Annotated in this window: 59 protein-coding genes and 1 riboswitch (1 of these 60 only partly in view); of the genes, 42 read left to right on the top strand and 17 right to left on the bottom strand. The window is 50.4% G+C overall.

The genetic code is table 11. From position 1 onward, the window contains the following. From BLU57_RS11060 to BLU57_RS11035, 6 genes are all read left to right on the top strand, one after another. A protein-coding gene (locus BLU57_RS11060; protein WP_090320673.1) for a hypothetical protein crosses the window boundary here: on the top strand, positions 1–361 show its 3' portion. 239 nt of this gene lie to the left of the window's left edge; 361 of the gene's 600 nt are visible here — the last part of the coding sequence; the start codon falls outside the window, past its left edge; it ends in the stop codon at positions 359–361. Positions 362–438: 77 nt separating this feature from the next. Next, complete coding sequence (locus BLU57_RS11055) at positions 439–645, top strand: YjfB family protein (RefSeq protein ID WP_256206250.1); 207 nt, start codon at positions 439–441, stop codon at positions 643–645. A gap of 200 nt (positions 646–845) precedes the next feature. Next, positions 846–2363 carry a sensor histidine kinase gene (locus BLU57_RS11050; protein ID WP_090320667.1) on the top strand — a complete coding sequence of 506 codons (1518 nt, stop codon included), beginning with the start codon at positions 846–848 and terminating at the stop codon, positions 2361–2363. Further along, positions 2311–3045, top strand: coding sequence for a response regulator transcription factor (locus tag BLU57_RS11045; RefSeq protein WP_256206249.1), 735 nt, complete (start codon positions 2311–2313; stop codon positions 3043–3045). Before BLU57_RS11050 ends, BLU57_RS11045 begins: the two co-directional genes overlap by 53 nt. A gap of 257 nt (positions 3046–3302) precedes the next feature. Then, on the top strand, positions 3303–4112 hold the full coding sequence (locus tag BLU57_RS11040; RefSeq protein ID WP_090316992.1) for a methane monooxygenase/ammonia monooxygenase subunit C: 810 nt from the start codon (positions 3303–3305) through the stop codon (positions 4110–4112). 120 nt (positions 4113–4232) lie between these two features. Then, a complete protein-coding gene (locus BLU57_RS11035) occupies positions 4233–4787 on the top strand; it encodes a hypothetical protein (RefSeq protein WP_090320659.1) in 555 nt (184 codons plus the stop codon). 172 nt (positions 4788–4959) lie between these two features. Here BLU57_RS11035 and BLU57_RS11030 read toward each other — a convergent pair whose 3' ends face one another. Next, positions 4960–5505: a YMGG-like glycine zipper-containing protein gene (locus BLU57_RS11030; RefSeq protein WP_090320656.1), complete on the bottom strand. Its 546-nt coding sequence runs from the start codon at positions 5503–5505 to the stop codon at positions 4960–4962. Between the two features lie 16 nt (positions 5506–5521). Then, the gene (locus tag BLU57_RS11025) at positions 5522–5977 is read right to left on the bottom strand and encodes a hypothetical protein (RefSeq protein ID WP_256206248.1); all 456 of its coding nucleotides are present in this window, start codon (positions 5975–5977) and stop codon (positions 5522–5524) included. Between the two features lie 189 nt (positions 5978–6166). On the opposite strand from BLU57_RS11025, the gene BLU57_RS11020 reads away from it, so the two are divergent. The 10 genes from BLU57_RS11020 to BLU57_RS10975 all read left to right on the top strand — a co-directional run bounded on the left by BLU57_RS11020 (position 6167) and on the right by BLU57_RS10975 (position 18495). Then, positions 6167–7207, top strand: a complete 1041-nt coding sequence (locus BLU57_RS11020) for a retropepsin-like aspartic protease family protein (RefSeq protein WP_090320653.1) — start codon at positions 6167–6169, stop codon at positions 7205–7207. Positions 7208–7456: 249 nt separating this feature from the next. Next, a complete protein-coding gene (locus BLU57_RS11015; protein ID WP_090320650.1) occupies positions 7457–9475 on the top strand; it encodes a CopD family protein in 2019 nt (672 codons plus the stop codon). 103 nt (positions 9476–9578) lie between these two features. Then, entirely contained in the window at positions 9579–10094 is a 516-nt protein-coding gene (locus BLU57_RS11010) for a hypothetical protein (RefSeq protein ID WP_090320647.1), read from the top strand. Between the two features lie 107 nt (positions 10095–10201). After that, positions 10202–12166, top strand: coding sequence for a tetratricopeptide repeat protein (locus BLU57_RS11005; protein WP_090320644.1), 1965 nt, complete (start codon positions 10202–10204; stop codon positions 12164–12166). 257 nt (positions 12167–12423) lie between these two features. Beyond that, a riboswitch (glycine riboswitch) is annotated at positions 12424–12526 on the top strand. 43 nt (positions 12527–12569) lie between these two features. Beyond that, on the top strand, positions 12570–13661 hold the full coding sequence (gene gcvT / locus BLU57_RS11000) for a glycine cleavage system aminomethyltransferase GcvT (RefSeq protein WP_090320641.1): 1092 nt from the start codon (positions 12570–12572) through the stop codon (positions 13659–13661). Positions 13662–13705: 44 nt separating this feature from the next. Then, positions 13706–14095 carry a glycine cleavage system protein GcvH gene (gene gcvH / locus BLU57_RS10995; RefSeq protein ID WP_090320638.1) on the top strand — a complete coding sequence of 130 codons (390 nt, stop codon included), beginning with the start codon at positions 13706–13708 and terminating at the stop codon, positions 14093–14095. A 58-nt stretch (positions 14096–14153) separates the two neighbouring features. Then, the gene (gcvPA, locus tag BLU57_RS10990; RefSeq protein WP_090320634.1) at positions 14154–15506 is read left to right on the top strand and encodes an aminomethyl-transferring glycine dehydrogenase subunit GcvPA; all 1353 of its coding nucleotides are present in this window, start codon (positions 14154–14156) and stop codon (positions 15504–15506) included. 34 nt (positions 15507–15540) lie between these two features. Then, a complete protein-coding gene (gene tpx, locus BLU57_RS10985; RefSeq protein WP_090320631.1) occupies positions 15541–16038 on the top strand; it encodes a thiol peroxidase in 498 nt (165 codons plus the stop codon). Between the two features lie 20 nt (positions 16039–16058). Then, positions 16059–17510 carry an aminomethyl-transferring glycine dehydrogenase subunit GcvPB gene (gene gcvPB, locus BLU57_RS10980; RefSeq protein ID WP_090320628.1) on the top strand — a complete coding sequence of 484 codons (1452 nt, stop codon included), beginning with the start codon at positions 16059–16061 and terminating at the stop codon, positions 17508–17510. Positions 17511–17559: 49 nt separating this feature from the next. Then, positions 17560–18495 (top strand): carbohydrate kinase family protein, encoded by a 936-nt coding sequence (locus BLU57_RS10975; RefSeq protein ID WP_090320625.1) that lies wholly within the window; start codon positions 17560–17562, stop codon positions 18493–18495. An 18-nt stretch (positions 18496–18513) separates the two neighbouring features. Here the strand turns inward: BLU57_RS10975 and BLU57_RS16615 are convergent, their stop codons facing one another. Together BLU57_RS16615 and BLU57_RS16610 are read right to left on the bottom strand one after the other, a co-directional pair. Then, positions 18514–18993 (bottom strand): exonuclease/endonuclease/phosphatase family protein, encoded by a 480-nt coding sequence (locus BLU57_RS16615; protein WP_256334401.1) that lies wholly within the window; start codon positions 18991–18993, stop codon positions 18514–18516. Between the two features lie 38 nt (positions 18994–19031). Next, a complete protein-coding gene (locus BLU57_RS16610) occupies positions 19032–19367 on the bottom strand; it encodes a hypothetical protein (protein WP_256206246.1) in 336 nt (111 codons plus the stop codon). Positions 19368–20021: 654 nt separating this feature from the next. On the opposite strand from BLU57_RS16610, the gene BLU57_RS10965 reads away from it, so the two are divergent. Continuing rightward, a complete protein-coding gene (locus BLU57_RS10965; RefSeq protein ID WP_090320622.1) occupies positions 20022–21188 on the top strand; it encodes a response regulator transcription factor in 1167 nt (388 codons plus the stop codon). A 247-nt stretch (positions 21189–21435) separates the two neighbouring features. Here BLU57_RS10965 and BLU57_RS10960 read toward each other — a convergent pair whose 3' ends face one another. Further along, positions 21436–23019 carry a MutS-related protein gene (locus BLU57_RS10960; protein WP_256206245.1) on the bottom strand — a complete coding sequence of 528 codons (1584 nt, stop codon included), beginning with the start codon at positions 23017–23019 and terminating at the stop codon, positions 21436–21438. Between the two features lie 195 nt (positions 23020–23214). On the opposite strand from BLU57_RS10960, the gene BLU57_RS10955 reads away from it, so the two are divergent. From BLU57_RS10955 to BLU57_RS10920, 8 genes are all read left to right on the top strand, one after another. Then, entirely contained in the window at positions 23215–24363 is a 1149-nt protein-coding gene (locus BLU57_RS10955; protein WP_090320616.1) for an efflux RND transporter periplasmic adaptor subunit, read from the top strand. Then, complete coding sequence (locus BLU57_RS10950; RefSeq protein ID WP_090320613.1) at positions 24360–25043, top strand: ABC transporter ATP-binding protein; 684 nt, start codon at positions 24360–24362, stop codon at positions 25041–25043. Before BLU57_RS10955 ends, BLU57_RS10950 begins: the two co-directional genes overlap by 4 nt. Further along, complete coding sequence (locus tag BLU57_RS10945) at positions 25030–26232, top strand: ABC transporter permease (protein ID WP_090320610.1); 1203 nt, start codon at positions 25030–25032, stop codon at positions 26230–26232. The genes BLU57_RS10950 and BLU57_RS10945 overlap by 14 nt, the downstream gene beginning before the upstream one ends. Before the next feature lie 29 nt (positions 26233–26261). Continuing rightward, entirely contained in the window at positions 26262–27461 is a 1200-nt protein-coding gene (locus BLU57_RS10940) for an ABC transporter permease (protein WP_090320607.1), read from the top strand. Between the two features lie 114 nt (positions 27462–27575). Beyond that, positions 27576–28889 (top strand): OprO/OprP family phosphate-selective porin, encoded by a 1314-nt coding sequence (locus tag BLU57_RS10935; protein WP_256206243.1) that lies wholly within the window; start codon positions 27576–27578, stop codon positions 28887–28889. 70 nt (positions 28890–28959) lie between these two features. Beyond that, positions 28960–29502 carry a glutathione peroxidase gene (locus tag BLU57_RS10930; RefSeq protein ID WP_090320604.1) on the top strand — a complete coding sequence of 181 codons (543 nt, stop codon included), beginning with the start codon at positions 28960–28962 and terminating at the stop codon, positions 29500–29502. 4 nt (positions 29503–29506) lie between these two features. Beyond that, positions 29507–30121: a hypothetical protein gene (locus BLU57_RS10925; protein ID WP_090320601.1), complete on the top strand. Its 615-nt coding sequence runs from the start codon at positions 29507–29509 to the stop codon at positions 30119–30121. 92 nt (positions 30122–30213) lie between these two features. Then, on the top strand, positions 30214–30600 hold the full coding sequence (locus BLU57_RS10920) for a VOC family protein (RefSeq protein WP_090320598.1): 387 nt from the start codon (positions 30214–30216) through the stop codon (positions 30598–30600). Positions 30601–30761: 161 nt separating this feature from the next. On the opposite strand, the gene BLU57_RS10915 is transcribed toward BLU57_RS10920, so the two are convergent. Further along, the gene (locus BLU57_RS10915; RefSeq protein ID WP_090320595.1) at positions 30762–31853 is read right to left on the bottom strand and encodes a zinc metalloprotease; all 1092 of its coding nucleotides are present in this window, start codon (positions 31851–31853) and stop codon (positions 30762–30764) included. 66 nt (positions 31854–31919) lie between these two features. Next, the gene (locus BLU57_RS10910) at positions 31920–32747 is read right to left on the bottom strand and encodes a hypothetical protein (protein ID WP_143026969.1); all 828 of its coding nucleotides are present in this window, start codon (positions 32745–32747) and stop codon (positions 31920–31922) included. A gap of 510 nt (positions 32748–33257) precedes the next feature. Between BLU57_RS10910 and BLU57_RS10905 the strand changes: the two genes are divergently transcribed. The 8 genes from BLU57_RS10905 to BLU57_RS10870 all read left to right on the top strand — a co-directional run bounded on the left by BLU57_RS10905 (position 33258) and on the right by BLU57_RS10870 (position 39588). Then, positions 33258–33842 (top strand): hypothetical protein, encoded by a 585-nt coding sequence (locus BLU57_RS10905; protein WP_090320590.1) that lies wholly within the window; start codon positions 33258–33260, stop codon positions 33840–33842. A gap of 304 nt (positions 33843–34146) precedes the next feature. After that, positions 34147–34440 (top strand): nucleotidyltransferase domain-containing protein, encoded by a 294-nt coding sequence (locus tag BLU57_RS10900; RefSeq protein ID WP_090320587.1) that lies wholly within the window; start codon positions 34147–34149, stop codon positions 34438–34440. Then, the gene (locus tag BLU57_RS10895; protein ID WP_090320584.1) at positions 34437–34946 is read left to right on the top strand and encodes a hypothetical protein; all 510 of its coding nucleotides are present in this window, start codon (positions 34437–34439) and stop codon (positions 34944–34946) included. Before BLU57_RS10900 ends, BLU57_RS10895 begins: the two co-directional genes overlap by 4 nt. Positions 34947–34961: 15 nt before the next feature. Continuing rightward, positions 34962–36152 (top strand): ADP-forming succinate--CoA ligase subunit beta, encoded by a 1191-nt coding sequence (gene sucC / locus BLU57_RS10890; RefSeq protein WP_090320581.1) that lies wholly within the window; start codon positions 34962–34964, stop codon positions 36150–36152. Positions 36153–36170: 18 nt separating this feature from the next. Continuing rightward, on the top strand, positions 36171–37046 hold the full coding sequence (gene sucD / locus BLU57_RS10885) for a succinate--CoA ligase subunit alpha (RefSeq protein ID WP_090320578.1): 876 nt from the start codon (positions 36171–36173) through the stop codon (positions 37044–37046). A gap of 29 nt (positions 37047–37075) precedes the next feature. Beyond that, positions 37076–37408, top strand: coding sequence for a hypothetical protein (locus BLU57_RS10880; protein ID WP_090320681.1), 333 nt, complete (start codon positions 37076–37078; stop codon positions 37406–37408). Continuing rightward, positions 37341–38873 carry a D-alanyl-D-alanine carboxypeptidase/D-alanyl-D-alanine endopeptidase gene (dacB, locus tag BLU57_RS10875; protein WP_256206242.1) on the top strand — a complete coding sequence of 511 codons (1533 nt, stop codon included), beginning with the start codon at positions 37341–37343 and terminating at the stop codon, positions 38871–38873. The genes BLU57_RS10880 and dacB overlap by 68 nt, the downstream gene beginning before the upstream one ends. 124 nt (positions 38874–38997) lie before the next feature. Next, on the top strand, positions 38998–39588 hold the full coding sequence (locus BLU57_RS10870; protein WP_090320572.1) for a CBS domain-containing protein: 591 nt from the start codon (positions 38998–39000) through the stop codon (positions 39586–39588). A gap of 94 nt (positions 39589–39682) precedes the next feature. On the opposite strand, the gene trpE is transcribed toward BLU57_RS10870, so the two are convergent. Genes trpE through rpe form a run of 3 tightly spaced genes read right to left on the bottom strand, consistent with a single transcriptional unit; the run spans position 39683 to position 42602 of the window. Beyond that, complete coding sequence (gene trpE, locus BLU57_RS10865; RefSeq protein ID WP_090320569.1) at positions 39683–41155, bottom strand: anthranilate synthase component I; 1473 nt, start codon at positions 41153–41155, stop codon at positions 39683–39685. Between the two features lie 10 nt (positions 41156–41165). Continuing rightward, positions 41166–41894 (bottom strand): phosphoglycolate phosphatase, encoded by a 729-nt coding sequence (locus BLU57_RS10860; RefSeq protein WP_090320566.1) that lies wholly within the window; start codon positions 41892–41894, stop codon positions 41166–41168. 30 nt (positions 41895–41924) lie between these two features. Continuing rightward, positions 41925–42602 carry a ribulose-phosphate 3-epimerase gene (rpe, locus tag BLU57_RS10855; protein WP_090320563.1) on the bottom strand — a complete coding sequence of 226 codons (678 nt, stop codon included), beginning with the start codon at positions 42600–42602 and terminating at the stop codon, positions 41925–41927. Positions 42603–42760: 158 nt separating this feature from the next. Here rpe and apaG point away from each other — a divergent pair, with 158 nt between their 5' ends. After that, positions 42761–43144: a Co2+/Mg2+ efflux protein ApaG gene (apaG, locus tag BLU57_RS10850; protein ID WP_090320560.1), complete on the top strand. Its 384-nt coding sequence runs from the start codon at positions 42761–42763 to the stop codon at positions 43142–43144. 58 nt (positions 43145–43202) lie between these two features. Further along, positions 43203–43907 (top strand): SAM-dependent methyltransferase, encoded by a 705-nt coding sequence (locus tag BLU57_RS10845; protein ID WP_090320557.1) that lies wholly within the window; start codon positions 43203–43205, stop codon positions 43905–43907. A gap of 41 nt (positions 43908–43948) precedes the next feature. On the opposite strand, the gene gloA is transcribed toward BLU57_RS10845, so the two are convergent. Both gloA and BLU57_RS10835 read right to left on the bottom strand, forming a co-directional pair. Then, positions 43949–44344, bottom strand: a complete 396-nt coding sequence (gene gloA / locus BLU57_RS10840; RefSeq protein ID WP_090320554.1) for a lactoylglutathione lyase — start codon at positions 44342–44344, stop codon at positions 43949–43951. Beyond that, positions 44345–44533: a rubredoxin gene (locus BLU57_RS10835; RefSeq protein ID WP_090320551.1), complete on the bottom strand. Its 189-nt coding sequence runs from the start codon at positions 44531–44533 to the stop codon at positions 44345–44347. It lies immediately after the preceding gene. Positions 44534–44585: 52 nt separating this feature from the next. Between BLU57_RS10835 and thiD the strand changes: the two genes are divergently transcribed. Genes thiD through hemL form a run of 3 tightly spaced genes read left to right on the top strand, consistent with a single transcriptional unit; the run spans position 44586 to position 47403 of the window. Continuing rightward, entirely contained in the window at positions 44586–45434 is an 849-nt protein-coding gene (gene thiD, locus BLU57_RS10830; protein ID WP_090320548.1) for a bifunctional hydroxymethylpyrimidine kinase/phosphomethylpyrimidine kinase, read from the top strand. Between the two features lie 3 nt (positions 45435–45437). After that, positions 45438–46067 (top strand): thiamine phosphate synthase, encoded by a 630-nt coding sequence (thiE, locus tag BLU57_RS10825; protein WP_090320545.1) that lies wholly within the window; start codon positions 45438–45440, stop codon positions 46065–46067. 55 nt (positions 46068–46122) lie between these two features. Beyond that, positions 46123–47403 carry a glutamate-1-semialdehyde 2,1-aminomutase gene (gene hemL, locus BLU57_RS10820; RefSeq protein ID WP_090320543.1) on the top strand — a complete coding sequence of 427 codons (1281 nt, stop codon included), beginning with the start codon at positions 46123–46125 and terminating at the stop codon, positions 47401–47403. An 87-nt stretch (positions 47404–47490) separates the two neighbouring features. Here the strand turns inward: hemL and BLU57_RS10815 are convergent, their stop codons facing one another. Continuing rightward, entirely contained in the window at positions 47491–48144 is a 654-nt protein-coding gene (locus BLU57_RS10815; RefSeq protein ID WP_090320540.1) for a c-type cytochrome, read from the bottom strand. 131 nt (positions 48145–48275) lie between these two features. On the opposite strand from BLU57_RS10815, the gene BLU57_RS10810 reads away from it, so the two are divergent. The 4 genes from BLU57_RS10810 to rdgB all read left to right on the top strand — a co-directional run bounded on the left by BLU57_RS10810 (position 48276) and on the right by rdgB (position 51101). Further along, entirely contained in the window at positions 48276–48869 is a 594-nt protein-coding gene (locus BLU57_RS10810) for an SPOR domain-containing protein (RefSeq protein ID WP_090320537.1), read from the top strand. Positions 48870–48937: 68 nt separating this feature from the next. Further along, positions 48938–49744 carry a type I methionyl aminopeptidase gene (map, locus tag BLU57_RS10805; protein WP_090320534.1) on the top strand — a complete coding sequence of 269 codons (807 nt, stop codon included), beginning with the start codon at positions 48938–48940 and terminating at the stop codon, positions 49742–49744. 35 nt (positions 49745–49779) lie between these two features. Next, entirely contained in the window at positions 49780–50502 is a 723-nt protein-coding gene (rph, locus tag BLU57_RS10800; RefSeq protein ID WP_090320531.1) for a ribonuclease PH, read from the top strand. Then, a complete protein-coding gene (gene rdgB / locus BLU57_RS10795) occupies positions 50499–51101 on the top strand; it encodes an RdgB/HAM1 family non-canonical purine NTP pyrophosphatase (protein ID WP_090320528.1) in 603 nt (200 codons plus the stop codon). Before rph ends, rdgB begins: the two co-directional genes overlap by 4 nt. Before the next feature lie 68 nt (positions 51102–51169). Here rdgB and BLU57_RS10790 read toward each other — a convergent pair whose 3' ends face one another. The 4 genes from BLU57_RS10790 to BLU57_RS10775 form a co-directional block, all read right to left on the bottom strand. Next, complete coding sequence (locus BLU57_RS10790) at positions 51170–52795, bottom strand: formate--tetrahydrofolate ligase (protein WP_090320525.1); 1626 nt, start codon at positions 52793–52795, stop codon at positions 51170–51172. Between the two features lie 99 nt (positions 52796–52894). Then, the gene (locus BLU57_RS10785; protein WP_090320523.1) at positions 52895–53128 is read right to left on the bottom strand and encodes an antitoxin; all 234 of its coding nucleotides are present in this window, start codon (positions 53126–53128) and stop codon (positions 52895–52897) included. 186 nt (positions 53129–53314) lie between these two features. Next, positions 53315–54769 carry a glycosyltransferase family 4 protein gene (locus tag BLU57_RS10780; RefSeq protein WP_143026968.1) on the bottom strand — a complete coding sequence of 485 codons (1455 nt, stop codon included), beginning with the start codon at positions 54767–54769 and terminating at the stop codon, positions 53315–53317. Next, positions 54733–56949, bottom strand: a complete 2217-nt coding sequence (locus tag BLU57_RS10775) for a leucine-rich repeat domain-containing protein (RefSeq protein ID WP_090320517.1) — start codon at positions 56947–56949, stop codon at positions 54733–54735. The genes BLU57_RS10780 and BLU57_RS10775 overlap by 37 nt, the downstream gene beginning before the upstream one ends. Between the last annotated feature and the right edge of the window lie 138 nt (positions 56950–57087).

Below are 57087 nucleotides of genomic sequence, written 5' to 3'. Positions count from 1 at the left end.
GCCACATGTGCCTGTGCAGTGCGGGAAAATACCGGAACCGGCATCGCTCAATATTTCGATTGATCTGCTGTATCCCGAATCGGCGCGCGATTTTTCCTTGGCGCTGCGCCTGGTAAAACTTGAAATCGATGAAAAAGAACATCAGCAAGAGCATGAAGTGATGACGACACCCGCGCAGCAGCATCCATCGGGAGTGATTACGACTGCATTTAAATTGGACGAGCTCGGGCAATATATTTTGTATTTGGAAGGGAAGAATACCGAGAATGCTGATCTGCAAGTGAAAATTCCACTGCAAGTCGGTTTGGATTGGAAAAACCATCTTAAGAACGCTTTATCACCCTTGCTGAAAAAAGACTGATCGCCGGCAATATGCTGCGTACTCCTAAAATATCTGATGGGTGTGCCGCTAATGGTACTAAACAGGAAGAGGAGAATATGATGGATGTTAACGGTATTGCAGGCTTGGCAACATCAATGGCTGAATTCAGCGCAAACCAGGCGGTCGGAATAGCGGTACTAAAGAAAGCGATAGATTCAAATGCTGCGGGTGCGCTTGCTTTGATTGAAGCGATTCCCGACGCAAATCAAACCTCGGCGAGTCTGCCGCAGCATCTGGGACAGAATGTCAATACTACAGCCTGAATTGATAGGTTTATTGGCTTTCGCAGCGCTACTTTGTTAGCGCTGTTTTATTATGGGCAGCTGTTTTTTCAGACGGACGACATGCTCATTACTATTCCCAAAATGCTTCCAAAGTGATATTTTTATTTCGCTACAATACGTTCGGTAGCGTTTTTCTTTTTTCTTAATGTTAATTAACTGGCTTATCAGCGTGGTTTCGCATGAACTATAGACCCAATTTCAATCTGGCAACTTTTGATTCGCTCGAGTCGCAGCAAAAGCGGTTATCTCTTCTGTGCAAAACCGCAGAGATCGGTGAATGGTCTTATGTCTTCTCCACGGATTTTACCGTCTGGTCGGATTATCTCTATGATTTTTACGAATTAGATAAGGATTTTGAATGCGCTGAGCTATTGCAAAGCACACAGCTCTACCAAGGTTCTGAAAAAGAAAAAATGCAAGCCCTGATTGCGCATGTTACAGCCACGAAAAAAGAGCGTAGCGATGATTTTATGATTGTTATGCAGGATGGCCGGGTCAAATGGCATACCACCACGATTCACCCGATACTGGATGCGTATGGCGAAATCACCGGTTTGTACGGTATTGTGCAAAATATTACCGCGCGGAAAAATAGTGAGCTGGATTTGCAGCGGATGGCCTATGTAGCCGAGAAAACCAACGGTATCGTGATGATTACCGATCCCGAAAAGAAGATTATCTGGATCAATAACAGTTTTGAGGAAATCCTGGGATACCGGTCGGAAGAAGTCATAGGACTTGATCCGGCTGCTTTTCTACAAGGTGAGGAAACGTCTGCTGAGACTATTCGCGAGATTACCCGTTCACTCCGCAGCAGCGGAACTTTTTCCGGTGAAATTCTGAATTACACTAAAAGCGGTGAGAAAATATGGCTTTATCTCAATATTGCCGCGGTGTACGACGACGCGGGAAAACTGATCAATTACGTTGCGGTAGAAAATGACATCACGGTGATCAAGACGGCTGAGCACCGGCTGCAAAAAGCTATGGAAAAAGAGCGTGAGCTCAACCGGTTTAAAACCCAGTTTGTCAGTTTAGCGTCACACCAATTCCGCACGCCGCTCGCGACCATCCGTTCCAGCATCGATCTGCTGGATTTGAGAATGGAATCGGCCGGACTGAGTGCTTCCTTTATCGAGTTTTTTCAGAAGCACAAAGCCATTATGGCGGAAGAAACAACCCGTATGACCGAGCTGATGGAAAACATTCTGGATATTGGGCGGATCGACGAGGGCAAGATTGAACTGACCAAGAAGCATCTTCCCTTCCGGCAGTTCATGGATGCGTTTGTGCAATCGAATGTTGAACCCAACGAGCAGCAAAGGAAACTGGATTACCATTTTGACGCACCCGACTGTATCGTCAATATAGATGAAATTGTGCTGCGAAATGTTTTACGCAACATCGTGTCGAATGCATTCAAGTATTCCGAAGGGAAACAAGCCCCGGAAATGACCGTAAAACTGCAAGATGGTGTCTATTTAATTACTGTGAAAGATTATGGCATCGGTATTCCAGAAAAGGATCAAGCGTTTCTGTTTCAGTCGTTTTTCCGCGCGTCCAACGCCAAGGTATATCCAGGAAGCGGGCTCGGTTTGATGATTGCGAAGAAACTGATCACATTGCACGGTGGAGATATCAGTCTTGAAAGCAGGGTTGGTAGCGGTTGCACCATCACCATTCAATTACCGGTATAAACATACGATGGATAATCCGCTGATTCTCGTGGTCGAAGATGAAAATGCATTGCGCGAAAACATTACCGCCATTATCGCGCATTACGGATTCCAGGTAATCAGCGCGCCATCGGGTGAAGCCGGTGTAAAAATGGCAGTGGAATCGAATCCGGACATTATTATCTGCGACATCATGCTGCCGGGAATCGACGGTTTTGAAGTGCTGGCACAGATCAAGCAGGCCCAACAATCAGCAACTCACGCCTTTATTTTTCTTACCGCAAAGTCAACGCGTTCGGATACCCGTGCGGGTATGAATATGGGGGCGGATGATTACCTCACCAAACCGTTCACGAAGGAAGAATTGTTAAACAGTATCAAAGCCCGGATGGAAAAGTTAGAGCAAATACGGCAGACTCAGCCGGAAAAGGACGCGCTGATCGAAGCGTCGCTGGAAAAAATAACGAGTCTTACCAAAGCGGAACGTAAGGTACTCAATAAGATAGCCGAGGGCTTCACGACACCGCAGATTGCCGAAAAACTGTTTGTGAGCAAAAAAACGATTGAAAATCATCGCGTCAACATTTCCCGCAAACTCGATTTAAGCGGCCCGAATAGCCTGATCAATTTTGCGTTGCGATTAAGAGCGCAAAAATCAAATATTCATTTCCCCGATAATCTGCCTGCTGCACCCTCCCATTGAGCTTCTAAACACAGCAATTTTTGTTCTATCACGGCGTGATAAGTTTCGCTGTCTTGTTTTAAAAAATCCCTTTTTCGTGTTGAAGAAACCACACAGCGATCATTGAAAATGAGTGGATCCACTCATTGTAAAAGCCTGATGATCAGTTATTCTTAATTGCGTAAAAAAGGCCACGAAAGCAATGACAAGCAGTTCGTGATTGCTACTTCGATAGCCGTGTTACGCAGTGTAAATTAACTTAATCAATGGAGGATATGATGGCAACAACTTATGGCACGAGTAGCAGTGCATCAAGTGCTGACTATGATATGTCGCTGTGGTATGACTCAAAATACTACAAACTGGGCATGTTAACCATGCTGCTGGTTGCGATATTCTGGATCTGGTACCAAAGAACGTTTGCATACTCACACGGTATGGACTCGATGGAACCGGAATTTGACAAAGTATGGATGGGCCTGTGGCGCGTACACATGACTCTGATGCCTTTGTTTGCGTTAGTCACCTGGGGTTGGATACTGAAAACCCGTGACACCAAAGAACAGCTGGACAACCTGGATCCGAAACTGGAAGTGAAACGCTACTTCTACTGGATGATGTGGCTGGGTGTATACCTGTTTGGTGTTTACTGGGGTGGCAGCTTCTTCACCGAACAAGACGCATCATGGCACCAAGTGATCATTCGTGACACCAGCTTTACACCAAGTCACGTAGTGGTGTTCTACGGTTCATTCCCAATGTACATCGTATGTGGCGTAGCATCATACCTGTACGCGATGACCCGTCTGCCACTGTACAGCCGCGGCACATCGTTCCCGCTGGTTATGGCAATTGCTGGCCCATTGATGATTCTGCCAAACGTAGGTTTGAACGAATGGGGTCATGCATTCTGGTTCATGGAAGAACTGTTCAGCGCACCGCTGCACTGGGGCTTTGTGATTCTGGGTTGGGCAGGTTTATTCTCGGGTGGTATTGCAGCACAGATCATTACCCGTTATTCGAACCTGACCGATGTGATCTGGAATGGTCAAAGTAAAGAAATTCTGAACAACCGGATCGTTCCTTGATCCAACCTGAGTACTAGGTAGTTAGTGCAACCTCTCCCGCAGCTCTGCTTAGAGCAGATTGCGGGAGTAAAAAACAAGCTGTAGTTCACCGGTGTAGGTCAAAAAGTAGAGGAGGTTTATATGATCAAACAAGTTATAAAAATATGGGCTTCAGTAGCGCTACTATCAGTAGCGTTTTATTCTGGCTTAGCGGCTGCGCATGGAAAAGTAAATTTGGAGGCCGATATTTGTATGCGTAATGTGTCCGGTAGTATGGTGCATCTGAGCACTTACCAGCCGCAATACGATCCGGAAGCTGAGTACTGTACCGAGATTCCTAAAGAAGGTGAAACGTTGTGGGTTCTGGATTTGGTCGATCAAGCGCTGCGTGACATGCCGATTGCCGTTAAAATCGTCAGAGGCACCGGGCAAGCTTTAAGCGATACTGTAACAACCCTGTATTCTACCAATCATTCGAATGGCACCATTAAAGGGGAATTCAATCTGGATCCAGGGCAATATACGTTGTTCGTTACGGGTGAAGGCGTGCCGCCGTTGCACTACGAATATCCATTACGGATACAGGTAACCAATTATCAAGATCTGTTCTTGAAATCTGTACCTTATATCATCACCTTTTTGTTGCTCGCATTCTTTACCGACAAGTTGTTGAAACGGCGTCAACTGGAGAGCTGATAGCAGCCTTTGTTATTATTCCGTTCGATAAAAAGCTTTACAACCGTAGAAGCACCGATTTTGTACTAAACCGGGAAGTTCGCCTTAGCAGCAATCACAGCACCATAAGGGAGAAAAAAATCAGTGGCTTGTCAGGAGGTCGATGACAAGCCGCTGATTATAAAAAGTGGCGCTAACGTGGAGGCGGTGGCGGCGGGTTCCCTGCCGGGGGTGGCGGAGGTATGAACTGATCGGATCGTGTAACCGGTTTCCTGTTCACAATATTTCCCCCCGATGAGTTAGCAGAAATTCTTCCGTCGACGGGAACACGATGTCCCTTGGCGTACATGCACTGAACATAACTGTTGTCATAGCGCTGCTGACTGGAATAGCCGGAAGCTGCCGCCGTGTTTGATCCCATTAAACTACCGAATAGCAGACCAATCCCAGCGCCGACCGCTGCGCCGTGACCACCTCCCAATGCAGCACCGGCAGCAGCACCTAGCCCGGCACCCAGAGTTGCGCTCTGCAAGCCACTTATCCGCGATGCTTGCCGGGGTGTGTTGCCATCGACCTGTTCGTAAGCATACTGTTTACATACCAATTCATCCGAACGAAACTGATCGAAGTTTTTTCCGGAACCTGGCAATGCCATTACGCTCGGGCCGGTTGGCAGATGAGCGCAAGCGGTCAGCCAGACGGCCAGCGTTGCGATCATTAAATTTCTTAGGATTAACATGTTGTGCCTCTTTACATTAGGGTGCCGGTGATTGCGGGGCGACTGGTATCCAGCCATCCGGGCAATTCTTCACAGTGGGATAATAGCCTTCAGGATTCCGGCAGTAGTGCCAATAACCCGCTTGCGGTTGAGCCGCTCTCGATGGTTCGCGCTGAACATAGACAGGTGGCGTTACCGATACTACCGGACTGGGTGAGTACCGGTAACGAGGCGGGACGAAGTAGGAGCCGGGGAAAGCATAAGAACCGTATGGATAGAAGCCAGGGCCGTAGAAACCGGAATTGAATCCGCCGGTATTGATGCCGAAACTGAAATGGCCATGCCTGTGGCCGTGACCATGATGACCGTGTCCATGCCCATGTCCTCCACGCGCCAAAACGGCATCGTGCGCCGTCAGTGCCAGCAAACCAATCATCCAATACATCCAGCCGAGATTTTTCATATCCATGTTTCGCAGGTTCTTTTGATGCATAGTATGGATTGCGAGCTGAATGAATCCTGAATGCCCAATATTCGCGTTGCCGTGAGGAAGCCCGGAAAAAATCGCACAGCTTATTTTCTCAAGTTGAAGTACCCGCATCCGTAGAAATATCAGTTCTGATTGGTGGATCTTTCCCTTGAACAACCGGGTACTTCCGATTTCTCCCGCATATAAAATTAAATGAGCATCCAGGATCGAGATTATTTGCACCGGAAACGCGCTAAAGAAAAAACACAGTCTACGGAACAGAAAGTCGCGGCAAGCCATTCTATACAGTGGCCGTGGAAAACGGTGATCCGGGATATTTTTTGCTGGACTGTTCTGGCGCTGACCTTGCTCATCGTCTTTCAGTATTTCCAATCGCTCAATCAGCCTTATGCCCAGCCCGCGAGCAATTCCCTGGTTACGATCACCGGACCAACCGGCTGTGGAGCATTGCCGCAACACGGAGCTGCTTATCTGATCGATCCCTCGGTTATGAAACGCACCGATGTGCTTTATGCCGGATTGGAAATCCAAAATGACTACGATCATCCAATGGTGGCGGTGCTATCCGATCCCGCAGGTATTCAGCAACTGCTCGCGTTATCCATTCATGCAGGTAATAGCCTTCAGCTCAGCGTGCCAGTTGGCAAATACGGAATGCAAGTTCTGGTCGGATCGGATTGGTGTAATTTGGCAACGGGGTTTACCGACGGCGCGATCGTTTCCGTTGCTGGCGGTATCTCGGTTGATGCGGGTTCCACGACATCAATGCAATTCAGCGGCTCCGGTCTGCGGCCAATTCAATTGGCGCTCGCTTATAGTCAATCGCAACCGGCCAGTGTGCAGGAGGTTCATCAACCTGCTGAGGTCATCGGCTCCGGAAAAATGGAGCTGAAGCAGACACGGGATGGCCATTATTTCAGTTCAGGAACCATAAATGGCACTCCCGTCGTGTTTATGATCGACACGGGCGCAACCATCGTGTCGATTTCTTCCGGCATCGCGGCTCGGGCAGGTATCCGGAAATGCACGCCGCGCCAGGTTACCACAGCCAACGGTCAAGTCGACGCATGCGCTGCAAAGGTGCCGGAACTCACATTCGGATCATTCCGGTTCACGCAGGTTGATGTGATGGTCATGCCCAATATGCCCGGAGATGCGTTGCTGGGTATGAATGTGCTGCGGAATTTCCGTATCGAGCAGGCTGGTAAAGTCATGCGGATTTCCGCACCGTAGCGTATTTCTCAAATAGTGCCTTAGCGGCATTGCGCCCCGCTGGATTACATAAGCCGTTGATTGGCTTCTAACCGAGACTTGCTGTGATACCGCAATGCAGCGCTAGGCTATGCCGTTTTTGTACAGTAAAATACACCGCAATAGCGCTCCCGAGTTTGAATTTTAGAATTATCTGCTAAGCCGGATAACCGGCTGCAACCAACGGCGCAAGTGTTGTCAAAGTAACCATTACATTCCTATCGTAAAACCATGATTGAAATCATTGCTGCATTTGCCCGGTGGTCGCAACTGACCGCCAACTTGATCCTGTTTGGAAGCTGTGTTTTTCTCGCCATTATCTGGCAGCAGAGAAGTATTCTGGAGACGCCTTGGATGATGCGGCTGGAGAAAATATTTCCCTGGCTTGCGGGCACTATCGTCGCCGGACTCATCGGCATTTTGGCGACGACTACCAGCGACGCCACCGGGGATGTTACGAATGCATGGAATCCCGTGGTTTGGATGGAGGTCGTGCAACAAACGCAGATCGGTCATATCTGGGCGGCGCGGATGTTATTCGCGGTGCTAATGTTTTACGCAGTGGTAAAGCTGCAATCTTCCAGCCGCACGCGCGGTCACTATGTGTTATGGGCTGTGCTCGCGGCGTTGCCGTTGATCGCAGGCACGTTGATGAGCCATTCCAGTGCCGATGAAATGTCATTCACCGCCATCGCGCCGTACGCCATTCATATCCTGTTGGCGGGAATCTGGTTTGGTGCGCTGCCGGCCTTTTTGCTGATTTTGTTGAATCTGCGGAAGGAAATGGGTTTTACCGCGCTGCAAACGGCCGTTGGTTACCTGAAAAAATTTTCCGCGATTGCTTTACCCGTCATGCTTTTGCTGATGATTACCGGCGTGATCGTCACAGACAGGCTAGTGGATGAAAAATACTACGCCTTGGTTGCCAGCGCTTACGGCTGGCTGCTGAATTTCAAACTGACTATTCTGGCCATCATTTTGGTGATTGCTTACCAAGCGCGTAATCGCTGGTTGCCGCTGCTGGAACGGAGCGAAAACGAACAAAGTGACAGCACCGCGCATTTGACGCAGTGGGTGCGCATCGAATTCGTACTGGCGCTGCTGCTGGTGCTGTTCGCCACCGTTTTGGCGAACACATTGCCGGCCAAGCATGCAATGGTCGAGAACTGGCCGTACCCGTTCCGTTTTTCGATCGATGCGACCTGGGATCAGCCGGATGTGCAAGATAAAGTGTGGTCGGGCATTGTGCTGTTTGTGATTGCGCTTGGCACGATTTGGCTCGGCATCCGGTTGCACTGGAGCCGCGTGGTGAAAATTCTGGTGCCCGGCGTACTGGGTATCAGTTCGATGGCGCTGGCGCTGCCGCCGCTGGCCGTCGAAGCGTTTCCGGAAACGTATAAAAAACCGACGGTACCGATCGATGCGATTTCCATCGTCGCCGGTGCGCATCTGTATGCGGAAAATTGTGTCAACTGCCACGGCCCGCAAGGCAAGGGAACCAAACCGTCCCCCGATCCCGACGTGCGCGATCCGACCGACCTGCTCACTCAGGAACACACGGCAAAATACACGGTGGGCAATGTTTTCCACCAGTTATCGTCCGGCATCCCAGGCACTGAAATGCCGGGATACGCGAACAAGCTGTCGGAAGAAGAACGCTGGGATTTGATCAATTTTCTGCACGCGATGTCGCGTGGTTTCGATGCGCGCTTGCTCGGCAGCATGATCGTGCCGGAAACCCCCGCGATCGCCTCGCCCGTGTTCAACTACACCGCCAGCGACGGCTCCAGCGGCAACCTGAAGGATTTCCGCCTGCAAAAAAACGTGCTGATGGTGTTGTTCGCCTGGCCACAAGCCAAAGACCGTTTCTTCCAGCTTGCGGCGTCGTACGACCGGATTCGCGATCTCAACACCGAAATACTGGCGGTGCCGATTCATCCGCTGACCGATGCGCAATTGCAGCAGATCACCGAAATCGCGCCATTCCCGATCGTCACCGAAGGCTGGGAGGAAATCAAAGACACCTACTGGTGGTACCGGCGCGTCCGGGTCGTGCCGGATCTATCAAGCAAAGGGATGTTCCCGCAACACATGGAATTCGTCACCGACCGCTTCGGCTACCTGCGCGCGCGCTGGGTGGCGCAATTTGAAGGTTTTGGCTGGCAGAATGTCGGCGCCTTGACGCTGCAATTGACACAACTGAACCAGGAAGGCGAAATCATGCCGCCGCCGGGGGAGCATGCGCATTGACGATTAACCGGAGGTAAAGATGAACAATCCATGTGCACACAATTCAAGGCCTGCATATTGGAGAACATGCGCCGGAATCTGGAGTTTTGCGGCGATCTTCTTGATGGCAATACAAGGCCTTGCGGTTGCCACAGGCTCGCAAAAACATCCGCTGACGGCAATTGAAATTGCCGGTGTTTCGCTAACCACACCTGCGGAAAAGATTCCTGACATTTTACAAGCGCAAGGTTATACCCAAGTCAATTCTTCGCTGTATACCAAAAGCGAACCCGCACCCAATGGCCGCAGTACTGTCTACCGTGTCGAAATCGACGATACTGCAACTTCGCGCGAGCTGGGTTATTTCCGAAGTTTGACCGGCGGCCGCAACAAAAGCCCATCATCGCGCGATGCAACGATTCCCGATAGCGAAATCACGATGGTTCGGCAACTGTACGACGCTGTCTGCAATGTCGGCGAAGACTTGCAAAGCGAACGCAAATGCGCACCGCCGCAACCCGCCAGCGTCATGATCAACCACGGCATGATGCTGACCGTCGATGCGAATTATTCGGTGCTGCTGAAAGCGTCGGACTCGAGCACGTCAGTGGTAGTTAAGGGAAGTGGAGCGGGGCGGTGAACCGTTCCTGTGATTGCTGTAATTGTTGTAACAATTTCATTGTGAATGGTTTTTGGTGGATGGCGCTGCGCTTATCCACCCTGCAAAACTCGTTTCACTTTTGATCAATGGAAATTGCTCAAATCATCGAATGGTTGGATCAGCATAAAGATGCTATCGCTTCCATTGGTTTGATAGTCAGTGGAATATGGGCCGTTTGGATTTGGAAGAAAAAACAAGGCGGAAATTCATCTATAGGAATCCAAAACCAGAATTCCCCAAACTCAGGAGAACAAATTAACGTACCCGTTACAGTAAACGATCATGCGATGGTTAATCAATACTTTGGTGGTACGCATAATCACTATAACTTGAGTGCTGAAGACGTGGTGAAACTAGCCGAAAAGCTGGTCACCGAAAAAGGCGAGAAAGATGCACAGATCATCAAGTCGTTAAAAGAAACGATCCAAGCACTGATGCAGCAAAACTCGCGACAGTACGATATCCGGCAAGCGTTCGATCTGCTGAATCACGGTAATGTAGCTAAGGCGGAAGAAATCTTTAGGCTCGTAGCAGCAGAGGCCGAACACAAGAACAAAGGAAAAAAAGGATACATCGAAGCAGCCAAAGCGCTACGCCATTTAGGTTCGCTAGCTTTTTTGCACGATACAAAAAAAGCCTTTGCTGCTTTTAAACGCAGCACTGAGCTCGATCCGGATAATTTTGACGGATGGAATAGCCTTGGACATCTCTATCAAAGAATCGGCGAACTGGGTAATGCCGAAAGTGCCTATACAGCCGCTCAGAAACTATCTTTGTTACATTTAGACCGCGAAGGTGAAGCTGTTGCCTACGGTAACTTGGGGATCGTCAACCGGATTCGCGGCGATCTGAAGAATGCGATCTCATATCATGAAAAAGCGTTGGTAATTAACAAGGAGTTGGGGCGTAAGGAGGGCATGGCCAATCAGTACGGTAACTTGGGGAATGTCTACCAGATTCTTGGCGATCTGGAGCGTGCAATCGGATACCTTGAAAAAGCGCTGGTGATCAACAAGGAGCTGAGGTGCAAGGAGGGCATGGCGAGCGACTATGGCAGCCTAGGGAATATCTATCAAATTCGTGGTGATTTAGAGCGTGCGATCGAATATTATGGAAAAGCGCTGGTGATCAACAAGGAGCTGGGGTGCAAGGAAGACATGGCGAGGGACTACGGTAACTTAGGGAATGTCTACCAAATTCGCGGTGATCTAGAACGTGCGATCGAGTATTATGAAAAAGCGCTGGTGATCAACAGGGAACTAGGGCGCAAGGAAGGCATGGCCAATCAGTATGGCAACCTAGGGATCATCTACCGAGTCCGCGGTGAACTGAAGCGCGCGATCGAATATTATGGAAAAGCGCTGGCGCTTGATAAGGAATTAGGGCGCAAGGAAGGCATGGCTAATCATTACGGCAACTTAGGTGTCGTCTACGGGATCCGCGGCAATCTGGAGCGTGCAATTGAGTACCATGAGAAAGCGCTGGCGATCGATAAGGAATTAGGACGTAAGGAAGGTATGGCTAATCACTACGGCAACCTGGGTATCGTCTACCAAATCCAAGGCGATCTGGAGCGTGCGATCGAATATCATGAAAAAGCGCTGGCACTCGATAAGGAATTGGGGCGCAAGGAAGGCGTGGCAAACGGCTACGGCAACCTGGGTATCGTCTACCAAATCCGCGGTGATCTGGAACGCGCGATCAAATATCATGAAAAAGCGTTGGCACTCAATAAGGAATTAGGACGCAAGGAAGGCATGGCCAATCAGTACGGCAACTTGGGCATCGTCTACCGAGTCCGCGGTGATCTAGAGCGTGCGATCGAATACCATGAAAAAGCGCTGGCGCTCGATAAAGAACTGGAGCGTAAGGAAGGCATGGCCAATCATTACGGCAGCTTGGGTGTCGTCTACCGGATTCGTGGCGATCTCGAGCGTGCGATCGAATGCTGGGAGCAATCTCTGGCGCTATTTCAGCAACTGGACACTCAAGACAAAATAGCATTGATTCAATCCCTGATTGATGAAGCGAAACAAAAAGGCTCTGATTAGCTGAAACCCGATCGATCAATGTGGTGACGACCATAAAACTGTATCAAGCGCAGCGTTTGTTTTCAATCAGCAAAATTCACCGTAATCTTCACTGCAATCGCTTGTATAAACCCTTGTTCGTCAGGTATAGTTCGCACTTTGCTAAAATAATCCAAGCAGGAGAGTGCGCTATCTTTTTTAGCGCCGCCGAAGGCGTAACCCCCCCGGAATCGCTCAGGCAGGATCAAACCCCGGTTTGTTCCTCGAGAACCGCTTGCGACAGGCAATCTGGAGAGCGCCGGAAAATCTTTTCCGGCCACCGAAGGGGCACACGGATTCAATTCTGTCAATCTCTCAGGTAAAAAGGACAGAGGGGCACGAAGTCATTCACTTTGAATGGCTCTATATTTTTGGGAGAAAAACCGTGCTGAAAATGACACCCCTGAATCAAACCCACCGCGATATGAACGCCAAAATGGTGGACTTTGGCGGCTGGGATATGCCGCTGCATTATGGCTCGCAGTTGGATGAACACCATAAAGTGCGTCAGGATGCGGGCATGTTCGATGTTTCTCACATGCTGCCGGTCGATATCAAAGGCGATAATGTGCGCGGCTTTCTGCGTCAACTGGTCGCTAATAACGTCGATAAACTGACCGTTCCGGGTAAAGCGCTGTATTCCTGTATGCTGACCCCACAGGCCGGCATTATCGATGATCTGATCATTTACTTTTTATCTGAAACTTGGTTCCGTATCGTGGTCAACGCGGGCACGGCTGATAAGGACGTGGCCTGGATGCTCAAACAACGCGATGCGCTGGCGCCTCATCTGGAAATTACTCCGCGGCGCGATATGGCTATGGTGGCGGTTCAAGGCCCCAATGCCCGCGCCAAAGTCTGGCAAGTGATCCCTGGTTCGCAAGCGGTGACGGAAGAGTTGAAGCAGTTTCAATCCGCAGTCGTGGGACAATATTTCATTGCTCGTACCGGCTATACCGGTGAAGATGGTTTTGAGATCATTCTGCCTGCCGCCGATGCGCCGGTTTTCTGGAAAGCGTTGCATGCCGCCGGTGTTGCTCCGGCCGGGCTCGGTGCACGCGATACATTGCGGCTTGAAGCAGGGATGAATTTATACGGTCAGGATATGGACGAAACCAAGCATCCGTTGGAATCCGGTCTGGCCTGGACGGTTGATCTGAAAAGCGAGCGCGATTTCATTGGTAAGCAGGCATTGCTGGATACTGCCGTGACGCACCAATTGGTCGGATTGGTACTGATCGATCGTGGCGTATTGCGTAGCCACCAGGAAGTGGTTGGTCAAAAAGACGGTGCCGAATACAAGGGCGAAATCACCAGCGGCGGTTTTTCACCAACGATGAATCAATCGATTGCCTTGGCGCGTGTCCCGGTGCAAATAGCCGTCGGCGACGAGGTCGATGTCATCGTCCGTGATAAGAAGCTGCGTGCCAAAGTGGTAAAATATCCGTTCGTGCGTAACGGAAACGTACTGATTTAATAAGAACTGTAACAAAAAATATTACTTTTATCTGGAGTGAAAAAATGAGTATTCCAACAAACTTAAAATATAGTAAATCCCATGAGTGGGTGAGATCTGAAGCCGACGGCACGGTAACTGTTGGGATTACCCATCATGCGCAAGAGTTGCTCGGCGATATGGTGTTTATCGAATTGCCGGATGTCGGACGCAAATTGAAACAAAAAGAAGAATGTGCCGTGGCGGAATCCGTCAAAGCGGCGGCGGATGTTTATTCACCGATTTCCGGCGAAGTGACCGAGGTGAATTCTCCGCTGGTCGATGAGCCAGGAAAAATCAACGAAGATGCATTCTCTTCCTGGCTGTTTAAAATGAAACCCAGCAATCCCGCCGAGATCGACGGATTGCTGGATGCCGCGGCTTACACCGAATTAGTGGAAAACGAAGATCACTAAGATTGGTTGTGTTTCTCGCTTTTTAATTTCCCATTACTTTAAGTTTTTAAGATAAATCATGCCGTTTATTCCACATACCGAAGAAGATATTGCCGAGATGCTTGCCAGCATAGGCGCGAAGTCAATTGAAGATCTGTTTGACGAAATTCCCGATGAACTCGTCAGCGGCGAGCTCACCGGTGTTCCGTCCGGCCTCAGCGAACTGGAAATCACGCGTCTGATGATGGAACGCGCGAACCAGGATGGTTTCTACCAGAATTACATCGGCGCTGGTGCGTATGAGCACCACATTCCGGCTGCTGTATGGCAGATCACCACGCGCGGCGAATTCTATTCTTCGTATACGCCGTATCAAGCGGAAGCCAGTCAAGGCACATTGCAGCTGTTGTATGAATATCAGTCGATGATGGCCTCGCTGACCGGTATGGATGTCTCCAATGCGAGTATGTACGACGGCGCCACGGCGCTGGCGGAAGCGGCTTTGATGGCGGTGCGTTCGCATAAAACATCGCGCCGTATCCTGATTCCGAAAACCGTACATCCGGTTTACCGTCAGGTTGTACGTGCGATTGTCAGCAATCAGAAAATCGAAGTGGTCGAATTGCCCTTCGATACCAAAACCGGTCAGGTCGATCCGGCATTGCTGACGAAAACGGATTTTGGCGATTTTGCCGCACTGGTGATTCCACAGCCGAATTTCTTCGGTGTGCTGGAACAAGTCGATGCCCTGACTGATTGGGCGCAGAGCAAAGGTGCATTTGCTATTGGCGTCGTCAATCCGACCGCGCTGGCGTTATTGACGCCACCCGGCGAATGGGGCAGCAAAGGTGCCGATATTGCCGTGGGCGAAGGCCAGCCATTGGGTATCCCGCTCTCCAGTGGCGGTCCTTACTTTGGTTTCATGGCGTGCAAGAATGAGCTGGTTCGCCAAATGCCGGGCCGTATCATCGGCCGCACCACCGATTTGGATGGTAAAGAAGGGTTTGTGCTGACTTTGCAAGCGCGTGAACAGCATATCCGCCGCTCCAAAGCGACTTCCAATATTTGTACCAACCAAGGTTTGATGGTGACCGCGGCCACGATTTATATGGCGTTGACCGGTCCTGAAGGATTGCGCCGCATCGCCGCGCAATCGCACGCCAATACACTGGACCTGGTTGAACAATTGGAAAAAACCGGTGGCGTAAAAAGAACATTCAGCGGACCGACATTCCACGAAACCGTGCTGACTCTGCCAAAGCCGACCGCGGAGGTGTTAGCCAAGCTGAAACAGAAAGGTATTCTGGGCGGATTTGATCTGCATGCGCATTATCCTGAATTAGGCAATGCTTTGCTGGTTTGCGCGACTGAAACGAAAACGGCAGCCGACTTACAAAATTATGCCGGCGCATTGAAGCATGCGCTTGGTTAAAACATTATTTAAATTCATTTGAGAGGAAAAAACTATGGTTACTTTAAAAGGAAAGCCGATCAAACTTGAAGGCACTTTTCCCAAAGTTGGACAAAAAGCGCCTGCTTTTTCTTTAGTCAATCGCGATCTGCAAGATGTCACGCTGGCCAATTATGCCGGTAAAAAGAAAGTATTAAACATCGTGCCAAGCTTAGATACCCCGGTGTGTGCGATTTCCACGCGTAAGTTCAATCAGCAAGCCAGCAATATGGACAATACCGTGGTGTTGATCATCGCTGCTGATTTGCCTTTTGCGATGAGCCGTTTTTGCGATGCCGAAGGATTAGATAAGGTAATTACGTTGTCAACCATGCGTGGCGCGAAGTTCATGACAGATTATGGTGTTTTCATCGCCGACAGCGCGTTTGGCGGCATCACTGCGCGCGCGGTGATCGTGCTGGATGAGTCGGATACCATCATTCACGCCGAACTGGTTCCGGAAATTGCCGATGAACCCAACTACGATGCGGCTCTGGCTGCTTTGAAGAAATAAACTGAGATTGATCTTACATTATGCTGATATTTGAACACTCACGCAAAGGACGGCACAATTATTCGCAGTCACCTGCGACACCGGCTAGCAAATCCGCGATTCCGCAGAATTTGCTGCGTAAATCCAAAGTGCTTTTACCGGAAGTTTCCGAAATGGATACGGTGCGTCATTACACTCGTTTGTCACAAAAGAATTTCTCGATCGATACCGAGTTTTACCCGTTGGGTTCCTGCACGATGAAATACAATCCGCGTGCGTGTAATTCATTGGCGATGTTGCCGCAATTCATATCGCGGCATCCATCGGCGCCGGAAGACACCGGTCAGGGCTTTCTTGCATGTATGTACGAATTGCAGGAAATTCTGAAATCGGTCACCGGTATGGCGGGTGTCAGCTTGACCCCGATGGCAGGCGCGCAAGGTGAATTGATCGGCGTGATGATGATTCGTGCGTATCACGAGTCGCGCGGCGATTTTGCCCGTACCGAGATTATTGTACCGGATGCGGCGCATGGCACGAATCCAGCGACTGCGGTGATGTGCGGTTTCAAAGTGGTGGAAATCGCCACCGACAAAGACGGTAACGTCGATCTGGACGCGCTGAAGGCAGCCGTTGGTCCGCAAACTGCGGGATTGATGCTGACCAATCCTTCCACGCTGGGTGTGTTTGAGAAGAATGTGGCGGAAATGAGCCGCGTGGTTCATGCCGCGGGCGGGTTGTTGTATTACGACGGCGCTAACCTGAATGCGGTGCTGGGTAAAGTGAAACCGGGCGATATGGGTTTCGACGTGATTCACATCAATTTGCACAAAACTTTCTCAACCCCGCATGGCGGTGGTGGACCCGGTTCTGCACCGGTTGGTGTGGCAGAGCGGCTGTTGCCTTTCATGCCGATCCCGATCGTAGCCAAGGAAGGTGATACCTATCGTTGGGTTGCCGAAAAAGATAAACCGCAATCGATTGGCCGTTTATCCGCCCATATGGGGAATGCCGGTGTGTTGCTGCGGGCTTATATTTATGTTCGCTTGTTGGGTATGCAAGGTATGCATCGGATTTCCGAGTTTGCTACTCTAAACGCGAATTACTTGATGGCGGAATTACGCAAAGCAGGCTTTGAGATTGCTTATCCGAATCGCCGCGCCAGCCATGAATTTATCGTCACGATGAAAGACATCAAGGATAAGACCGGTGTAACCGCGATGAACTTAGCCAAACGTTTGCTTGATAAGGGCTACCATGCGCCGACAACGTATTTCCCGTTACTGGTGCCGGAATGTTTGCTGATTGAACCAGCCGAGACGGAATCCAAGGAAACGCTGGATGCTTTCGTTGTTTCAATGAAAGAAATCCTGAGCGAAATTGAGTCGCAACCGGATATGGTCAAAGGTGCACCGCATACCATGTCGGTGCGTAAACTGGATGATGTCAAAGCTGCGCGTGAGCTGGATTTGGCATGGAAACCCAGCGCTTGAGAACGTTACTAGTTGTTTTTCATCATTAATTAATATTGGCAGTTAAACTATGCGCACACTGATTTGTGGTTCTATCGCTTACGATAATATTATGGTCTTCCCGGATCATTTTAAGAATCACATCCTGCCGGAGAAAATTCACGTATTGAATGTCGCCTTTCTGGTTCCGGAAATGCGCCGTGAATTCGGCGGGTGCGCCGGTAATATCGCTTATAACCTAAAGATGTTGGGCGGCGAACCAGTGATGATGGCCACTGTAGGCGATGACTATGCGCCGTATGCAGCACGGTTTAAGCAATTGAATCTGACGCAGGAACATGTGCAGCATGTTGCCGATACCTTCACCGCGCAAGCGTTTATCACGACTGATCTGGCCGATAATCAAATCACGGCTTTTCATCCGGGCGCGATGAATTTTTCCCATCTCAATTCAGTGAAAGAGTCGCGCGATATCCGTCTGGGCATTATCGCGCCGGACGGGCGTGACGGCATGCTGCAACACGCGCATGAATTTCATGAAGCGGGTATTCCGTTTGTTTTTGATCCGGGACAAGGGTTGCCGATGTATAACGGTGAGGAATTGCTCGGTTTCATTGATAAAGCCGATTACATCGCGGTCAACGACTATGAAGGGGAAATGCTGCAAGACCGCACGGGACGCAAGCTGGAATCGTTGGCGAACAAAGCCAAGGCGTTAATCATTACTCTGGGAGCGCAAGGCTCCATCATCTACGCCGATGGTAAAAAATATGAAATTCCCTGTGTAAAACCGAAAGAAATTGTCGATCCGACCGGGTGCGGCGACGCGTATCGCGCCGGATTGTTGTATGGCATCGTGAATAATTTTGATTGGCAAACAACAGGTCAGCTCGGCTCACTGATGGGTTCACTGAAAATTGCCCAGCGTGGCGGACAGAATCATCAATTTTCCCGCGATGAAATTGGTCAGTATTATTTCGAGAATTTTGGTACGCGTATTTTTTAAGGTAAGCATTCCAGTATCTCATTTGAATTCAATCCATACCGGTTGATGATCCGAAGCTTCCGTTTCAGCATCAATGCCAATGTTGCTGAGACGGCTTACCAATCCTTCAGTAATAAAAACAAAATCAAAGCACTCCGGCTGGTCAACAAAATCGACTGAATGAATTCCGACGGTTGGCGCATGCGGCGTACCGGGATGTATAACTGGCCAAGCATCGTGAAAGCCCGGTGTGCTATTGTCGTCAAAGGGCGCGAGAATTTTTGCGTGTTCGCGCGCAGTCGCCGGGAAGTTGAAATCACCACATAATAATGCCTCCGCAGGTCTGGGAGAAACTTCGAAGGTCCCGCCTTGTTCTTCTTTCAGGAATTTTCGCTGCGACATGGAGCAAGCATCGCGGTGCAAGTTCCGGATTGCGCCGATTTGAATTTCGCGCTGCTGTTGCGAATAGTACTCAAGATGAGTGGTCATGATGCGCAGCGATCCGATATCGGTAGCCATAACAGCTTCCACCAGCACTCGCTGCATGCTCGGGGTGGCTAATTCCGCTTGCCATGGCAGCAAATGCCGCCAAACTTGACCAACCGGTAAACGAGTAAAAAAATCGCATTGCCGAATTGATTGCGTCCGCCTCGACTGTCCGGTACGTCGGTTGCTATGCCATAGATGACAGAATAGCCCGGGAGAAGTGCGGATAGCTGGGCAATCTGATTTTCACTACGGCTACCCGGTAAACCGGGAAAATTGATCGCGACTTCCTGCAAGCAAATGACATCAAAATCACCCAGTTGGCTGATTGTGCGGTTGATGCGCACAAGATCGACATGCCCATCTATTCCTCGGCCCCATTGAATATTCCAGCTTAACAGTCTCATATAGATTGAAGATTTTGTGATGGACGAACTTCAAAGTGCTCGCTTGCAAATAGTCGATCAGATATATTTTTGTGTGCGTTTTCCCACATTCGCGTCAAATGGCTTTTGCTATGATTGTACTATTTTTACAATTAAATTAAGCAAGACAGCTGGTTCAAGTATAGCAACCCGTGATCGCTGGATTGCTGAATTTGTCAATTTGCACTTGCAAAAAATACAACAAAGAAAGCAATGTCATAATTGATTAATATTTTACAGTGATAGTTTTAACAGTACGGATGTTTCACAAAATAACGCATCATAGTTACTGCTTCATGCGCGAGATCTCCGTTTATCTGAATTAAATCTTTTAAAGTTTTTCAAATTAAATCCGAAATAAAACTTGGTCGATATTTAAGCAATAAAGAAATCAAACGACCGGCAAATTTTAGACTGTGGATATTTTAATTAGCTAGAAGAAACATTCGTAACAGTTTCTGTGACAGTGTTGCTAAGTATAAATGCTTATAGTTAACCAAGTGGTACATCGATTAAGAATGGTTTTTTAATGGGAATGTCTTTTAGTAACCCTTCTTCAGATACTCATATAGTGAATCAAAGAATGGCAAATTTGAGAATGAATTTAAAAGTAGTACTGTTTAAAGGCAAAGATAAATGACCAACAAAACAGAGCACATACTCGCAAGAATCTCGCACAGAAGAATTGATGAAACTAGAGTGTTGATTGTTGTAGATAAATATATCTCTGGCAAGATGTTGAAAAATATACTAAATGATTGGGAATATAATATCATTGGTGTTTGCACTTCAAGTCAAGAAGCTTTAGTTAGAGTTAAAAAAGACAAACCTGATTTGATTCTAACCGACATGGAGCTGAATGATTGTGATGGTATCTACTTGGCGCAGCAATTAAATTTACAAACTGATAGCACGAATCTTTGTATTTATTTCACAGCTTATGCGAGTGACTTGATTGTGCAACGTACCATGACGATCGCTACTTCCATGGGCTGCGATATCAATAAAAACAGTACAAATAGGCATCATGCGGATTTTGAAACTTGTTTCTGTCAATACTATGGTATTGATAAATCCAATGATCATATCAAGCAGCTTTCGGTTCAGCCTATCCGGGTCTTATTAGTCGATGATCAACAAATTGTACTTTGGGGATTGGAAAAGCTGATTAATAGCGAAAAGCCCAGAATGGAAGTTGTTGGAATTGCAACAAATATTTCCGATGCTAAACGCCTTATTCTGGAGAAAAAACCGGATATTGTTATTCTAAACACTTACTTGGATGACATAGATTGCGTAAATCATATTCCTGATTTTGCAAGTGATGGAAATACGCGAGTGGTAATTTTTACTGAATCACATGATAAAGAAATCATTGACAGAGCAGTACTTAGTGGTGCGCGTGGAGTAGTGCACAGAAAAGAATCGATGCAAACGGTACTTCGCGCGATTGAGAAGATTTATGATGGTGAGTTATGGCTTGATCGCATAACAACAGGGCGTATTCTGCTCCAAAATTCACGCATACGTGGAAAAGTCTCTGCTGATGCAGATTCGGACAAGATCACAATGCTGACACGCAAGGAATGCATGATCCTCAAAGCATTCTCAGACGGAAGTGGCGGGGAACAAAATAAGCAGATCGCGGCAAAATTATGCATGAGCGAGCACACATTGCGTAATCACCTGACTTCTATATTTAGCAAATTAGGTATTAAGAATCGATTCAGCTTATTTGCATATGCTAAGCAGCATTTCCAACACGTGGCATCCTCCGTGAACGAGTCAGCTAGAGGTTATTAACACGAGAATGTATTTTCTCGTTTCATCAAACTGACAAAATGATTAGCAAGTCCAAAATTTGAATAGACTGGGAAATTCGCCATAGCAGTAGAGATTCGAGTCAGAGAATTTCTAAATTGTTTCGGATAGTTTCTTCATTTTCCTGGTTTACTCATTTTTCTTTATGTAGTTCAGCGATTAAATCTTAACGGTGTACCCGGACTAATTGCTTTCAAATAGCTGATAAGCGCGAGATCCGAAGGCAGGTTTATCTCTCTCGAGTCACGCTCTGCCGCTCCAAATGTTCCTCCACATCTTTCTGACTGAACCCAATCGCACTGGCAACCCGATCGGCATGACTGACTTTGGAGATGCCAGCGATCAGGCGGTGTGTCGGGCCTTGTGGCATGAATTCGACTTGCAGATACCGGCCGATACCGTCTTTTTGCAGTAACTCACAGAGTTCGTGATTGTGCGTGACCAGCAAAGTACTTGCGCCGAGCTTATGAAATCCCTTCAGGATATATTCCGAAATCGTCATTTTTTCTTCGAAAGTCGTGCCTTCGGATAATTCATCCAGCACCACCAGGCTGCCTGGTGTGGCATTGAAGAATATTTCTCGCGTACGCTGGAGTTCATGGCCGAAGCGTCCCATCGCGGCGCTGAGTTGGCCTGGATCGGGCACTTGATAATAGAGATGCTCCGCCGGAACCAGTTGCCCTTGCGTGGCGGGAATGTAGCAACCGATTTGCCCGAGTAACTGGATTTGCACGATGGTTTTGCAATACGCCGTTTTGCCGCCGCTGTTCGGGCCGGTGATGATTAGTACCCGGCCTGCCAGATCGAGATGCACATCGTTCGGCACATAGTCCGGTATTGCCTTGATCAGCAATGGATTCCTGGCCTGACTGACGGTTAAACGGTGCTGTTTCTCATCGATAATTTCCGGCAATATTTTATCGCCGGTACATGATAGTCCATAGCGGTAGAAAGACAGCAACTCATCGAGTAATCCCAACGCTTCGACTGCTTTGGCCAAATCCGGGCTTTCGCGGAATTGCTTGCGCAGCGGGTAAATGATCGAATCGCGATCGGAGACCCCCATTGCTAGCAGGACAATCGGAAGCACCGGCGCGGTCAGCGCCAGAATGCCGTAACTGATATACGACGTGCCAAATTGCGGCATCAGGGTCTCAAAGAAGAATAAGATGCCATAACCGGCGGCCAGGAAAGTCAGCATCGGTATAATTTTAAATAGCGAAGGCTGGAAGCGCGAATACAGATCAAAACCGGACTTCTCTTTTTTAGTTTTGAATTTTCCGCCCATGGAATAAACCGGGCCTTTCATCAGCGCGTAAGTTCTCGATTGGCCAAAATCATGAATGGCGTCAAGCAGCGTGCGTAAATATGCCGACTGCGGGCGTGGTAATGCGGCGGCTTTCTCAACCAGATCCACCGCAAATTGGGTGCCGTCCTGATACTGCCGGTAGCCGTAGCCGCCGAATTCCAGCTTATCGCTGCGACTGCTCGGTTCATCGGTTGCAAAACCGCCGGAAAACTCGCCGTACAGCAGATGCTTCAATGTCCGTTCACCGGAAACGACTTTCTCGGTGAGGGTCGCTAAAGCGCTATAAAGCTCTGGGTTCGTTTCGATTTCACGCAGCGCGATCTGTTTTTGCTGTATGACCTGCGCATCCTGATCCGGGCGGGCTAGCGACCGGTATAGCGCCATGCGGCCGGTTTCGGTTTTTGTGCGGTCAATGGTATGAAACAGCGCTTCGGTTTCTATCGCCGCAAATGTTTTCGGATCAAGCGCTTCGTAATCCGCTTCTGTTGGTCGTATATCCTCCATGCTTCGGGGTTGGTCGGAATCGGATAAGATGAATTTTTTGCGCCAGATATCAATCATACGAAAATGTCTATGCAAGGTTTTTGATGAATTGCCAGCAAACGGCTTTATGCGTTAACGAACGTGTAAAATACGCATATTTGCAACGAAACACAACACACGATCACCGGATATCGTACTGATCTCATTCACCCAATCATGCCGCCCCTCAAGAAACCGTTCAAATTAATCAGCTTTGCCCTTATGGCTGGTGCAATCGCACTGGCCGGTTGGTATTACACCCGCCCCAAACCGCTGGAAGTGGAATTGGCCACAATTGCACCAGGCAGTGTCGAAGCCACTATCGTTAACACGCGCGCTGGCACGGTCAAATCCTGTCAGCGTTCCGATCTGGCACCGATTACCGGCGGGCAGATCGCCAAAATCTGGGTGAAGGAAGGCGATCATGTGCAAAAGGGGCAGGTGTTGCTGGAGCTCTGGAGTCAGGATTTGCAAGCGCAACGCGAACTGGCGCAGCGGCAACTGACGATGGCGCAGGAACGGCGCCGCGAAACCTGCATTCTGGCGGAAAACGCCCGGCGCGAATCGAACCGCACGCAACAATTAGTAGAACAAGGTTTTGTCAGCTCACAACGCGCCGACGATGCTAATGCCAATGCGCGCTCGCGTCAGGCCAGTTGTGAAGCGGCCAGCACCGATATCAAACGCGCCGAGGCGCAAATTCGCGTATCGCAAGCCGGAATTGACCGGACTGTGATCGTCGCGCCTTTCTCCGGGGTGATTGGTAAAATTTCCGGTGAGCTGGGCGAATTCACCACACCGTCGCCTCCGGGCATTCCCACTCCGCCGACGATCGATCTGATCGACGACAGTTGTTTATACGTCACGGCGCCGATGGACGAAGTCGATGCGCCCAAAATCAAAGTCGGGCAAGAAGCGCGTATTACACTGGACGCGATGCCGGGCAAAATTTTTCCCGGAAAAATCCGGCGCATTGCGCCTTATGTGACTGAAATCGAGAAACAGGCGCGTACCGTCGATATCGAAGTGGATTTTCTGCAAGTTCCGGCGGATACGCTGCTGGTGGGTTACAGCGCCGATGTCGAAGTCGTGCTGGAACGCAAGGACGATGTGCTGCGTATTCCAACGCAAGCAATCCGGCAAGATAATAAAGTCTGGTTAGTGGATACCAATGATCGCCTGGCGGAACAGACGCTGGAAACCGGCCTGAGCAACTGGAGCTTCACCGAAATCCGCACCGGCCTTAAAGCGGGAGACCGCGTGCTGATCTCATTTGATCAAGACAAAATCAAAGCCGGTGTTGCGGTGCAACCCAAGAATCCATGATCCACCTGAGTGCGATTACGCGCACGTTTCACATGGGTGATCAGGTGGTGAATGCGTTAAGCGACATCAATCTGCACATCGCCTCCGGCGAGTATGTCTCGATCATGGGGCCTTCCGGCTCGGGAAAATCCACGCTGCTGAATATCATCGGCTTGCTGGACCGGCCCGATAGCGGGCGTTATGAACTCGATGACCGGCTGATCACCGATTTGCCGGAAACGGAACAAGCGCAAATCCGCCGGGAAAAAATCGGTTTCGTGTTTCAGTCGTTCCATCTGATTCCGCGCCTGACCGCAGCGGAAAATATCGAACTGCCGCTAGTCTTGAGCGGCATCCCGCCGGAACAGCGGCAAATCCGTGTCAATGACGCGTTGCAAGCCTTTGAGCTGAAACAGCGCGCCAGTCACCGTCCCGCCGAGCTTTCCGGCGGACAACGCCAGCGTGTGGCGATTGCACGCGCGACGATCATGCGGCCCAGCGTCATTCTGGCCGATGAACCGACGGGAAATCTGGATCATCAGATCGGCGCTGAGGTGATGGCGCTGCTGGAAAATCTGCATCATGGCGGAACTACATTGATTGTCGTCACGCACGACCGCGAACTGGGCGCGCGTGCGCACCGCCAGATCGCGATGCGTGATGGGAAAATACTCACGGATCAAACCGATGACGCTGGTTGATACCTTACAAACGTCGTTTAAAACGGTTGTCAGTTACCGTGTCCGTTCGTTGCTGATCATCCTGGCGATGGCGCTGGGGGTGGCAGCTGTCGTGGTGTTAACGGCGCTAGGCGACGGTGCGCGGCAATATGTCATCAATCAATTTTCTTCCATCGGCACTAATTTGCTGGTCGTATTACCGGGGCGCGCGGAAACTTCCGGTTCATTTCTCGGCGCCGTGCTCGGCCAAACGCCGCGCGATCTGACGTTGAAAGATGCGCAACTGCTGGGCCGGTTGCCGCAAGTGCGGCGTTATGCGCCGCTCAATGTTGGCGCTGCGGAATTATCCGGTGCCAATCGCCTGCGCGAAGTTACGGTGCTGGGCAGCAATGCCGACTTGATACCCATCCGGCACATGAAATTGGCGCAGGGAGGTTTTCTGGCGCACGGTACCGAGCGCAATGCGCAAATCGTATTGGGTGCAAAAATTGCCAATGAATTCTTTCCCCGCAGCCAGGCCATCGGCCAGCGCGTGCGCTTGGGCGATAGCCGGTTTATCGTATCCGGTGTGCTGGCGGCGCAGGGGGAATCGATGGGGTTTAATACCGATGAAATCGTTATCATCCCGATTGACTATGCGCAAGCCATGTTCAACACCACATCGTTATTCCGCATCTTGATCGAAGCCAAAAGCCACAATGTGATTGAACCCGCCAAGCAGGCTATATTAGCCGCATTGAAGCAGAGTCATGATGGCGAAGAGGATATTACCGTGATTACGCAAGACGCCATCCTCGCGACTTTCGACCGGATTCTTCACACCATGACGCTGGCTGTCGCCGGAATTGCCGCGATCAGCTTGATTGTCGCCGGGATTCTGGTGATGAACGTGATGCTGGTGGCGGTCAACCAGCGTACGGCGGAAATCGGTTTACTGAAAGCCATTGGCGCCACATCCCGGGATATTCGCCGGTTATTTTTCGCCGAGGCGGTGTGGCTGTCGTTTGCCGGTGCTATTCTCGGATTTCTGTTGGGTCAATCCGGCAGCTTGATGCTACGCCTGGCTTATCCGCAGCTTCCCGCCTGGGCACCCGCCTGGGCTTCGATTGCCGGAATCCTGGTGGCGCTCATTACCGGGGTCTTGGCCTGTCTTTGGCCTGCCAGCCAAGCGGCGCGGCTCGACGCCGTAAAAGCCCTGAGTAAACGTTAAGTAAGCGCTAAAAAAGCAATCAACAAACGATGAACACAATCGACACATTGCAGTTTGCTTTCCGGTCGTTAACGGCACATCGGCTGCGCACGGTTCTGTCGGCATCCGGAATCGCCGTTGGTATCGCTGCTGTGGTTTTGCTGACTGCGATCGGTGATGGTGTACAGCGTTTCGTGCTGACCGAATTCACGCAATTCGGCACCAATATCGTTACGATTACGCCGGGCAAGATCAACACGCATGGCGGTTCGTTGGGTGCGATCGGCAGCGCGCGGTTGCTGACCATTGAAGATGCCATCGCATTGAAACAAAGCCGCTACGCGCAATACACCAACGCCAGTGTGACCGGCAATGCGGAAATCCGCGCGCAAGGCCGCAGCCGCCGGGTAACGGCGTACGGCCAGGGACCTGATTTTGCGCGGGCATTTAATATGCAAATCGCTATCGGGCAATTTCTACCAGACGACGATCCGCGTAATCCGCGTGCGTATGCCGTGCTCGGTGCCAAAGTGCGCAACGAATTGTTCGGTGACGCCAATCCGCTCGGTGCGTTGCTGCAAGTCGGCGGAACGCGTTTTCGCGTTATCGGCATCATGGCGCCGAAAGGCAATGTAATCGGCTTTGATCTGGATGACACCGTTTTCGTCCCTACCGCGCGGGCATTGGAAGTATTCAACCGTCAAGGCGTGATGGAGATTAATTTTTCCTATCACCCGGATGCGCCGGTGCAAGCCGTGGTCAGCGATATTAACCGCATTCTGATCGCACGGCATGGACGCGAGGATTTTACCGTTAGGCCGCAACAGCAGATGCTCAGCACGTTATCCACCGTGCTCAGTGTATTGAAGTTCGCGGTCGCGGCGCTGGGCGGTATTTCGCTGATTGTCGGCGCGGTTGGCATGATCACGCTGATGCACATCGCCGTTTCCGAGCGGGTATCGGAAATCGGCTTACTCACCGCATTAGGCGCCACGCGCGGGCGCATCCGCTTGTTGTTTTTATTGGAATCGACCGCATTGTCGGCCATCGGCGGCCTGGCGGGGTTGCTCATCGGATCGGGTATTGCAGGACTGCTGAAATTGCTGATCAGCGGATTGCCGGTGAATATTCCGTGGAATTTTGTGCTTGGCGCGTTGTGCTTATCGCTGGCGATCGGTCTCGCTGCCGGTGTGGTGCCCGCCATGCGCGCGGCAAAACTGAATCCGGTGGATGCCTTACGCGCCGATTAGGTATCGTTTATCCGGCTGCAGCACCGGGCCCAATGACAATGGACAATGTCATGCACTCGTTTTGGGTTAAGATATAATCGAACGCACTTCGATCATACAAGGGTGGGGTTCGGTGTGCTGGCATGTAAACAAAGCCTGAAAAGCGCGATCAAGCTCTGTAATATCGTAGTATTGACCCATTTTGGCATTGCGTCATGTCATGCGGTTAACTTTACCTACAAGGGTGGCCCCAGGATCAAGTCCGATGACGGTAACTTCGAGATCGGTCTGAATGGCCGCGGCCACTTCGATGTGCATTCGTTGTATCCGGATCAGGCAAATCCGGATTATCCTGCGTTTGGCAGTCAGCTTTTGAGCGGTAATGATCGCGACGGATTCAATTGGCGTAGAACCTACGCGACGATCACCGGAAAAGTTTACGGTATTAATTTTAAATTCGAGAATGACTTTGCAGTCAATGCCACTACCGCTTTTCCGCATAGCCTGCGCGAAGCCTGGGTAGCTGCCAAATTAGGGCCGGGCCAGCTCACGGTCGGGCAATTCAAAGCGTACCGGGGTTTGGAAGAAATCACCAGTTCCAACGAAATTACCTTCATGGAACGCCCATCCACATCATCCACCGGAATCTACAACGGAAGGCAGTTTTTAACCGGCATCGGCTACCGCGCGCTAGTCAAGGATAACCTGGGTTTCGGTGTCGATGTGATGAGCCTGTCGCATTTCGGCCTGCCTGTGGAAGGCATCAGTTATGGCGGACGCGTGGTTTGGCTGCCGGTCTATAAAGAAGGCCATATTCTGCATCTCGGACTTTCCGCCAGCCGGGATACCGCCAATAAAGATTCGCTGTCCGCCCGAATTGTCGATGTGTACGGTGGACGCCAAGGCATCAGCCAATCGCTGGGAGCCGCCGGAGCCAGCTTGGGCGCGCCCAATCACAATAGCCAGTCGACTTTTGCCGCGGAAGCGGCGTATTCCGCCGGACCGTTCACGCTGCAAGGCGAATACGCCATCGCGCGGCTCGATAACACGCATCAAGTCAGCGGAAGCAACCGGGATTCCACGATTCAGGCTTTCTATGCGCAGGCAAGCTGGTTTGTTACCGGGGAACATGCCGTGTATAGAAAAGACCGTGGCGCTTTCGGCAAGCCGCAGCCAAGCGGCAAATGGGGTGCGCTGGAATTGGCCGGGCGCTATGATCTGGCGGAAAATTTCAGTCAAAGTCTCAGCGCCAATCCGTGCCGCAGCGGCACATCGAGATGCCAGGTTCAAGTCATTACACTGGGTTTGAATTGGTATCCGTATCCGAATACCCGTTTCATGTTTAACTACTACCTGACCGAAGCCATGCGCGGAAATGCTGGCATAGGTACTGCGGCGCATACCGATCATCTGTCGGTTTTTTCTTTCCGCACTCAAGTCAGTTTCTAATGCGCGAAGTAAGATAGAATAATCTTTGCTATCCGTTCCGATGCAGCCCACAATAATTGAGGAGATCACCATGCGTATTTTGCTCGTTTTACTCACAACTTTTTTGATAAACCCCGTTTATGCCGCCTGCAACAGTTCACTGTTGGATCAGAATTTCCGCAAGCTTGCCGGAAGCGATACGGTGAATTTATGCGAAGCTTATTCCGGCAAAGTGCTGCTCGTTGTTAACACTGCCAGTAAATGCGGTTACACGCCGCAGTATGAAGGCTTGGAAAAATTGCACGAAACCTATGAGCAGAAAGGGCTGGTTGTATTGGGCTTCCCGTCCAACGACTTTATGGGACAGGAACCCGGAACCGAAACGGAAATTCAGGATTTCTGCCGCCTGACTTACGATGTCAAATTCCCGATGTTCGAAAAAACCCCGGTGAAAAAAGGCCATGCCCATCCTTTCTATGTGCAACTGGCGGAATTATCGGGCACTTATCCAACCTGGAATTTCCAGAAATACCTGATCGGGCGCGACGGCAAGCTGATCACACAATTTACTCCGCATACCAAGCCTTCCGATTCGGCAGTAGTGTCGGCGATCGAGCAGGCTTTAAAACAGTAACGCGATGAACCAGGAACCTGATTCTTCAGGTAATCCAGGCGAACAAAAGCCGGGAATCAGTATTGCCTCGATTCTGGGGTTGTCGGTGTTTTTGGGATTAATCACCGGTGCCGGGGCCGGTGTGTCGTTCATCCTGCCGGTCACGTTGATTTCCGCGCTCATTCTCTATTTCAAACGGGATAAGATTGCCGCCGCCGATGTGAAAAAGAGCGCGCAATCGCACGCCAAGCCAGCCAAGAGTCATTATGCTTGGCCGGAACCGGGGCAATTTGCCTGCACCGTCTCGGCAGCGCCGTATCAAAAGGCAATCGAGCAGTTGATGCAAGAAAATAGTATCCGTTTTGAAACCGCCACGGCCCCGCAATCGTATGACTTCAGAGTCGAACTGATCCCTGATGCAAGCAATCCCTTTGATACCGACGTCGTGCGCGTTGAAATCCACAGCCATACCATCGGTCACTTCAGCCGCCAGCAAGCGCACAGTTTTCGGGACAAACTCAAGGAAATGGAATTGGAGGATCAAATCACGACGTGCCGCGCGATACTGACACGGAATAACGAGACGGATGGCAAAAAAACCGGTTATGGTGTGAAGTTGGATATTGAGGCGTCTGAATAGTACAAACTTGTTTCTTGTTTTTTGGCAACGAATAATCTTTCATTACGTTTGCTAAAAAATCCGAAGCAATCTCATTGTAAGTTGAAATCAACATGCCACTTCATCTGCGCATTGCCCGCCCCGTCAGCAATCTGGAACAATCGGTAACACGTTATCGTAATGGCCTGGGTCTTGAGGAAATCGGCCGTTTCGAGGATCACGAAGGATTTGACGGTGTGATGCTTGGAAAGCCCGGATTGGATTATCATTTAGAGCTTACTTACTGCTGCACTCATCCTATTGTTCCAACACCGACACCGGAAGATCTGCTGGTTTTTTATCTGACGGAAATAGACGAATGGCGGGAAACTTGTTTACGCATGCTGGCTGCGGGTTTTATCGAAGTGGCATCGTTCAATCCTTACTGGCAATATCACGGATGCACATTTGAAGATGATGATCGCTATCGCATCGTGCTGCAACAGGCCGCTTGGGGATAATTCCTTTCGGGATCGGGATCGGGAGCGTTCAGGAGATTCGATACACACTTTTTTGAAGCGGAATCAACGTTTACTATAATCTTTAACCCTGAAAACTTCTTCACCCACGTGTCCTGTGTGAGCGAAGAAGCTTTTTGCAGTGCAACTGAATGCGTATGGAACTAATTTACGCGGATGCCAATATACGTGGCGTTATTGGTTTCGCTGCGTTCACTATAGGCATTGTTGTAATCGATGATGGCGCCAACCCAGTAAGTTTGTCCGCTGACCAGATCGGATGGGATGACCAGGAAGGTATTGAATGTGGTGTCCGGAACGCCCCGGTATAAGGTAACGTTGCCTTCACCCAGGAACCGGTCGGCCACGCTGATGATGTCATTGCTTGACAGGTAATAGCCAACCTTGGCGGCCAGCGGACTGGTTTTACCAAGATTTTCATAGGTTAGTTCGAGCTTGATGGTTTGCCCCTTGTTGACGCGATACACGGGCTCGGTCGTGCCAGCCACTTTTGTCAGTTCGATGTTCGACGTATTGAGGATGCGGGTGCGGCCATGCGTACTGTATTCGCCGCTGCTGCCGATATGTTTCCAATGAACCACGCCGAGATCTTCCGGACCGCCTGCCCATAAGCCGTACACTGCTACCAGTCCATTGTTGGCATCCTCGCCGCTGTAGGCGGTTGCAGTCGCGCCGTTGGCGTGGATATGCGTCCAATCGGATCCCATGATGTTATAGGTATTGGCGGTATGGGCCAATCCGGCGGCGTGGCCAAATTCGTGCATGGCAGTCGTTTGGAATGGCCGGTTTGCACCGCCGTAGGGCCAGAGGCTGGTTTTGCTGGTGGTGTAGTGATAGGCCACGCTGTTATTGAATATGACATCCGCTTCTTTCAGCGCGCAATCGCTTTTAAACCAAACATAAGTGACTGCCGGATAGGTGCCGATGTTCGGGCCGTTATTGGCTTCCCACCAGGCTTCGTTTTCATTGTTGTTGGCGGCGACGGCGGGTTCGTTCCAAACCACGCCGAAGCTCAGGTTGCTGGGATTGCCGTTCCAATGTGAAATCACCGAGGATAGGGCATCCCGCCACGGGCCTACGGGAAAGCCGACGGATGATGCGCGGACGGTGTAATTGTTGCCGCTCCATTTGGTTGAACTGCCGCCGCATTTGATCGTGGTGTAAGCGAATGCCTGCTGAGTCATGCTAGCTAGAAACAGTGCGGCAAGTAATTGGTTGAGTCGCGATGCGTTCATGATAAGTCTCCTAATCGTTGGTTCCTGCTGTGAGTGCAGTGTTCAAATTCCGTGCTGAAATGCGTTTTAATGTTTGCGGATCGCCATTTCTTCCGGGCGTATCGCTTCCGGATCAAGTTTGTGGATAACCGGTGTCACAGCTGGTGCGGCCAGCGGTTTTGCTTTTCCAATGGAGAACTGCTCATGAACGGGAACGCTTCTGGCTGCTTTGAGGGTGCTGAGTGCTTGCGGGGTATAGTGCTGATTCACGCTATCGCCAAGGAATTTACGGAATTGCACCGGTGTCAGCTTTTTAGCATCGGCTGGCGGAGTCCACTCCGCTTTGTTTTCGGTTTCAAAAGTAAACTCGTGGACACCAATGCGGTGGGTTACACTTTTCTTTTCTTCATTGAATTTGCCTTGGTCGAGCTGGCCATTGCTGAGCAACCAGATTTCTTGCCAGGCATCCGAATGCACGGCATCTTTGCTGATGCGGAAACGGCCAAAATTACCGCCGACCACCGGCGAAATTTCCACGCCGTTGCCGCGCACAAATACGATATCCTGATCGCCCGCTTGGAATAACGGTACACCCGGAATAATAAGGGTATTGCCGGTATCGTCAGGCCCGCCGCGGAAACGCAGCGTGATCAATTTATCTTCACTGGAGCGGCCCTTGAAGTTCCGAGTGATCTCGTAAGTGACATAGGTATGCGGCATGGATACATCATCCGCTTTAAGAATATCCGAGGTGCGGTATTCGACATTGACGACCTTACCTTCAAAAATCAGATCGGCGTTGTGCACCAGCTCCGAAGTGTTGGTGCCGTCCGCGTGCGACGCATGCGTGGACGTGATAACCATCGACAGGGTCAAACCCAGAATTGCTGCTGCTAGTGTTTTTACTTTCATCATAGTTCTCCTCAAACGGGGTGGATCGTTGCGTTGCTGAACCGGTTTTGCATAAAACCGTAAAAATTAAAGCAGATGCCAAAAGATAAGATTTTTTGCCGGCTCAGTCAGTGACAAAAACCACAGTCCCATGCCGTCAAATGAATGCGTTGCAGTTTATGATGGATTTTCAATGCAGTAGAAGTGGATGTGCGATGCTCTTGCTGCGTTTATTATCATCAGCAGTCAATTGCATGCGTGATCAGCCCGGTTTTAACCATCGATGAGAACGCGTATGCTCACGGTGACAGCATAGAGAAAGGAGATAACGATCATACCATCGGTAAATTCGTACTTGGCATGATGGGGTAATTGCCGCAGTGCTGGAGTTGACGCATGATTAGCAGGTGTTGTTGTCGCAGACGGTGGGGTATTCAGAATTAAAATCAATCGGGGAATGATTATGCGTTATCCTATACTTAAGATTGTTATTAAGTAGAAGATTATATGTTTGATTCGTTTGGATAATTTATAATGAAGTTGAGTGACAGATATAAATATGAATGTGACACATTTAGATTGCTAATTGAAGAATTTGAGAATCAAGTTAATAATTATTATGAGAAGAATGAACAATATATTAGCGAGATGGTGGCTCATGATGTGGATGAATATCTCCCTCCAAAATTCATTCCAAACTATAAATTAACACTTACCACCTTTTTACTAATTGAAGCTCAAGGTTTACTTGATTTTTTTATTCCGATCATTGTGAATTCCTTGGCAAGAATAAAAAATGTAAGTGTTTCAGATTTTGATGAAACATGGAAAAATGGAAATGTTTTATGCTGGGTAAAGCATGTCCTCAAAGAAGGACTTGGTTTGAAATACGATTTTAATCAGGGTTCATACTGCAAACTTAAAGAGTTCTATAGGATTAGAAATGATTTAATTCATTATGGTGGTTACTTATCAGACAGAAATAAGAAATTGCTGGAGGGAAAAAAGGGTATTCGAGTATCAGAAATCAGTCAGTTGTATGTAATCGAGTTTTCTTACTGTCGGGATTTGATAAATGATATTGAAGAATTTTTCAGTGATATTCACAAAAATTTTTGAAAAATGAATCATTAACTCGATTCAGTAATGAGTTTATGTTTTAGATTAAAGGTATCCAATCTAGTCATCTCGCTTATTTTAGCCTTCCTAATAGGCTATATTGCTGTCGAAACGAAACGTCATATTAATGGATTCATATCGATGAGAATTCACGGATATCAAACTAAGGAAATTTTAAGAAAATATGGCATGGCAAAGCCGCAAGGTATTTGTTGCCTTGCTTTTGAGGAACGACGAAACCGAGTGAGTGATGTTATCAAGCCCTGAAGAATCTCATCGTTGCAATCTCAAGCCTAATGTTAGATTGTCAACCAGGGAGATCGATGTCATCCGTGCGACAGTGCATCGTTTACTTGGAGAAGGAACGCGTATTCGCATTTTTGGTTCCAGAGCGCGGTTGGATGAGAAGGGCGGGGATATCGATATCTTGATCGAAACGGAGCAAAAACTGGCCGATCGCGTGGCAAGCGCATGCCGGTTAACCAGTCAATTGCAGCTGCAACTCGGTGATCAGAAAATCGATGTCATCATCATTGACCCGGAGACACCGGAACAGCCGATCCATCAAATCGCGCGCCAAACCGGTGTAATGTTATGACAGTAGATACGCTCAAAATCGAATCAATCCGATTGCTGGCGCTACTGAAAATCGTGCGGCGCGAAGGTGCATTGCTGCAGAAAACGGATACGAGGCTTTTCAAGGCGAAACTGGATGCTGCCTGGGTGGAGCGGCTGGAAAATGATGATGACCTGGCGGAACGTCTGGATGCGTTTGTGTCGCGTTTTGGCCGGATGCAAGATACCGTGGGAGATAAACTGATACCGGCTCTGCTCCGGTCGATGGCGGAAAAAACCGGTAGTGCGTTGGATAATCTGAATCGGGCTGAAAAGCTCGGTTTTCTGCCGTCGGTCGAGCAGTGGTTGGATGCGCGCAATTTGCGTAACAAGCTGGTGCACGAGTATATGTCCGATCCTGAAGAATTTGCCGCAGCATTGAACAAAGCGCACTTGACGGTTCCATTGCTGGTTACCACCTACAACGCTATTAATCAATATGCCCGTTTACGTCTTTCCAATGCGGAATGGCCGGAGTTACTACCCTAGGGAGAAGCAAAGCACATGAAAATCCATGAATACCAAGCCAAGGAAATTTTACGCCAATACGGTGTCGCGACGCCGCAAGGCATTGCTTGTTTTAGTGTTGACGAAGCAGTAAATGCGGCAAAGCAATTGGGCGGCGAGGTTTGGGCGGTGAAGGCGCAGATTTACGCCGGGGGGCGTGGTAAGGGTGGCGGCGTGAAGGTGGCGCGGTCGCTGAGCGAAGTGCGGCAGCGTGCGGGTGAGATTTTGGGCATGCGGCTGGTGACGCATCAGACCGGTCCGGAAGGGCAAGTGGTGCACCGGCTATTTATCGAGCAGGGTGTGAAGATCGACAAAGAATTTTATGCCGGCATGGTGGTCGACCGGCGGCAGCAGCGCGTGTGTTTGATGGCGAGTTCCGAGGGCGGCATGGAAATCGAGAAAGTGGCGGCGGAAACTCCGGAGAAAATTCATAAAGTGTTTATCGATCCGGTTGCGGGGTTGAGTCAGCAACAAGCCGAGGACATCGCGCAGAAAATCGGCATTCCGGCACACAGCCTGCCGCAGGCTGTGTCGTTACTGCAAGGGCTGTACCGGGCGTTTGACGAGACCGATGCATCGTTGCTGGAGATCAATCCGCTGGCGTTGACCGCGGAAGAACAAGTGATCGCGCTCGACGCCAAAATGAATTTTGACGACAACGCGTTGTTTCGTCACCCCGAAGTCGTCGCGTTGCGCGATCTGGACGAAGAAGATCCGGTCGAGATCGAAGCATCGAAACACGAATTATCGTACATTCCGCTCGACGGCGACATCGGTTGCCTGGTGAATGGAGCGGGGTTGGCGATGGCGACGATGGACATCATCAAACTGTACGGCGGCAACCCGGCCAATTTTCTCGATGTGGGCGGCGGTGCGACGGCGGAAAAGGTCACCGAGGCGTTCAAGCTGATGCTGCGCAATCCCAAATTGCAGGCGATTCTGGTCAATATTTTCGGCGGCATCATGAAATGCGATGTGATTGCGCAAGGTGTGGTCGCCGCGGCGCGTGAGGTGCAGTTGAACGTGCCGCTGGTGGTGCGTCTGGAAGGCACCAACGTCGATCTCGGCAAGCAGATACTCGCCGATTCCGGTTTGCCGATCATCTCGGCGACCGATATGGCCGATGCCGCACAGAAAGCGGTGAACGCGGCGAAGTCGAAACCGTCTTCATGCGGTTGTCAGAGTTAATCATTTCAGGAGCAAAATATGTCTATTCTGATCAATCGCAACAGCCGTGTCATGACACAAGGCATTACCGGGAAAACCGGACAATTTCACACGCGCATGTGCCGTGACTATGCCAACGGTAAGGAATGTTTCGTTGCTGGTGTGAATCCACGCAAGCCGGGTGAGGATTTTGAAGGCATACCGGTTTATGCGTCGGTCAAGGAAGCCAAACAACAAACCGGCGCCAACGTTTCTGTCATTTATGTGCCGCCGCCGTTTGCCGCCGCAGCGATTGACGAAGCGGTGGAAGCTGAGCTGGATCTGGTGATTTGCATCACCGAAGGCATTCCGGTGCGCGATATGATCCGTACACGCGACAAAATGAAGGGCAAGAAAACCCGCTTGATCGGCCCGAACTGCCCCGGCATCATCACGCCGGATGAGCTCAAGATCGGTATCATGCCCGGTTATATCCACAAAAAGGGCCGTATCGGCGTGGTGTCGCGTTCCGGCACGTTGACCTACGAGGCGGTGGCGCAATTGATGGCGCTCGGACTCGGGCAATCCACTTGCATCGGCATCGGCGGCGATCCGGTGAACGGTCTGAAGCATCTCGATGTATTGCAATTGTTCAATGACGACGACGAAACCGATGCCGTGCTGATGGTCGGAGAAATCGGCGGCAGCGACGAGGAGGATTGCGCGCGCTGGGTCAAAGATAATATGCGCAAACCGGTGACAGGGTTCATCGCCGGTGTCACGGCACCTCCGGGTAAACGCATGGGACATGCCGGTGCGATCATTTCCGGCGGCAAGGGAACGGCACAGGAAAAGCTCGATGTGATGGAGTCCTGCGGTATCAAAGTCACGCGCAATCCGGCTGAAATGGGTAAATTGTTGAAATCGGTTTTGTAGTTTATTGAGTAATGAGCAAAGGTACATTCATGCATTTTCGTTTATCATTTTTCGTCATTTTTTTCACCGTCATCGTTTCCGCATGCAGCACAATGCCTGATAAGCAGCATCCGTTGTCCGATAGGCAACTTCCACTGCCCGGTAAGAAGCCGGAGCGGCCCGCAGGTCCGCTGCCGGAAAGTGCTAAGCCCAAATACAACCTGACCGGCTATCCGGAAAATACGCAGCAAGGCTATATCGATGGTTGTGAAACCGCGAAAAGAACCAGCTGGGCTTTCAAAGACCTGAGCCGCTATGAAAAAGACGGACAATACCGGATGGGTTGGGACGATGGTTTTGCCTTGTGCACCGGAAAGAAATAATTCCGCACGGTCATTAAGCCGGATGCCGCGTTTTTATCTTTGCCTCAGCCTGCTGATCCTGCAGGGCGCGTTGCCAGGTGTGGCTTTTTCGCAAGGATTGCCAGCGGCGGTGAAGCAAAAGTTACAGCAACTAGCTATTCCGGAGACGGCGACCGGTGTTTACGTTCAGGAAATCGGCAAAAATCAGCCGATGGTGGCGGTCAATGCCGATGCGGCAATGAATCCGGCATCGGTAATGAAATTGCTGACAACGTACGCCGGGTTGGAATTACTGGGGCCTGCGTATACCTGGCCAACCATGCTGTATGCCAATGGCAAGATCATCGACGGCGTACTGCATGGCGATCTGATCATCAAAGGGTACGGCGATCCCAAGCTGGATCTGGAGAATTTCTGGTTGTTGATTCATCGCCTGCGGCAAACCGGGTTGCACGAGATCAAGGGCAATCTGATACTCGATCACTCGCATTACGATATTCCGTTTGACGATCCGGGCGAGTTCGACGGGCAGCCCTATCGCACCTATAACGTGCTACCGGAAGCGTTGCTGGTGAATTATCGCACATCGACCATTCACCTGTTTCCGGAGCCGGAAAAAAATGCCGTGCGTGTGGTGGTCGATCCCTTGCCGGAATCTTTGCGCGTGCAGAATAATTTAAAGCTGACTCAGGGCAAATGCGGCGATTGGCAGAATTTGCTGACGATCGACGTGACTGCGGACAAGGAAGACAAAAATAATTTTACCGTGGCTTTGAACGGAAATTTTTCCCGGCAATGCGGCAAACAGTCGTATATGTTGAGCTTGCAAGACAGCGCCGTGTATACCCGTGATTTGTTTAAGCGCTTATGGGGCCAGCAGGGCGGTGTGTTTCATGGCGATGTCATGTCTGGGCAGACGCCGCAAAGTTTGTCGCCCTTGAAGATTTATCAATCCCCGCCGCTGGCGGATATCATCCGCGGCATCAATAAATTCAGTAACAATATCGCTGCGCGCCAATTGTATTTAACGCTGGGAATCGGCGATGTGGTGATCAATAATTCACCGGCCACGCTGGCCAAATCCGAGGTGGCGATCCGCCAATGGTTGGCGAGCAAACAACTCAACTTTCCGGAATTGGTCGTGGAAAACGGCTCCGGGTTATCGCGCAAGGAACAGATCAGCGCGCGGCACATGGGGCGATTGTTGCTGGCCGCGTTTAACAGTCCGGTGATGCCGGAGTTCATTTCGTCACTACCGATCGCGGCGGTTGACGGCACGCTGAAGAACCGCTTTACCGATACACCGGTGAAAGGGCTGGCGCATATGAAAACCGGCGCGCTCAACAATGTGCGCGCCTTGGCTGGTTATCTGCTGGATAAATCGGGACGGCGCGTCATCGTGGTCTTTTTTGTCAATCACGAACAGGCCGGACAGTCCCGTGCCGCTATGGATACGCTGGTGCAGTGGGTGTATAACCGGCAATAGGCTTTTCCCTACGATAAATAGGCCTATTGCTTCCAATGCTTTTTCGGCGTAGAGTTTCGACTCAAAGTAGATGATCTATCTTGTAATCAGGTGTTTCCCATCAACCCTCTAGGGAGTGCACAAAATGATGAATGAATATAAATCTCTTTCGGTACAGTACTTAACAGGCACTGTGCAGATTTCTAAGCCCGTTGCACCCAATCTTGTTGCATTCGACTCACCCGCACTTGAAGTCATGACCGATTTACGCCAGATACAAGCGGCCGTAATCGCCCCAAGCGCTACGATGGAAGTTGCCAATACTTATATGATGCAACGTGGAGTGCGAACGTTGTTAGTCATGAACGACGATAATTCACTGGCTGGCATTATCACAGCCACCGATATTCTGAGTGAGAAACCGATGCGTTTTATTCAGGAAAGAGGCGTCAAACACAGTGAAATTCTGGTGATGGATATGATGACGCCGCTGGATAAGCTGGAAGCCATTCCGCTGGAAGAAGTGTCACACGCCCGGGTGGGCAACATTGTTGCCAGTTTGCGCGAAAGCGGCCGGTTGCATGCCCTGGTGATCGACGAAAACACTATCGGATTACCCCGGATTTGCGGTATTTTTTCCTGGACGCAAATCGAGAAGCAGCTCGGTACTGTTATTCCACCCAACAATGTCGCGAAGAGTTTTGCCGAAATTGAATCGACATTGATTGCCAGTTAGATCCGGAATTTATTCAAGTAAACGATGAGGCCACGTGATTTGATTCCGTTTACGGCTACTGGAATGGAGCCATGAACGGAATCCCATTTTCTGTTTAGATCTTACTATCCAAGCCATTCTCGGCAATTTCCGCCGCGCGAACAATGGCTTTGGCTTTATTCTGTGTCTCGATCCATTCATTTTGCGGCACCGAATCGGCAACGATTCCCGCGCCTGCCTGAACATGCAGTGTGCCGTCTTTGATAACAGCGGTGCGGATGGCGATGGCCAAGTCCATATCGCCGTTGAAGCCGAGGTAGCCAACTGCGCCGGCGTACACGCCGCGTTTGGAAACTTCCAGCTCGTCGATGATTTCCATCGCGCGTACTTTCGGCGCGCCGCTGACGGTTCCGGCCGGGAAGGTCGCGCGCAGCACGTCGATGGCGCTAAGCTCGGGTTTCAATTTACCTTCCACGTTGGACACGATGTGCATCACGTGCGAATAGTTTTCGATTTGCATTTTTTCCGTCACTTTAACCGTTCCGGTTTGCGCGACGCGGCCAATGTCGTTGCGGCCTAAATCCATCAGCATGACGTGTTCGGCAATTTCTTTCGGGTCGGCTAACAGATCGGCCGCCAATTCGGTATCTTCCTGCGGATTTTTGCCGCGTGGGCGTGTGCCTGCAATCGGACGGACGGTTACGTTACCGCTTTCAAGTCGCACCAAGATCTCGGGTGAAGCGCCGACGACATGAAAATCGTCAAAGTGATAAAAGAACATGTACGGTGACGGATTGAGGCTGCGCAAAGCGCGGTACAGCGCCAGAGGCGATGCGCCAAAAGGCTTGCTGGTGCGTTGCGACAGCACGACTTGCATGATATCGCCGTCGTAAATGTAGCGTTTGGCACGCTCCACCGCGGCTTTGAAATCCGCTTCGGGAAATTCGGGAACGGCAGCAGCGGAAGCAACCGCTTGTTCGGTCGGAATCGTAATCGGCTGACGCAGTTTGGCCAGCAGTGTTCTTAAACGGTTTTGCCCGTCCGCATAAGCGTTTTTATTTCCCGGGTTGACATAAACGATCAGGTACAGCTTGCCGGAAAGGTTGTCTACCACCGCGAGTTCTTCCGATAGCAGCAACAGTATGTCTGGCGTATTCAGAACATCCGGTTTGGCGTGGCCCTGCAATTTGTGCTCGATGTAACGCACGGTATCGTACGAAAAGTAACCAGCCAAGCCGCCGCAGAAGCGCGATTTTCCAGCTGGGCAGGGTGCCGCCTTGAACTGTGCCAGATAGGATTCGACAAAAACCAAGGGATTACTGACGGTAACTGTTTCCGACGAATCCGGACTGATCGTGGTAACCGAATTTTCACGTGCTTCAATACGCGTTGTTGCGGGTAAGCCGATGATCGAGAACCGGCCGAAACGCTCACCGCCTTGCACCGATTCCAGCAAATAAGAATAAGGCCGGTTCGCCAGCTTCAGATAGATGGACAACGGTGTATCGAGATCGGCAAAAGTTTCCAGCACAACCGGAATGCGGTTGTATCCTTGTTGCGCAAGCTGATCAAATTCGGCTTCGGTCATGTGCGCTCAGTCAGGGCAGTTTTGCAATCAATTTTGATGCATCCACCAGCGACTCGACGATGGCATCGCAATCCAATTCGTACACGTTACGCCCTTCGTTATACCCGTAGGTCACGCAGAACACGTGACAGCCCGCTGCGCGGGCGGCTATGGCGTCATTGAGCGAATCGCCGATCAGCAGTGCTTCGTGCGGTTGGGCGTTGAAGTGCTTGCAGATATGTGTCAGCGGCAGCGGATCCGGTTTTTTCTTCGGTAGGCTGTCGCCGGACAGGATGATTTCGAATTTGTCGAACAATCCAGTGGCGCGCAGCAGCGGGAGTGTGAATGCTTCCGCTTTATTGGTGATGCAGGCCAGTCTGAAGCCTGCTTGCTGTAGTATTTCCACACCTTCAACCACGCCGGGATAGGGGCGCGTGTTCCGGCTCAGATTGTTGGCATAATGCTGTTCATAAATCGGCAGCGCTTTGGCAAATAAAGCGGCATCCGGTTCACCGTCGAGCTGGCCGGTCAAGGTACGTTTGACCAGCTTTTGTATGCCTTTACCGATATACGAGCGGATCGTTGCCGTCGATTGCTCCGGCATATTCAGATCTTTCAACATCAGATTAGCGGATAATGCGAGATCCTCGGCGGTGTCGAGCAGCGTGCCATCGAGATCGATCATGATGACTTTGACCGCTAGCGGAAGCTCGATTTTCCTTGCCGGGGCGTTTGCGTTGCTAGTGAGACTTGAGTTCATTTGAATACAGGAAACAGACGTTTCAGTGAGTTAAACTTTTGCCAATTCAGCGCGGAATGCAGCCAGGATGGAATCGTAACGATGCGGATCGGCATCCTTGCCAGCTTGATAAATAGCGGATCCAGCGACAAAAGTATCGGCACCGGCGCGGGCGATTTCGGCAATGTTGTCAACTTTCACGCCACCGTCGATTTCCAACAGGATATCCCTGCCACTGGCGTCGATGCGTTTTCTAACGGCGCGTAGTTTGTTCAGCGCTTCGGGAATGAATTTCTGTCCGCCAAAACCGGGGTTGACCGACATGATTAGAACCAAATCTAGTTTGTCGAGCACATGATCCAGATAATGCAGCGGTGTGGCGGGGTTAAATACCAATCCCGCTTTGCAACCTTGTTCCTTGATCAAGCCAATGGTGCGGTCGATATGGTTGGAAGCTTCCGGGTGAAATGAAATGATGTTGGCGCCTGCTTTTGCGAAGTCGGGAATAATTCTATCCACGGGTTCGACCATCAAATGCACATCGATAATGGCATCGGTGACCGGGCGAATGGCTTCACAAACCAATGGACCGATCGTCAGATTCGGAACATAGTGATTATCCATCACGTCAAAATGAACGATATCCGCACCCGAATCAATCACATCGGTGATTTCTTGACCAAGTTTGGCAAAATTGGCGGAAAGGATACTGGGGGCAATGCGATACATGGAAAAAACCTCTCAATTAGCAAATCCAGTATTTTAACCGCAAATGACAAGCTGCGCGTAACAGAGTGAAAATTATTGCGTAAATTATTCCCATCGATACGTCTTAAACTTTTTCTTGGTAAACTAGTGCCAAAAGCAAAAACAACCTGGACTGTGAGATGACCGAAGAGAAGAAGTACGAAATCGATGTGACTGTACGCACGCTATACTTGCCCGATCAATCGGATGAAGAAGCGGACCGGCATGTGTTCGCTTATACCATCACCATCGCCAATAACGGTACAGTGGCTTCCCAGCTGATCAGCCGGCATTGGATTATCGACAATGGCGACGGTACTACCCAAGAAGTGCGCGGACTCGGTGTCGTGGGTGAACAACCCTTGCTGAAGCCAGGCGATAGCTTTGAGTACACCAGCGGAACGGTCATTTCGACTTCGGTCGGATCGATGAAAGGAAGCTACCAAATGGCGGCGGAAGACGGCTATCACTTTGACGTTGCGATACCGGAATTCATTCTGAGCGCACCGAGAATATTGCATTAGCGCGGCCGGACTTCTCGTTCAATTTCATGTTTGATATTTTCACGCTACCGGTATTTTGATGACCGGAAAACTGTATTTAATCCCAACCCCGATCAGTCAGGAAAATATGGCTTGGGCTTTGCCTGCGGCAGTGCAGCAATGTATCGAGGAATTATCCTATTTCATCGTCGAGCACCCGAAAACTGCGCGGCAGTTTCTGAAACAACTGAACTGCAAATTGCCCTTGCAGGACTTGCATATGCAAACTTTAAACGAACATACGCCCGCAAAAGATGTGCGGGCGTTGCTCGATCCATTGCTGGCCGGACATGATGCCGGTTTATTGTCGGAGGCGGGGTGTCCGGCGGTGGCCGATCCGGGGGCTGAATTGGTTCGCTTGGCGCACAAAAACAATATTGTCGTGACGCCGCTGGTCGGCCCTTCAGCTATTTTGCTGGCGCTGATGGCATCGGGTTTGAACGGACAGCGATTCGCCTTTCATGGCTATTTGCCGGTGGAAAGTGTTGCGCGGGCAAACAGGATTGTTGAGCTGGAAAAATTATCGATCAGCTTGCAGCAGACGCAGATTTTTATCGAAGCGCCGTACCGCAACCAGAAATTGCTGGAACAGCTGGTTAGCGTGTGCCGTGACAGTACGGATTTATGCGTGGCAAGTCATCTCACCTTTTCCAGCGAGTTGGTTATGACCAAACCGGTCAAGGAATGGCGGCGTTCGCTGCCGGATATCAACAAGATACCGGCCATTTTTTTACTGCATGGATAAAATTTACTGACAGGATAACGTTGAATCGCAGTTCGCGGGAGTTACTGACCGGGTTGTTTTTTTTGAATGAATTCGATTTTGTATCCGTCGGGGTCTTCGATGAATGCAATCACCGTTGTGCCGTGCTTCATCGGACCCGCTTCGCGGGTTACTTTGCCGCCCATCTTCTTGGTATTTTCGCAGGCTTGGTAAGCATCGTCCACTTCGACGGCAATGTGACCGAAGCCATCACCAAGACTGTACGACGGTGTGTCCCAGTTGTGCGTCAGCTCCAGAACAGTGCCGCTGGCTTCGTCCTGATAACCGACGAAAGCAAGGGTGAATTTACCGTCAGGATAATCTTTGCGGCGCAGCAGCTTCATACCCAGCACTTGCGTATAAAATGCCAGTGATTGGTCGAGATTGCCGACACGAAGCATGGTATGCAAAATACGCATTTATATTTTTACCATCTCAAAATCTTCTTTACGCGCACCGCATTCCGGACAGGTCCAGTTGATCGGCACATCTTCCCAGCGTGTGCCTGGTGCAATGCCTTCATCCGGAGATCCTAAGGCTTCATCATAGATATAGCCGCAAATTAAGCACATGTAACGATTGAATTCACGATTCTCTTCGGTAGGCATGATAGATAGCAGTTTCCTTTTAGGTTAAAATGATATTTTACGGTATTAATGCATGTTACAGCCACCCCCAATCGTACTTTCTTTTGCAGCCAATGACCCCACCGGCGGAGCAGGTTTGCAGGCTGATCTGCTAACCATTGCCAGTATGGGGTGCCACCCGTTATCGGTGATGACCGCTATTACGGTGCAAGATACCACCGGCGTGGATGATGTCATGGCGCTGGATCCCGAATGGATTGCCGATCAGGCCCGGGCAGTATTGGAAGACATGCCCGTGCATGCATTTAAAATCGGTTTATTGGGCAGCGTTGAGATTATCGCCGCGATCGCCGAAGTGATTTCCGATTATCCGCATATTCCGCTGGTGATGGATCCGGTACTGACCTCCGGGCGCGGGGATGAGCTGGCGAACGATGAAATGATCGATGCGATGCGGGAATTATTACTGCCGCAAGTCACCATATTGACGCCCAATAGCCTGGAAGCCAGGCATATCGCGCAGCAGGATGATGACAGCAGCGACAACAAACTGGACTTAAGTCTTTGCGCGCAGCGATTACTGCATATGGGGTGCGAATATGTGCTGATAACCGGCACGCACGAGAATACCGCCCAGGTGACGAACACGCTCTTTGCCGCGGATGGCATTGTGCGTGCGGATCATTGGGAAAGACTGGAACATACCTATCACGGTTCGGGTTGCACGCTGGCTTCGGCGATAGCGGCTTCATTGGCCAATGGATTATCCATCAGCGAAAGCGTGCTGGAAGCGCAGGACTATACTTGGCATACACTGCAAGCAGGATTCCGTCCCGGCATGGGGCAATATATCCCCAACCGGCTTTTTTGGGTTAGAGATGTCGAAGACGACCATGACCATGATCATGATGAAAAGAGCTAGTCGTTGAGAAACCCAAGAATTAGCGGACTGTACGCGATAACGCCGGATCTGAGCAATACAGATGATTTGCTGAATAAAACGCAGCAGGCGCTGGATGGTGGCGCGCGGCTCGTGCAATACCGCAATAAATCAGCGGATAAGATGTTGCTAAAGGAACAAGCTAAATCATTGCTGCAACTGTGCAAGTCGTACGAAATTCCCTTGATTATCAACGATCATATTGATTTGGCGATGGCAATCGATGCAGATGGCGTGCACGTGGGGCTGGGCGATATACCAGTTAGTGCTGCGCGCGAACGGTTTGGGCCAGGAAAAATTGTCGGCGCATCGTGTTATAACAATCTCCATCTGGCGCTTCAGGCGGAAGAGTCGGGATCGGATTATGTGGCTTTCGGCGCATTTTTTCCTTCGGAGACTAAAACGGATACAGTACCGGTTTCAACCAATCTGGTTGATTATGCCAAACAGAAAGTAACGGTTCCCATTGTAGGGATCGGCGGTATCCGGTTAATCAATGCAGCGGCGGTTATCGACAGCGGATGCGACGCGATAGCCGTTTGCAATGATTTGTTCGGTACAGGAAATATCATGGCAAGAGCGTTGCAATACACGCAGTTATTTGCAGAAAAATAAAAACATAATGTAATTTAAACAGCAGTATATCGATTAATTTTTTAAGAGCGGCTAAATGACATCACGCAATCATCAGTTATTTGAACAATCCCAGCAATATATTCCAGGCGGCGTTAATTCTCCGGTACGTGCTTTTAAATCGGTTGGCGGCGAACCGGTCTTTTTTCAACGCGGCGAGGGCGCTTATTTTTGGGATGCGGATGGTAAGCAATATATCGACTATGTCGGATCGTGGGGGCCGCTGATTCTCGGTCATGCTCATCCGGATGTGGTCAAGACCGTTCAGGCGGTAGTACAAAACGGTCTGACCTTCGGTGCACCGACCGAAGCGGAGCTGGATATTGCGAAATTGATTTGTCAGCTGCTTCCATCCATAGAACAAGTCCGGCTGGTCAGCTCCGGCACGGAAGCAGGGATGAGTGTCATCCGCTTGGCGCGTGGTTTTACGGGCAGAAGCAAAATCATAAAATTTGAAGGTTGTTATCATGGTCACGACGATTCCTTGCTGGTTAAAGCGGGTTCGGGCGCATTGACTTTCGGCAATCCGAGCTCAGCCGGTGTTCCGGCGGAAACGGCGGGGCATACCATCGTGCTGGATTTCAACGATATCGCCGGAGTGGAAGAGGCCTTCAACAAATGGGGCAAGGAAATTGCGGCGGTGATTGTGGAACCGGTGGCCGGCAATATGAATCTGATCGCTCCCAAGGCGGATTTTCTCGCCAAACTGCGAGCATTGTGCACGCAAAACGGCAGTGTGCTGATATTTGATGAGGTGATGACGGGATTTCGTGTCGGCTTAGGCTGTGCGCAAGGTCTTTATCAGATTAAACCTGATCTGACGGCTCTAGGCAAAGTCATCGGCGGTGGTATGCCGATGGCCGCATTCGGCGGACGCCGCGATATTATGCAGTATCTTGCGCCGCTTGGCCCGGTTTATCAAGCAGGCACGCTATCCGGTAATCCGGTGGCAGTCGCGGCTGGATTGGCTACACTAAAGCTGATTCAAGCGCCCGGTTTTTATGACCGGTTAGCGGACAGAACACGGCAATTGGTCGATGGTCTAAGCGCTACAGCAAAGAATCACGGCATCGATTTTTGCGCGCAATCGATTGGGGGTATGTTCGGACTGTATTTCAGCAAGGATATTCCCACCAGTTTCGCTGAAGTAATGCAATGCGACAAAGCGGCGTTTAACCGGTTCTTCCATGCCATGCTGGAAGAGGGAGTTTATTTTGCACCGTCGGCATTTGAAGCTGGATTTGTGTCGGCTATGCATGGCGACGCCGAGTTGAACAAAACGTTGTCCGCGGCGGAAAAGATTTTCAAGAGCTGGTGAGAATAAGACATTCACCGAGTTACAGTAACAGCAGAAATAAAAAAGGCGGCATGGCCGCCTTTTTTATTGGTTTCAAACCGGATGCGATTAACGCATGGTAGAAATATAAGCCGACACGGCGCGTTTTTCAGTTGCACTCATGCGGTGAACAACTTTTTGCATGACTTTGTTATCGTTCCCGCGATCGCCGGTATTAAACTGATTTAACTGTGTCAGCGTGTATTCCGCATGCTGACCGGCAACGCCAGGATAGCGCGGCACAATACCAGCTCCGGACGGGCCGTGACAGCTCGCACAGGCAGGGATGCCATTTTCGATGTTACCGCCGTGGTAAAGAATTTTTCCTGTATCCAGCAGTTTTTCGTCAGCGGCTATTTGGCTTGGCACAGTTTTTTGCTGCGCATAGTATTCTCCCAGTTTTTTCATGTCTTCCTGAGAGAGTGCGGCAACCATCGAAGACATTACCGGGCTGTTACGCTTAGCCGGCTCGGTTTCGCTGGCTTTAAAATCCATTAACTGCTTGGTGATATACTCCGCTTGCTGTCCGGCCAGAATAGGATTCATCGGAATGACGCTGTTGCCATCCGCATTGTGACAACCGGCGCAAACGCCAGAAGCGATTTCTTGCACGCTGGCTGGAGCAGCAGGAGCGGCGCTGGAGTCAGCAGCTGTTTCTTCAGCTGCCAAAGGCGCAGCCATTGCGAGTGCTGCGAGCATTACCATATGTTTAATCATTTTCATATTTCGTGTTCCGTTTAAGAGCATTCAAAAGTTGGTAGATGTGTTGAAAATTAACGCCGTATTTTAACAAGGCGTAAGAGCATTAACAACAAAATTCAAATGGTCTTCATTATTTAATATTTTATTTTTCAATGAAAATAATCTTTGTGCTGTTATTGATTGCTAACATCGCCTATCTGGTTGGCACGCAGCTTTATTTTGACAGACAAAAGGGGGGCGCACCGGTATCGGTCAATCCCGAAAAGATCGTGTTGGTTCCGGCGCAGGAAGATTGTTTGCTGTGGGGTGATTTTTATGAAGAGCAGGTACACTACGCCGAAACCGTGCTGACCGATTTATTCCCCGATCTGATATACGATGCCGAGGAGTCCAGTCAAACCACCATGTACTGGCTGTATATTCCACGCTATCCGAATAAAGAAGCAGCCAATCGTGAGATCAACAAGTTGAGGAACCTGGGCATCGTCAGTTTTCGTGTCAAAGACGACAATCAATGGCAGAATGCGGTATCGCTCGGCATGTTTTACGACCAGCAGGATGCGCTCAAGCAGTTACGGGAGATCGAAAAAAAAGGCATTATCAATGCTAAGATAGAAGAACGTAGCGTTATGCTTAAGAAAATTGTCATTCATAATCCGGCGCACATGGTGAAGGAGCAAATGCAAAAACTGGTCGAACAATTTGACGATACCCGTTTGGCTCAAGGCAAATGTGAACGTTTATAATAGACAGCACTGCTGTAAAGCGGAATAATCAACGCTATCCTTCTATCACGAATAATAATTAAACAATAATGACGGTATCCATCAAAACACCGCAAGAAATAGAAACAATGCGCATTGCCGGCCGGTTGGCATCGGAAGTTCTGGATTACATCACGCCGTATGTGGTGGCGGGTGTTACCACAGAGGAGCTGGATACGCTATGCCACCGCTACATGGTGGACGTGCAAAAAACCATTCCCGCGCCGCTGAATTATGCCCCATCCGGGCACACGCCTTACCCCAAATCGATTTGCACTTCGGTCAATCATCAGATCTGTCATGGCGTTCCCGGACCGAAAAAATTAAAGAACGGCGACATTGTCAATCTGGACATCACCGTGATTTATGAAGGCTATCACGGCGATACCAGCCGCATGTTTTATGTCGGCGAGCCGTCGATTCAAGCCAAGCGCTTGTGCGAAGTAACCTACGAAGCCATGTGGCGCGGTATCGATGAAGTGAAGCCGGGCGCTCATCTGGGCGATATCGGCTTTGCCATTCAAAAGTTGGCTGAAGGTGTTGGCTATAGCATTGTGCGAGAATTTTGCGGACACGGCATCGGCGCCAAATTCCACGAAAATCCGCAGGTGCTGCATTACGGGCGGCGTGGCACCGGCATGGAACTCAAACCCGGCATGATTTTTACCATCGAACCGATGATTAACGCCGGTAAAGCAGCGATCCGCCATTTACCGGACGGCTGGACCATCACCACTAAGGACGGCAGTCTGTCGGCGCAGTGGGAACATACCGTTCTGGTGACCGGCGACGGTTATGAAGTGCTGACCGTATCGGCAGGCTCTCCCCCCAAACCGGTTTACCGCTTCGGCAGCTAAGCCGTTAAATTCTCTCTTTATCCTGGATTTTTACTATGACACGAAGTCATCATCGTACCGCTGCGCAAATCCGCCCGGTCAAAATCACCCGCCGCTACATCAAGCACGCCGATGGCTCCGTGTTGATCGAATGCGGCGATACCAAGGTCATCTGCACCGCCAGCATCAGCGAACAGATTCCGCCGTTCCTGAAAGGTCAGGGGCAGGGTTGGCTGACTGCGGAATACGGCATGCTACCGGGTTCGACGCATAGCCGCATGCAGCGCGAGGCAGCCAAAGGCAAACAAACCGGGCGCACCATGGAAATCCAGCGTCTCATCGGACGCGCTTTGCGCGCTGCGGTGGATTTGAAAAAACTGGGCGAGCGCACCATCCAAATCGATTGCGACGTTATTCAGGCCGATGGCGGTACTCGCACCGCCAGCATCACGGGCGCTTTTGTCGCGTTACACGACGCGATCCAAAAATTACTCGATCAGAAACTCATCGAAGCCACGCCGATCATCGACCACGTTGCGGCGATTTCGGTCGGCATCTTTGAAGGCACTCCGGTTCTGGATTTAGATTACGTGGAAGATTCCGCCTGCGACACCGACATGAACGTCGTCATGACCGGCAGATTGCATCTCATCGAAGTGCAGGGAACGGCCGAAGGCAATGCCTTCAGCCGCGCCGAATTGAACACCATGCTCGACATGGCGCAACAGGGCATCGAAGAACTGATCGCCATCCAGCGCAATGTGCTGACGCAACCATGAGCACACTGAAAAAACTGGTCATCGCCAGCAATAACTCTGGCAAATTGCGCGAGATCGGCGAATTACTCGCGCTCCTGGCGATCAATGTGGCACCGCAATCCGAATTCAACATCAGCGAAGCCGACGAGCCGCACATTACATTTGTCGAAAATGCGCTCGCTAAAGCCCGTCACGCCAGCCGCTGCTCGGGGTTGCCTGCTCTTGCGGACGATTCCGGCATTTGCGTCAGTGCGCTTGGCGGCGCTCCCGGTGTCAATTCCGCGCGTTACGCCGGAGAACCCAAGTCGGATGAGCGTAACAACCAGAAGTTGGTTGCAGCGCTGCAAAACCAAGCCGACCGGCGTGCGTATTACTACTGTGTGATCGTGGTGGTGCGCCATGCCGACGACCCGCAACCGATCATCGTTGACGGCTCGTGGCACGGTGAAATCATCGATCAGCCGCACGGCAGCGGCGGCTTCGGCTACGATCCGTATTTTTATCTGCCGGAATTCGGCAAAACCTCCGCCGAACTAACTGCCGAACAGAAAAATCAAATCAGCCACCGTGGCCAGGCATTAGCGAAGTTGGTGGAAATTCTACAAGCTGGGAAGTTTTAAACTGGTACTGCCGAATGCATTGACGTGAGATCGAGCATAAAAAATGCTCGATCTCATAAATCCATCATTCAAACACCCATGATGTCACCATCATCATTCAAATCGATGCGATGTGCAGCCGGATCGTGCGGTAATCCCGGCATTGTGACGATGTCGCCGGTCATGACCAGCAAATAACCTGCTCCTGCGGCAATGCGCACCGATTCCACCGGCAGAGGGAATGCCTCGGGGTGGCCGACTTTGGCGGGATCGCTGCTGAGCGACAGATGGGTTTTGGCGATGCACACTGGTAACCGGTCGTAACCTAACGCGCGGATTCGTTCCAGATCTTTCTTCGCTGCCCGGCTGAACTCGACTTCGCTGGCGCCGTAAATGGTGCGGGCGACGGCGGCGATCTTGTCTTCGGGCGAATCGTTTAGATCGTACAAATAACGCACGGGCGGCTGCGGCCGAGTGGTTGCGGCGATCACTGCATGCGCCAGCGCTTCGGCTCCCGCACCTCCATCGGTAAAACCGGTAAAGAGGGCAGTGTTCAACCCAAGCCCGGCGCAGTATTGTTCGATGGCGTTCAGTTCAGCATCGGTATCGCCTACGAAGCGATTAATGGCGATGACCGGCTCAAAGCCGAAAGTCCGCACGCTTTCCACGTGATGTTCCAAATGCGCCAAGCCGCGCTCGATTTCTTCGATACCGCCGGGGCGGGAAGGATCGCCGCCGCCATGCACGCGCAGTGCCCGCGCGGTGACGACCAGCACCACCGCGCTCGGCCATAACTCGGAACTGCGGCATTTCAAATCGAAAAATTTCTCCGCACCCAGGTCGAAACCGAAGCCCGCTTCCGTTACTACCCAATCCGCACAAGCTGCGGCGGCCTTGGTGGCGATTACACTGTTGCAACCGTGCGCGATATTGCCGAAAGGCCCGCCGTGCACAAAAGCCGGTACGCCTTCGGTGGTTTGCACTAGATTCGGCAACATGGCATCGTGCAGCAAAGCCGCCATCGCGCCGGTCGCTTGGAGGCTCTGCGCCGTGACCGGATTGCCGGAACGGTCGAACCCAACCAAGATGCGCCCCAAACGCGCTTTAAGATCGGCGAGATCTTCGGCCAGACACAGAATAGCCATGACTTCGGACGCTGCGGTAATGTCGAAACCGGTTTCCCGCGGCACGCCGTTGAGCCGCCCGCCCAGCCCGATCACCGCTTGCCGCAGCGAACGGTCGTTTATATCCAGCACGCGACGCCAGAACACTTGACGATGTTCGAGATCCAACCCGCTGCGGAAATGAACGGCGTTGTCGAGCAAAGCGGCAAGCAGGTTATGCGCCGCGCCGACGGCGTGCATGTCACCGGTAAAATGCATATTGATGCGCGTCGACGGCTCAAGCTGACAACGCCCACCGCCAGCCCCGCCGCCTTTAATGCCGAAAATAGGCCCCAAAGACGGCTCGCGCAACGCCAACGCAACGCGCTGTCCGATGTATGCCAAGCCTTGCGCCAGCCCAATCGAAACCGTCGTTTTTCCTTCACCCATGCGCGTCGGATTAATCGCCGAAACCAGAACGATTTTGCCTTTGGATTGCGTGCCTTTTTCCGGCAAAACACTCAACCGCAGTTTCGCCATGTGCTCACCGAACAGCATGAGGTTGTCCGGTTGCAAACCAAGTTTTGCGGCGATGTCTAGTATGGGGTGCATGTTAGAAATCCGGTATCAAGCAAACAAACTCTCCTGGCGATAGTACAGTGCTGGTTTCTGATCGGATATAGATTATTGTCCAGCAAGTAATGAGAACCATCAAACATTGTTAGGCTCGACAACCGGATCAGCTATTTCTGGGAAATCGTCATCCAACGTTGGCAAAATCGGAAGTAGTTCTTTCAGGCTCTTTTTCTTGATCGGTTCGATAATCAGTTTATCGCCTTCTTTGCGGATGATCGCTTCGGTTCCTTCCAATTCAAAATCGCGCGGGATTCGTATCGCTTGGCTGCATCCGTTTCTGAACAGGCTGGCGTGTCGCTCGTTGTGCATGACGATCTCCAGAATATTGGTATATGACAAAGCGTAGGCCTGGATTGTTAGCGTGTCAAACGTATGAAGAGCTGATTGCGTGGAGGAAATAGAGCCGGAGATAAGGATAACGCAGTGAGTCGTGAGCTGATTGAAATAGATAACCTTTTAATTAATAGCCATACAATTAAGCACTTGCCGAGATTCTCAACGCAATTCTTCCAGCATTTTCCGGCACGAGTCTGTCCATTTCAGCTTATCCTCCAAAATTTCTGCTAACTCTTTTGCCCGGCGAATAGCTGCCTCGATATCGATTAATTGCGTCGTAATGCTTTGTTCCCAGTTTTGTATCGCTTGATTGGTATCATCCGGTGTTGCAACGATATAGTGACGGTGCTTGTGAGATTCGAGATACGATTTCAATAACTCCGCCAGCCCGCTATTTTCACTGATCAAAATAGGCACACCGACACTGAGTGCTTCCAAAGGCACAAGACCGAATCCTTCACTGCGAGATGGCATGAGAAACAGTGCTGCACTGCGGTAATCTCCGATGATCGTTTCCTGATCGCTGCTATATTCCCGCACTTGCACCTGAAAACCATTATGTTTTTCCTTGATTTTAGTGTTAAGCGCTGTGCCTTCTCCGACCGGCGCTCCTCGAATAATCAGCTCTGGTTTATATTCGAGCGGTTCATGTGCTTCTACAATCCGGTGCAATGCTTTAACAGCAATATCGATGCCTTTAAGTGCTTCATCCTCGGCACGGCCTACCAGCAAACACTGTAAATTGAGCGGCTTGATTTTTTCTTGCCGATCACGCTGTCTGAAGCCTGGATTGAATTGACAGACCACCGGGCGTGATTCCGGTGCTAACCGATGAATCAAGGTATCGGTTTCCCGGAAGAGCATCGGCCCGACGGCAATGACCAGTTGTGCAGCTTTGGCTAAGTTTAATTCTTCCTGTTCACGTGCTGTGGCTTGTTGGGAGGCATCGGCCTTGCCTTTATGCCATTCGATCTGACTCGGAGACATGTGAATGAAATGGATTCGCTTTGCTTGCGGAAAAAAATCTTCCTGCTGCGACTTTGCTGCATCGCCGGTGATACGCCCATGCCCGATGATCAGATCGGGATCCGCCGGTAATGTAATCTTGCGCGACAAGTTACCACCCGTTGCACGAACCAGTGTTACCTTCTCGGCTTTTGCACGCTCTTCCTCATCGGTTGTCGCATATTTCACCAAACAATAAACGGTTTTTCCCAATTGTGCCAAAGCCATGCACAATTCACGATTGAATGTCGACAATCCGCCATGACGTGAATCCCATTCGGTGCCAATTACCAAGATAGTCTGCAAGCTGGCAGGAATCAGCGGCATTTCATCATCGACCGGCAAAGCAGCCGGTGCAATGCCAGCAAAAGCGCTGCTGGTATTAGTTTCTTGCGCTTCCTGTATATGTTGCCCGAGCAACCATTCAACTTTGGGTTTGCCGCCAATACGGATCGATTCGATTGATCCGGTCAAATGCTCGGCCAGGTGCTGCGCTTGTTTACCGGCGACCAGCACTTCAATGTATCCGCGCTGGCTATCATGTTGCTCCGGATCGAACATCGCGCGAATCATCACCGCGCTTTCCGCCTGGCAATCGTAATAGCACACGCCCGTGCGCCAATATTTCGCGTCTCGTTTTGCTTTATCGCCAATTTCTCGCAATACTTGCTTGATAATGCCTTCATGAAAAAGTCATACGCCAATCGCACATGTGCATCGGCTGTGGCATTGCGCCAAGTGCTTTGTATCGGCGAAGCCATATCTTGCTCGTCCGGCAATAATTCCGTCGCCACATAGACATCATCGCCCAACGCAAAACACGCGTTGCATTGCACCATCATGTCGATAAACATGCGCTGTTCTTGCTCGTTAAAGTCGCGCCAGACAGCATTTTGCAATTGCGTCAGATGAAAAACGCCGCCGTCGCGACGGATTTGCGGCAACACTGTATTGCGCTCCAATATTGCATAAATACCGGCCAACGCCCAATCCTGCCTTAACACCAGATCATTGCCAAACGCGCCCTGGCGCCAAAATACCTGACCGGCACGATGCAAAAAATTCGCAATCAGTGCGGGTGGCGCCAATTGATTGCGCTGCTGGCATTGCGATTCGAATGCTTCAAAAGCCAGGGTTTTCTGACCGCCGTCGCGCAATTCCCGCAGATCCTGCTCCAAATCCACCCAGCTTTGTGGAATTTCGACTGCGGCGTAACGTTTGCGTAACAAACGCGCAGCATTCCGGATTTCCGGCAGCAAGCGCTCCAATCCATAATCCTGCAACGCACTGCAGCCGGTAGTTTTTAGATAATTGAAACCGTGATCCTGTGGCAATGGCGCCGCTGTTTCAGTATCGGCCTCGTCGCATTGGGTTTGCACCACGATCACCGGCGCATCTGCTCCCGCCAGCGAGCGGATATACGCCAGCCAATACCCGAGTAGGCGGTTTCGCATCGGCACGCCGTTTTGCTGATATTCGTCTTGGTTCTCAAATTCCGGATGCCACGCCACGACATAGATTGCCCGCTCGTCCAGAAACAAGCCATGCGTCGACAGATACACATCCTGCCCGCCGAAATCCCATAGATTGAGATAAATTCCGGGTGCGTGATCGTCGGCTTCCAAGATCCTGAAGCGGCCCAAATGGATACCATGCGTACTCGGCACCGCCGGATCGTACTCAGAACCCTGCAACCGCCGCGATATTTGCGTTTTACCGATACCACCGTTGCCGAGGATAAACAATTTCAACTCACTGTTCGGCGCCGATCCACTGGCCAGCAAATCGCGTTGCCATGCTGTAATGGGTATTAAAGCATTGCCTGCATCACTCAGCAGTTCTACCGGTACATTATCGATTGCATTACTCTTTACATCGACCAAGCGCGGAAAGTGATATAGCCAGACTGCATCGTTTATTTGAGAAATATAAATTTCTTTCAAGCAAATCAATTTTTCTAGCGGATTGAGATGGGTTATCCGATCACACTCGGAGAGATTTAGCGATTGCAATCGGGGCAGATTTTCCAATCCCTTCAGATCGGCTAATTGCCTACACGCGGAAAGATCTAGTGATTGCAAATGGGTGAGATTCTCCAATCCCTGCAGATCGGTTAATTGCTCACACCCGGAAAGATTTAGCGATTGCAATCGGGGCAGATTTTCCAATCCCTTCAGATCGGCTAATTGCCTACACGCGGAAAGATTCAGTGATTGCAAATGTGTGAGATTCTCCAATCCCTGCAGATCGGCTAATTGCTCACACCTGGAAAGACTCAGCGATTGCAATCGGGACAGATTTTCCAATCCCTTCAGATCGGCTAATTGCTCACACCAGGAAAGATTCAGTGATTGCAGATCGGTGAGATTTTCCAATCCCTTCAGATCGGTTAATTGAAAACAGCTGGAAAGATTTAGCGATTGCAATCGGGACAGATTTTCCAATCCTTGCAGATCGGTTAATTGCGCACACCGGGAAAGATCCAGTGATTGCAATCGGGACAGATTTTCCAATCCCTTCAGATCGGTTAATTGATCACACCAGGAAAGATCCAGTGATTGCAAACCGGTGAGATTTTCCAATCCCTTCAGATCGGTTAATTGCTCACACCCGGAAAGATTCAGTGATTGCAGATCGGTGAGATTTTCCAATCCTTGCAGATCGGTTAATTGCGCACACCGGGAAAGATTCAGCGATTGCAATCGGGGCAGATTTTCCAATCCCTGCAGATCGGTTAATTGATTACACCAGGAAAGATCCAGTGATTGCAAACCGGTGAGATTTTCCAATCCCTTCAGATCGGTTAATTGCTTACACCAGGAAAGATTCAGTTGTAAGAAATCTCAGAGTTGTTTACAGATAGGTTGATTGAAATAAGCGGTGAGTATTTCATAAGGGGTGGCATTATTCAAACTCTTGTGAGGCTT

This window comes from Nitrosomonas oligotropha, from assembly GCF_900106555.1.
GTDB classification, from domain to species: Bacteria; Pseudomonadota; Gammaproteobacteria; order Burkholderiales; family Nitrosomonadaceae; genus Nitrosomonas; species Nitrosomonas oligotropha_A.
The sequence above is the reverse complement of the archived record's forward strand: the minus strand, read 5'-3'. Positions and strand labels throughout refer to the sequence as shown.

Excerpts from the sequence above, each read along its gene's own strand:
- BLU57_RS10940 (WP_090320607.1), top strand. The coding sequence starts at position 26,262 with ATGAACACAATCGACACATTGCAGTTTGCTTTCCGGTCGTTAACGGCA.
- apaG (WP_090320560.1), top strand. The coding sequence starts at position 42,761 with ATGACCGAAGAGAAGAAGTACGAAATCGATGTGACTGTACGCACGCTA.
- BLU57_RS10810 (WP_090320537.1), top strand. The coding sequence starts at position 48,276 with ATGAAAATAATCTTTGTGCTGTTATTGATTGCTAACATCGCCTATCTG.
- gcvH (WP_090320638.1), top strand. The coding sequence starts at position 13,706 with ATGAGTATTCCAACAAACTTAAAATATAGTAAATCCCATGAGTGGGTG.
- trpE (WP_090320569.1), bottom strand. The coding sequence starts at position 41,155 with ATGACCGAAGCCGAATTTGATCAGCTTGCGCAACAAGGATACAACCGC.
- BLU57_RS10895 (WP_090320584.1), top strand. The coding sequence starts at position 34,437 with ATGACAGTAGATACGCTCAAAATCGAATCAATCCGATTGCTGGCGCTA.
- gcvPB (WP_090320628.1), top strand. The coding sequence starts at position 16,059 with ATGCTGATATTTGAACACTCACGCAAAGGACGGCACAATTATTCGCAG.
- BLU57_RS11030 (WP_090320656.1), bottom strand. The coding sequence starts at position 5,505 with ATGTTAATCCTAAGAAATTTAATGATCGCAACGCTGGCCGTCTGGCTG.
- hemL (WP_090320543.1), top strand. The coding sequence starts at position 46,123 with ATGACATCACGCAATCATCAGTTATTTGAACAATCCCAGCAATATATT.
- BLU57_RS10845 (WP_090320557.1), top strand. The coding sequence starts at position 43,203 with ATGACCGGAAAACTGTATTTAATCCCAACCCCGATCAGTCAGGAAAAT.
- BLU57_RS10930 (WP_090320604.1), top strand. The coding sequence starts at position 28,960 with ATGCGTATTTTGCTCGTTTTACTCACAACTTTTTTGATAAACCCCGTT.
- BLU57_RS11020 (WP_090320653.1), top strand. The coding sequence starts at position 6,167 with ATGAGCATCCAGGATCGAGATTATTTGCACCGGAAACGCGCTAAAGAA.
- rpe (WP_090320563.1), bottom strand. The coding sequence starts at position 42,602 with ATGTATCGCATTGCCCCCAGTATCCTTTCCGCCAATTTTGCCAAACTT.
- BLU57_RS10915 (WP_090320595.1), bottom strand. The coding sequence starts at position 31,853 with ATGAACGCATCGCGACTCAACCAATTACTTGCCGCACTGTTTCTAGCT.
- BLU57_RS10785 (WP_090320523.1), bottom strand. The coding sequence starts at position 53,128 with ATGCACAACGAGCGACACGCCAGCCTGTTCAGAAACGGATGCAGCCAA.
- map (WP_090320534.1), top strand. The coding sequence starts at position 48,938 with ATGACGGTATCCATCAAAACACCGCAAGAAATAGAAACAATGCGCATT.
- BLU57_RS10880 (WP_090320681.1), top strand. The coding sequence starts at position 37,076 with ATGCATTTTCGTTTATCATTTTTCGTCATTTTTTTCACCGTCATCGTT.
- dacB (WP_256206242.1), top strand. The coding sequence starts at position 37,341 with ATGAAAAAGACGGACAATACCGGATGGGTTGGGACGATGGTTTTGCCT.
- BLU57_RS11005 (WP_090320644.1), top strand. The coding sequence starts at position 10,202 with ATGGAAATTGCTCAAATCATCGAATGGTTGGATCAGCATAAAGATGCT.
- BLU57_RS11055 (WP_256206250.1), top strand. The coding sequence starts at position 439 with ATGATGGATGTTAACGGTATTGCAGGCTTGGCAACATCAATGGCTGAA.
- BLU57_RS11025 (WP_256206248.1), bottom strand. The coding sequence starts at position 5,977 with ATGCATCAAAAGAACCTGCGAAACATGGATATGAAAAATCTCGGCTGG.
- sucD (WP_090320578.1), top strand. The coding sequence starts at position 36,171 with ATGTCTATTCTGATCAATCGCAACAGCCGTGTCATGACACAAGGCATT.
- BLU57_RS10925 (WP_090320601.1), top strand. The coding sequence starts at position 29,507 with ATGAACCAGGAACCTGATTCTTCAGGTAATCCAGGCGAACAAAAGCCG.
- BLU57_RS10815 (WP_090320540.1), bottom strand. The coding sequence starts at position 48,144 with ATGAAAATGATTAAACATATGGTAATGCTCGCAGCACTCGCAATGGCT.
- BLU57_RS10955 (WP_090320616.1), top strand. The coding sequence starts at position 23,215 with ATGCCGCCCCTCAAGAAACCGTTCAAATTAATCAGCTTTGCCCTTATG.
- BLU57_RS11010 (WP_090320647.1), top strand. The coding sequence starts at position 9,579 with ATGGCAATACAAGGCCTTGCGGTTGCCACAGGCTCGCAAAAACATCCG.
- BLU57_RS11040 (WP_090316992.1), top strand. The coding sequence starts at position 3,303 with ATGGCAACAACTTATGGCACGAGTAGCAGTGCATCAAGTGCTGACTAT.
- BLU57_RS16610 (WP_256206246.1), bottom strand. The coding sequence starts at position 19,367 with ATGAGACTGTTAAGCTGGAATATTCAATGGGGCCGAGGAATAGATGGG.
- gcvPA (WP_090320634.1), top strand. The coding sequence starts at position 14,154 with ATGCCGTTTATTCCACATACCGAAGAAGATATTGCCGAGATGCTTGCC.
- tpx (WP_090320631.1), top strand. The coding sequence starts at position 15,541 with ATGGTTACTTTAAAAGGAAAGCCGATCAAACTTGAAGGCACTTTTCCC.
- sucC (WP_090320581.1), top strand. The coding sequence starts at position 34,962 with ATGAAAATCCATGAATACCAAGCCAAGGAAATTTTACGCCAATACGGT.
- BLU57_RS11035 (WP_090320659.1), top strand. The coding sequence starts at position 4,233 with ATGATCAAACAAGTTATAAAAATATGGGCTTCAGTAGCGCTACTATCA.
- BLU57_RS10835 (WP_090320551.1), bottom strand. The coding sequence starts at position 44,533 with ATGCCTACCGAAGAGAATCGTGAATTCAATCGTTACATGTGCTTAATT.
- BLU57_RS10860 (WP_090320566.1), bottom strand. The coding sequence starts at position 41,894 with ATGAACTCAAGTCTCACTAGCAACGCAAACGCCCCGGCAAGGAAAATC.
- BLU57_RS10920 (WP_090320598.1), top strand. The coding sequence starts at position 30,214 with ATGCCACTTCATCTGCGCATTGCCCGCCCCGTCAGCAATCTGGAACAA.
- BLU57_RS10960 (WP_256206245.1), bottom strand. The coding sequence starts at position 23,019 with ATGGAGGATATACGACCAACAGAAGCGGATTACGAAGCGCTTGATCCG.
- rph (WP_090320531.1), top strand. The coding sequence starts at position 49,780 with ATGACACGAAGTCATCATCGTACCGCTGCGCAAATCCGCCCGGTCAAA.
- BLU57_RS10905 (WP_090320590.1), top strand. The coding sequence starts at position 33,258 with ATGAAGTTGAGTGACAGATATAAATATGAATGTGACACATTTAGATTG.
- BLU57_RS11050 (WP_090320667.1), top strand. The coding sequence starts at position 846 with ATGAACTATAGACCCAATTTCAATCTGGCAACTTTTGATTCGCTCGAG.
- BLU57_RS10950 (WP_090320613.1), top strand. The coding sequence starts at position 24,360 with ATGATCCACCTGAGTGCGATTACGCGCACGTTTCACATGGGTGATCAG.
- BLU57_RS10965 (WP_090320622.1), top strand. The coding sequence starts at position 20,022 with ATGACCAACAAAACAGAGCACATACTCGCAAGAATCTCGCACAGAAGA.
- BLU57_RS10910 (WP_143026969.1), bottom strand. The coding sequence starts at position 32,747 with ATGATGAAAGTAAAAACACTAGCAGCAGCAATTCTGGGTTTGACCCTG.
- BLU57_RS11015 (WP_090320650.1), top strand. The coding sequence starts at position 7,457 with ATGATTGAAATCATTGCTGCATTTGCCCGGTGGTCGCAACTGACCGCC.
- gloA (WP_090320554.1), bottom strand. The coding sequence starts at position 44,344 with ATGCGTATTTTGCATACCATGCTTCGTGTCGGCAATCTCGACCAATCA.
- thiD (WP_090320548.1), top strand. The coding sequence starts at position 44,586 with ATGTTACAGCCACCCCCAATCGTACTTTCTTTTGCAGCCAATGACCCC.
- BLU57_RS10975 (WP_090320625.1), top strand. The coding sequence starts at position 17,560 with ATGCGCACACTGATTTGTGGTTCTATCGCTTACGATAATATTATGGTC.
- BLU57_RS10790 (WP_090320525.1), bottom strand. The coding sequence starts at position 52,795 with ATGCACCCCATACTAGACATCGCCGCAAAACTTGGTTTGCAACCGGAC.
- BLU57_RS10870 (WP_090320572.1), top strand. The coding sequence starts at position 38,998 with ATGATGAATGAATATAAATCTCTTTCGGTACAGTACTTAACAGGCACT.
- rdgB (WP_090320528.1), top strand. The coding sequence starts at position 50,499 with ATGAGCACACTGAAAAAACTGGTCATCGCCAGCAATAACTCTGGCAAA.
- BLU57_RS16615 (WP_256334401.1), bottom strand. The coding sequence starts at position 18,993 with ATGGCTACCGATATCGGATCGCTGCGCATCATGACCACTCATCTTGAG.
- BLU57_RS10945 (WP_090320610.1), top strand. The coding sequence starts at position 25,030 with ATGACGCTGGTTGATACCTTACAAACGTCGTTTAAAACGGTTGTCAGT.